At 74.3% G+C, this 57,671-nt stretch carries 48 protein-coding genes and 1 tRNA gene (1 of these 49 running past the window's edge); 38 read left to right on the top strand and 11 right to left on the bottom strand.

Annotation, left to right across the window (positions count from 1 at the left end; all coding sequences use genetic code 11):
- Positions 1–316: the 3' portion of a sulfotransferase gene (locus tag KMZ30_RS06125; RefSeq protein WP_215512445.1), read on the top strand. Its footprint begins 626 nt before the window's first position; only the last 316 of its 942 coding nucleotides appear in the window; the start codon falls outside the window, past its left edge; it ends in the stop codon at positions 314–316.
- 23 nt (positions 317–339) lie between these two features.
- On the opposite strand, the gene KMZ30_RS06130 is transcribed toward KMZ30_RS06125, so the two are convergent.
- Positions 340–1,281, bottom strand: a complete 942-nt coding sequence (locus KMZ30_RS06130; RefSeq protein ID WP_215512446.1) for a glycosyltransferase family 2 protein — start codon at positions 1,279–1,281, stop codon at positions 340–342.
- A 146-nt stretch (positions 1,282–1,427) separates the two neighbouring features.
- Between KMZ30_RS06130 and KMZ30_RS06135 the strand changes: the two genes are divergently transcribed.
- From KMZ30_RS06135 to KMZ30_RS06150, 4 genes are read left to right on the top strand one after another with little or no spacing between them, the layout of a single operon-like run.
- Positions 1,428–4,040 (top strand): hypothetical protein, encoded by a 2,613-nt coding sequence (locus tag KMZ30_RS06135; protein ID WP_215512447.1) that lies wholly within the window; start codon positions 1,428–1,430, stop codon positions 4,038–4,040.
- Positions 4,037–5,584 carry a Wzz/FepE/Etk N-terminal domain-containing protein gene (locus KMZ30_RS06140; protein WP_030528898.1) on the top strand — a complete coding sequence of 516 codons (1,548 nt, stop codon included), beginning with the start codon at positions 4,037–4,039 and terminating at the stop codon, positions 5,582–5,584. Before KMZ30_RS06135 ends, KMZ30_RS06140 begins: the two co-directional genes overlap by 4 nt.
- On the top strand, positions 5,581–6,807 hold the full coding sequence (locus tag KMZ30_RS06145; RefSeq protein ID WP_215512448.1) for a hypothetical protein: 1,227 nt from the start codon (positions 5,581–5,583) through the stop codon (positions 6,805–6,807). Before KMZ30_RS06140 ends, KMZ30_RS06145 begins: the two co-directional genes overlap by 4 nt.
- A complete protein-coding gene (locus KMZ30_RS06150) occupies positions 6,797–8,362 on the top strand; it encodes an oligosaccharide flippase family protein (RefSeq protein ID WP_215512449.1) in 1,566 nt (521 codons plus the stop codon). The genes KMZ30_RS06145 and KMZ30_RS06150 overlap by 11 nt, the downstream gene beginning before the upstream one ends.
- Before the next feature lies 1 nt (position 8,363).
- Here the strand turns inward: KMZ30_RS06150 and KMZ30_RS06155 are convergent, their stop codons facing one another.
- A complete protein-coding gene (locus tag KMZ30_RS06155) occupies positions 8,364–9,371 on the bottom strand; it encodes a glycoside hydrolase family 26 protein (RefSeq protein WP_215512450.1) in 1,008 nt (335 codons plus the stop codon).
- 230 nt (positions 9,372–9,601) lie between these two features.
- Here KMZ30_RS06155 and KMZ30_RS06160 point away from each other — a divergent pair, with 230 nt between their 5' ends.
- Positions 9,602–13,273 (top strand): PKD domain-containing protein, encoded by a 3,672-nt coding sequence (locus KMZ30_RS06160; protein WP_215512451.1) that lies wholly within the window; start codon positions 9,602–9,604, stop codon positions 13,271–13,273.
- 138 nt (positions 13,274–13,411) lie between these two features.
- Here KMZ30_RS06160 and KMZ30_RS06165 read toward each other — a convergent pair whose 3' ends face one another.
- A complete protein-coding gene (locus KMZ30_RS06165; protein ID WP_215512452.1) occupies positions 13,412–14,239 on the bottom strand; it encodes a sulfotransferase family protein in 828 nt (275 codons plus the stop codon).
- 232 nt (positions 14,240–14,471) lie between these two features.
- Between KMZ30_RS06165 and KMZ30_RS06170 the strand changes: the two genes are divergently transcribed.
- Entirely contained in the window at positions 14,472–15,050 is a 579-nt protein-coding gene (locus KMZ30_RS06170) for a hypothetical protein (RefSeq protein ID WP_215512453.1), read from the top strand.
- Positions 15,051–15,131: 81 nt separating this feature from the next.
- Here the strand turns inward: KMZ30_RS06170 and KMZ30_RS06175 are convergent, their stop codons facing one another.
- Positions 15,132–16,106: a glycosyl hydrolase gene (locus KMZ30_RS06175; protein WP_215512454.1), complete on the bottom strand. Its 975-nt coding sequence runs from the start codon at positions 16,104–16,106 to the stop codon at positions 15,132–15,134.
- Between the two features lie 311 nt (positions 16,107–16,417).
- Here KMZ30_RS06175 and KMZ30_RS06180 point away from each other — a divergent pair, with 311 nt between their 5' ends.
- The 4 genes from KMZ30_RS06180 to KMZ30_RS06195 are packed head-to-tail and all read left to right on the top strand — an operon-like array spanning position 16,418 to position 22,408.
- Positions 16,418–17,257 carry a phosphatase PAP2 family protein gene (locus tag KMZ30_RS06180; protein WP_157577612.1) on the top strand — a complete coding sequence of 280 codons (840 nt, stop codon included), beginning with the start codon at positions 16,418–16,420 and terminating at the stop codon, positions 17,255–17,257.
- Between the two features lie 54 nt (positions 17,258–17,311).
- Positions 17,312–20,890, top strand: a complete 3,579-nt coding sequence (gene mfd, locus KMZ30_RS06185) for a transcription-repair coupling factor (RefSeq protein WP_215512455.1) — start codon at positions 17,312–17,314, stop codon at positions 20,888–20,890.
- Positions 20,891–20,909: 19 nt separating this feature from the next.
- Positions 20,910–21,458 carry a SurA N-terminal domain-containing protein gene (locus KMZ30_RS06190; protein ID WP_215512456.1) on the top strand — a complete coding sequence of 183 codons (549 nt, stop codon included), beginning with the start codon at positions 20,910–20,912 and terminating at the stop codon, positions 21,456–21,458.
- Positions 21,455–22,408 (top strand): nucleoside triphosphate pyrophosphohydrolase, encoded by a 954-nt coding sequence (locus KMZ30_RS06195; RefSeq protein ID WP_215512457.1) that lies wholly within the window; start codon positions 21,455–21,457, stop codon positions 22,406–22,408. The genes KMZ30_RS06190 and KMZ30_RS06195 overlap by 4 nt, the downstream gene beginning before the upstream one ends.
- On the opposite strand, the gene KMZ30_RS06200 is transcribed toward KMZ30_RS06195, so the two are convergent.
- Complete coding sequence (locus KMZ30_RS06200) at positions 22,395–23,252, bottom strand: endonuclease/exonuclease/phosphatase family protein (protein WP_215512458.1); 858 nt, start codon at positions 23,250–23,252, stop codon at positions 22,395–22,397. The genes KMZ30_RS06195 and KMZ30_RS06200 overlap by 14 nt on opposite strands.
- 482 nt (positions 23,253–23,734) lie before the next feature.
- Between KMZ30_RS06200 and KMZ30_RS06205 the strand changes: the two genes are divergently transcribed.
- The 3 genes from KMZ30_RS06205 (at position 23,735) to KMZ30_RS06215 (ending at position 29,311) form a co-directional block, all read left to right on the top strand.
- Positions 23,735–24,886, top strand: a complete 1,152-nt coding sequence (locus KMZ30_RS06205) for a PfkB family carbohydrate kinase (RefSeq protein WP_215512459.1) — start codon at positions 23,735–23,737, stop codon at positions 24,884–24,886.
- Complete coding sequence (locus KMZ30_RS06210; protein WP_215512460.1) at positions 24,883–25,809, top strand: pseudouridine-5'-phosphate glycosidase; 927 nt, start codon at positions 24,883–24,885, stop codon at positions 25,807–25,809. Before KMZ30_RS06205 ends, KMZ30_RS06210 begins: the two co-directional genes overlap by 4 nt.
- Before the next feature lie 91 nt (positions 25,810–25,900).
- Positions 25,901–29,311 carry an ATP-binding protein gene (locus KMZ30_RS06215; RefSeq protein ID WP_215512461.1) on the top strand — a complete coding sequence of 1,137 codons (3,411 nt, stop codon included), beginning with the start codon at positions 25,901–25,903 and terminating at the stop codon, positions 29,309–29,311.
- 31 nt (positions 29,312–29,342) lie between these two features.
- Here KMZ30_RS06215 and KMZ30_RS06220 read toward each other — a convergent pair whose 3' ends face one another.
- The gene (locus KMZ30_RS06220) at positions 29,343–30,071 is read right to left on the bottom strand and encodes a hemerythrin domain-containing protein (RefSeq protein ID WP_215519889.1); all 729 of its coding nucleotides are present in this window, start codon (positions 30,069–30,071) and stop codon (positions 29,343–29,345) included.
- Between the two features lie 173 nt (positions 30,072–30,244).
- Between KMZ30_RS06220 and KMZ30_RS06225 the strand changes: the two genes are divergently transcribed.
- From KMZ30_RS06225 to KMZ30_RS06265, 9 genes are all read left to right on the top strand, one after another.
- A complete protein-coding gene (locus KMZ30_RS06225; protein ID WP_215512463.1) occupies positions 30,245–31,180 on the top strand; it encodes an SDR family oxidoreductase in 936 nt (311 codons plus the stop codon).
- A gap of 117 nt (positions 31,181–31,297) precedes the next feature.
- Entirely contained in the window at positions 31,298–32,587 is a 1,290-nt protein-coding gene (eno, locus tag KMZ30_RS06230) for a phosphopyruvate hydratase (protein WP_215512464.1), read from the top strand.
- 23 nt (positions 32,588–32,610) lie between these two features.
- Positions 32,611–33,222 carry an FtsB family cell division protein gene (locus KMZ30_RS06235; protein WP_215512465.1) on the top strand — a complete coding sequence of 204 codons (612 nt, stop codon included), beginning with the start codon at positions 32,611–32,613 and terminating at the stop codon, positions 33,220–33,222.
- Positions 33,219–33,749: a DUF501 domain-containing protein gene (locus tag KMZ30_RS06240; RefSeq protein WP_215512466.1), complete on the top strand. Its 531-nt coding sequence runs from the start codon at positions 33,219–33,221 to the stop codon at positions 33,747–33,749. Before KMZ30_RS06235 ends, KMZ30_RS06240 begins: the two co-directional genes overlap by 4 nt.
- Positions 33,746–34,696 carry a Ppx/GppA phosphatase family protein gene (locus KMZ30_RS06245; protein ID WP_215512467.1) on the top strand — a complete coding sequence of 317 codons (951 nt, stop codon included), beginning with the start codon at positions 33,746–33,748 and terminating at the stop codon, positions 34,694–34,696. The genes KMZ30_RS06240 and KMZ30_RS06245 overlap by 4 nt, the downstream gene beginning before the upstream one ends.
- A 33-nt stretch (positions 34,697–34,729) precedes the next feature.
- Positions 34,730–35,146 (top strand): hypothetical protein, encoded by a 417-nt coding sequence (locus KMZ30_RS06250; protein ID WP_215512468.1) that lies wholly within the window; start codon positions 34,730–34,732, stop codon positions 35,144–35,146.
- Between the two features lie 42 nt (positions 35,147–35,188).
- Positions 35,189–35,263: transfer RNA gene (locus KMZ30_RS06255), tRNA-Leu, on the top strand.
- Between the two features lie 317 nt (positions 35,264–35,580).
- Positions 35,581–36,429 (top strand): Bax inhibitor-1/YccA family protein, encoded by an 849-nt coding sequence (locus KMZ30_RS06260; protein ID WP_215512469.1) that lies wholly within the window; start codon positions 35,581–35,583, stop codon positions 36,427–36,429.
- 26 nt (positions 36,430–36,455) lie between these two features.
- Complete coding sequence (locus KMZ30_RS06265; protein ID WP_215512470.1) at positions 36,456–36,770, top strand: hypothetical protein; 315 nt, start codon at positions 36,456–36,458, stop codon at positions 36,768–36,770.
- A 97-nt stretch (positions 36,771–36,867) separates the two neighbouring features.
- On the opposite strand, the gene KMZ30_RS06270 is transcribed toward KMZ30_RS06265, so the two are convergent.
- Positions 36,868–38,091, bottom strand: coding sequence for an acetyl-CoA C-acetyltransferase (locus KMZ30_RS06270; RefSeq protein ID WP_215512471.1), 1,224 nt, complete (start codon positions 38,089–38,091; stop codon positions 36,868–36,870).
- Positions 38,092–38,282: 191 nt separating this feature from the next.
- Here KMZ30_RS06270 and KMZ30_RS06275 point away from each other — a divergent pair, with 191 nt between their 5' ends.
- Complete coding sequence (locus KMZ30_RS06275; RefSeq protein WP_215512472.1) at positions 38,283–38,675, top strand: RidA family protein; 393 nt, start codon at positions 38,283–38,285, stop codon at positions 38,673–38,675.
- A gap of 17 nt (positions 38,676–38,692) precedes the next feature.
- Here KMZ30_RS06275 and KMZ30_RS06280 read toward each other — a convergent pair whose 3' ends face one another.
- Positions 38,693–39,742, bottom strand: coding sequence for an SGNH/GDSL hydrolase family protein (locus KMZ30_RS06280; protein ID WP_215512473.1), 1,050 nt, complete (start codon positions 39,740–39,742; stop codon positions 38,693–38,695).
- Positions 39,743–39,832: 90 nt separating this feature from the next.
- On the opposite strand from KMZ30_RS06280, the gene KMZ30_RS06285 reads away from it, so the two are divergent.
- The 4 genes from KMZ30_RS06285 to KMZ30_RS06300 all read left to right on the top strand — a co-directional run bounded on the left by KMZ30_RS06285 (position 39,833) and on the right by KMZ30_RS06300 (position 44,305).
- Complete coding sequence (locus KMZ30_RS06285; protein WP_215512474.1) at positions 39,833–40,219, top strand: thioesterase family protein; 387 nt, start codon at positions 39,833–39,835, stop codon at positions 40,217–40,219.
- Positions 40,220–40,275: 56 nt separating this feature from the next.
- Positions 40,276–41,652 (top strand): cystathionine beta-synthase, encoded by a 1,377-nt coding sequence (locus KMZ30_RS06290; RefSeq protein ID WP_215512475.1) that lies wholly within the window; start codon positions 40,276–40,278, stop codon positions 41,650–41,652.
- A gap of 88 nt (positions 41,653–41,740) precedes the next feature.
- On the top strand, positions 41,741–42,220 hold the full coding sequence (locus KMZ30_RS06295) for a DnaJ family domain-containing protein (protein WP_215512476.1): 480 nt from the start codon (positions 41,741–41,743) through the stop codon (positions 42,218–42,220).
- Between the two features lie 57 nt (positions 42,221–42,277).
- Positions 42,278–44,305 (top strand): NADPH-dependent 2,4-dienoyl-CoA reductase, encoded by a 2,028-nt coding sequence (locus KMZ30_RS06300; protein WP_215512477.1) that lies wholly within the window; start codon positions 42,278–42,280, stop codon positions 44,303–44,305.
- 84 nt (positions 44,306–44,389) lie between these two features.
- Here the strand turns inward: KMZ30_RS06300 and KMZ30_RS06305 are convergent, their stop codons facing one another.
- Complete coding sequence (locus KMZ30_RS06305; RefSeq protein ID WP_051750588.1) at positions 44,390–44,998, bottom strand: TetR family transcriptional regulator; 609 nt, start codon at positions 44,996–44,998, stop codon at positions 44,390–44,392.
- 70 nt (positions 44,999–45,068) lie between these two features.
- Here KMZ30_RS06305 and KMZ30_RS06310 point away from each other — a divergent pair, with 70 nt between their 5' ends.
- The 3 genes from KMZ30_RS06310 to KMZ30_RS06320 all read left to right on the top strand — a co-directional run bounded on the left by KMZ30_RS06310 (position 45,069) and on the right by KMZ30_RS06320 (position 48,574).
- Positions 45,069–45,578 carry a MarR family winged helix-turn-helix transcriptional regulator gene (locus tag KMZ30_RS06310; protein ID WP_215512478.1) on the top strand — a complete coding sequence of 170 codons (510 nt, stop codon included), beginning with the start codon at positions 45,069–45,071 and terminating at the stop codon, positions 45,576–45,578.
- On the top strand, positions 45,575–47,269 hold the full coding sequence (locus KMZ30_RS06315; RefSeq protein ID WP_215512479.1) for an MDR family MFS transporter: 1,695 nt from the start codon (positions 45,575–45,577) through the stop codon (positions 47,267–47,269). Before KMZ30_RS06310 ends, KMZ30_RS06315 begins: the two co-directional genes overlap by 4 nt.
- A 276-nt stretch (positions 47,270–47,545) precedes the next feature.
- Positions 47,546–48,574, top strand: a complete 1,029-nt coding sequence (locus tag KMZ30_RS06320) for a hypothetical protein (protein ID WP_215512480.1) — start codon at positions 47,546–47,548, stop codon at positions 48,572–48,574.
- Between the two features lie 209 nt (positions 48,575–48,783).
- Here the strand turns inward: KMZ30_RS06320 and msrA are convergent, their stop codons facing one another.
- Positions 48,784–49,482 (bottom strand): peptide-methionine (S)-S-oxide reductase MsrA, encoded by a 699-nt coding sequence (gene msrA / locus KMZ30_RS06325; RefSeq protein ID WP_030528862.1) that lies wholly within the window; start codon positions 49,480–49,482, stop codon positions 48,784–48,786.
- Between the two features lie 37 nt (positions 49,483–49,519).
- Here msrA and KMZ30_RS06330 point away from each other — a divergent pair, with 37 nt between their 5' ends.
- The 7 genes from KMZ30_RS06330 to KMZ30_RS06360 all read left to right on the top strand — a co-directional run bounded on the left by KMZ30_RS06330 (position 49,520) and on the right by KMZ30_RS06360 (position 57,050).
- Positions 49,520–50,524, top strand: a complete 1,005-nt coding sequence (locus KMZ30_RS06330; protein ID WP_215512481.1) for a GNAT family N-acetyltransferase — start codon at positions 49,520–49,522, stop codon at positions 50,522–50,524.
- A gap of 49 nt (positions 50,525–50,573) precedes the next feature.
- A complete protein-coding gene (locus tag KMZ30_RS06335) occupies positions 50,574–51,752 on the top strand; it encodes a cystathionine gamma-synthase (protein ID WP_215512482.1) in 1,179 nt (392 codons plus the stop codon).
- 187 nt (positions 51,753–51,939) lie between these two features.
- Entirely contained in the window at positions 51,940–52,890 is a 951-nt protein-coding gene (locus tag KMZ30_RS06340; protein WP_215512483.1) for an intradiol ring-cleavage dioxygenase, read from the top strand.
- Positions 52,891–52,901: 11 nt separating this feature from the next.
- On the top strand, positions 52,902–54,218 hold the full coding sequence (locus KMZ30_RS06345) for a glutamate mutase L (protein ID WP_215512484.1): 1,317 nt from the start codon (positions 52,902–52,904) through the stop codon (positions 54,216–54,218).
- Between the two features lie 32 nt (positions 54,219–54,250).
- A complete protein-coding gene (locus tag KMZ30_RS06350) occupies positions 54,251–55,246 on the top strand; it encodes an ATP-binding cassette domain-containing protein (protein ID WP_215512485.1) in 996 nt (331 codons plus the stop codon).
- The gene (locus tag KMZ30_RS06355) at positions 55,243–56,103 is read left to right on the top strand and encodes an ABC transporter permease (RefSeq protein ID WP_215512486.1); all 861 of its coding nucleotides are present in this window, start codon (positions 55,243–55,245) and stop codon (positions 56,101–56,103) included. Before KMZ30_RS06350 ends, KMZ30_RS06355 begins: the two co-directional genes overlap by 4 nt.
- Positions 56,104–56,177: 74 nt before the next feature.
- Complete coding sequence (locus KMZ30_RS06360; protein WP_215519890.1) at positions 56,178–57,050, top strand: PhzF family phenazine biosynthesis protein; 873 nt, start codon at positions 56,178–56,180, stop codon at positions 57,048–57,050.
- On the opposite strand, the gene greA is transcribed toward KMZ30_RS06360, so the two are convergent.
- Complete coding sequence (gene greA, locus KMZ30_RS06365; protein WP_215512488.1) at positions 57,038–57,523, bottom strand: transcription elongation factor GreA; 486 nt, start codon at positions 57,521–57,523, stop codon at positions 57,038–57,040. The genes KMZ30_RS06360 and greA overlap by 13 nt on opposite strands.
- Positions 57,524–57,671 lie beyond the last annotated feature (148 nt).

Consider the following 57,671-nt stretch of genomic DNA (forward strand, 5'->3'; position numbering starts at 1 on the left):
CGACCTGTCACGCGCGCCGGGCACTCTCGTCGTGGCGCACGAGGACCTCGCCACCGACCGGGACGCCTGCGCGCGGCTCTTCGACGAGCTGGGGCTCGGGTGGAGCGCCGCCGTCGACGCCGAGCTCGGGCGCGAGGGGGCGACGGAGCAGGCGGCGACCAAGCTCCACAACTTCGACCGCTCGCCGGCCGAGGCGGCCACGTCGTGGCGTCGACGCCTGTCCGAGACGGAGATCCGGGACATCGAGGACATCACCGCGCCCGTCCGGCTCCTGGTCGACGCCGCGACGACGACCAGTCGGGACGGGCAGCGGTGACGCCCGCGTCCTGCGGCCGGGGCTCAGACGCCGTGGCCGCGGCGGTTCAGCTCGCGCTGGATCCACTCGCCCGAGACGCCCGCGCAGACGAGCAGCGCCAGGACCCATCGACGCTCGCGGGGGTTGCGACGGGCGCAGCGCCACGTCCAGCGCAGCGCCTCGCGCCGCTCGCCGAGGACCGCGTGGCCGAAGGCGAGCTTGCCGTACTGCAGCCCGGCGCCGATCGTGTCGGCCTCGATCTCCGGGTGGTTCGCGAGCAGCCACGCGTGGGCCTCGTTCTTGTCGCGCCACGCGTCGTTGAAGTAGGAGCTCGCACCCCAGCGGATGCCCACGAGCGGCTCGTCGACGTGGACGATCGGCGCGCTGCGCGCCGCGCGCAGCAGCAGGTCCCAGTCCTCGGCCATGCTGCGGGGGAGGGTCTCGTCGACGAGCCCGAAGCGGTCGAGCATGGCGTCCCGTCGGAAGACGAACGACGACGAGTGCAGCATCGCCATCCGCGAGCGGGCCATGTCGCCCACCGTGATGACGTCGCGCTCCGCGAGGCGCACCGTGCTGCGGTCGCCGTAGTCCACGCGCATGGCCGTGGTCACGAACTCGGCTCCGGCAGAGCCCACCAGGAGCTCGACCTGCCGGCGGAGCTTGCCCTCCAGCCAGACGTCGTCGTCGTCGCAGAACGCGACGAGCTCGGTGTCCAGCGCCAGCACGCCGGTGTTGCGCGCGCCGGCGAGTCCCGGCGTGCGGTGGTTGATGGTCACCGCGACCTCGCGCCCCGGCTCCGCCGACTCGAGCTCGGTCTCGGGCTCGCTCCGGTCGTAGACGAGCTGGACGCGGATCCGGCCGGGGTAGTCCTGCCCGAGGATCGAGGCGAGGGCCTCGCGCATCAGCTGCGGGCGGTTGTGCGTCGCGAGCACCACGCCCACGTCGGGCCACTGCGTGGCGTCGTCCCCTGCGCCGTTCGGCTGCATCGCGGCCGCTCCTCGTCGTCGTCCGGGGCTCGCCCCGGTCGGGCCGCCTCCGGCTGCGCCACTGTAGTCAAGACCGTCGGACGCGGGGCCCCGGTTCGTGTCATCCTGCGTCGGTGGACCTCCTCCTGGGGCGGAGGCCGCCGGCCGTGACGGTCACCCCACTCCGCGCCCTCCGCCCGCCGCTGCCCGCGCCGGCGACCGCTCCCGCGGTCCGTCGGTCCGGAGCGCTGCGCCCGGGGTGGCCCCTCGTCTGGATGCTCGTGGGCTTCCCCCTGTGGTGGGTGCTCGGCATCAGCAGCTTCGTCGGTCACGTCTTCGCCGTCGTCATGGTCCTCGAGATGGTGCGGATGCGCCGGCTGCGCGTCCCACGGGGCACGGGCACGTGGCTGCTCTTCCTCCTCTGGGTGGTCGCCGGGGTCATCGTCCTGCAGGTCGTGGCGCCGCACACCGTGCCGGACACGTCGATGGGCCGCTACCTCTCCTGGGCCTACCGCTTCGGGTGGTACGCCTCCGCCACGGTCGTCCTCGTCTACATCGGGGCCGTCCGGGAGCACCTGACCACGACGCGCATCGCCCGGGCCGGCGCCGCGATGTTCCTCACGATCGTGGCCGGGGGCTGGCTCGGGATCCTCCTGCCCCAGCTCGCGTTCCCGTCGGTCCTCGAGATGGCCCTGCCGCGTGGTCTCACGCAGGTCCAGTTCATCGAGTTCCTCGTCCACCCGGAGGTCGTGCAGGACTACGCGCAGGCGGTCACGTCCCACCCCCGGCCGAGCGCGCCGTTCAGCTACGCCAACATCTGGGGACTGAACTTCGCCTGCTTCCTCCCGTTCTTCCTCCACGCCTGGTTCGGCCCCGACGCCGGGTGGCGCCGCCGCCTCGCGCTGCCCGTCCTCGCGCTCGCGACGGTGCCCGGTGTGCTGTCGCTCAACCGCGGGATGTGGATCGCGGTGGTCGCGATGGCCGCGACCGTGGCGCTGCGCTCGGCGGCGCACGGCCGGCTGCGCTCCGTCGTGGCGCTCGCGGCGGCGGTCACCGTGCTGGCCGGCGTCGTGCTCTTCAGCCCGCTCGGGGCGCTCGTCCAGTCCCGGCTCGACAACCCGACGAGCAACGACGGGCGGGCCACGCTCGCGACGCTCACCGTCGAGAGCGTCGTCGAGGGGTCCCCGGTCATCGGCTTCGGGTCGACCCGCGACGCCGTGAGCTCGTTCTACTCGATCGCGGGAGGGACCTCGCCGAGCTGTCCCCTGTGCACGCCGCCCGCGCTGGGGACGCAGGGGCAGGTCTGGCTCGTCCTGTACTCGCAGGGCGTCGTCGGGCTCGTCTTCTACCTGTCCTTCCTCGGGCTGTGGCTGCTGCGCGGGCTCCGGCTGCCCTCGCGCACCGCGACGCTCGGGGTGTGCGTGCTGGTGGCGCAGGCCGTCACCCTGCCCTTCTACGACTCGATCGGGATCTCGACCGTTGCCGCGCTCATCGCCGTTGGCCTCATCTGGCGTGCGGACGACGAGCGGCGGCGCGCCGCGAGCCGCCTGCGCCCGGACGACGAGTACACCCTCGGCGGCTACGTCGGCCTCGTCCGGCGCCACACCCTCCTGCTCGTCCTGGCCTCCGTCGCCGGGCTGGGTGGCGGGGTCGCCTACCAGCTTGCGCAGGGCCCGCAGTCGGTGGCGACGGTGAGCATCGTCGTCCCCCGCGAGTCCGAGCTCGCCGACGTCGGCCGCGAGGCCACCCTCGACACGCTCGCCCAGCTGGCGAGGGACACGCAGGTGACGACGGCGATGGCGGCCGCGGCCGAGCACCCCATCGACCCGGACGACCTCTACGTCTCCGCCGACCCCAACTCGCGCATCCTCAACCTGCGCTACGCCGGCAGCGAGCCCGGCGCCGCCCTCGCCGCCATCGACGCGGCGGGCGACACCGTCCTGCGCCTGCGGGGGGCCCTGCTCGAGGACGAGCGCAAGGACGCCGTGGCGCAGTTCGACGCGCGGTACACCTCGGGCATCGCGGCCATCAGCACGGTCGACGGCTCGCTCGACCAGCTCAAGGAGGCCGGCGACCGCACCACCCTCCGTGTGCTCGACGAGACGCGGGGAGTCCTCCTCGACAAGGCCGGCCGCGCCGCCGGCCAGGGAGCCCGCGCCGCCGTCATGCCCCTCGAGGCCGGGACGGTGGTGCGTCCGCCCAGCGTCAGCGTGTCACGCGACGCTATGGTCGTGTCCGCCGGGACCGGGCTGTTCGCGGGGCTGCTCGTCGGCCTGCTCCTCGCGCGGGTGCGCGGTCTCGTGGGCGCCCGGATCGCACGGGTCCACGACCTGTCCGGAGCCGCCGAGATCCCGCTCCTCGCGACCCTGCCCGACCGGTCGGTCACCGCCGACGGCCGCACCTACGTCGACCACGAGCTCGCGTGGGCCGCGGCCGTCGACGCCGTCCGCCTGCACTCGCCGGCCACCGTCCTCGCCGTCGGGGACGGCCCGCGGGCCCTCCTCGTCGCCGAGCTCCTCGACGGGTACGCCCACCAGGACCGGCGCCGGGAGTCGGTCCACCGCCTCGGCAGCGACGACGACGTCATCGTCGTCGCCACGTCCTCCACCCGCCTCGGACGGCTGCGACGACGCGTCGCCCGCCTCCGTCGGAGCAACCTCGACGTCGTCGGGGTCGTCCTGCTCCAGCGCCGTCGCCCGGGCTGGGGTGCCCGGGTCCGCGCAGCCATCACTCCCAACAGAAAGGAACTCCAGTGGAGTCCCTTCCCACCGAAGAAGTGAGACTCGGCCTGCTGGCCGACGCGATGAGGAACCGCTGGCGCACGATCGTGCTCACGGCGCTCCTCGTCGGTGCCCTCGGGGCGCTCGTCGTCCTGCGGCTGCCGGTCGCCTACACGTCGACCACCGACGTCCTGCTCAACCCGACGCCGGGCAACGCACTGACCACCGACTCCTCCCGCAGCGGTGACCAGATCAACGTCGCCATGCAGACCGAGGCCGGGCTCGTGAAGTCCCCGCCGGTCGCGGACATCGTCGCCGTGGCGATGCGCGAGAAGATCGAGGCCGCCGCGTCCGAGGTCGAGGTGTCGGTGCCGCCGAACACCCAGATCGTGCGCATCGAGTACACGGGGGACTCGCCGCGCACGGCGCAGCGCTTCGCGTCGGCCTACGCCGACGCCCTCCTGCAGTACCGCCGCAACCAGGCGGAGTCCAACGTGACCGGCCAGCTCGACCTGCTCAAGCAGCAGTCCGACACCGCCTCGGCGGGGCTGAAGAAGGCCGCCGCCTCGGCGGGCGGCACGGACCCCTCCGCGGAGGCCGTCGCCCAGGTGCAGCTCTACACCAACCGCCTCGCCACGCTGCAGGACCAGATCGGGACGCTCGAGGCGACGCCCGTCGCCCCGGGTACGGTCGTCACGCCCGCGTCCCTGGCCACGGCGAAGGACGGCCTGCCGGTCGTCCTCCTCGTCGTCGTCGCCGTGCTCCTCGGCCTCGTGCTGGGCCTCGGTCTCGCCATCTGGCGCGAGCGCACCGATGACCACATCCGCTCGGCCGCCGACGCCGACGTCGAGTCGCTGTCCGTCATGGGGCTGGTCCCCGCCGGGCTCGGCAACGGCAACCAAGGCATCGTCACCAAGGACGGCGGGGCCCTGGCCGACGCCTACCGCGGCGTCCGTGCCTCGCTCTTCGCCCAGGCGCCGGCCCCCGCGGTCGTCGTCGTCGCGGGTCTCGACGAGACCCTCGAGCGGGCCGGCCACCGCGTCGCGGTCAACCTCGCGACGAGCATCGCGGTGAGCGGCCACTCGGTCTGCCTCGTCGACGCGACGCTCGCCGACGGCTCGATCGAGGAGCTGACGGGCGTGGAGGGCGGCTACGGGCTCGCCGACGCCATCGCCGACAGCGGTCCCGTCCGCGTCCCGGTCGCCGAGGCCTGGGGCGGCTACCACGTCGTCACGGGCGGCTCCGTCGGTCGGTCGATCCGCGAGCAGCTGGCGAGCAACCGGCTGCGCGAGGTGCTGGACCACCTGGCCGCCCGGCACGAGTACGTCGTCGTGGCCGCGCCCGTCATCAGCCTCTCCGAGACCAACGAGCTGGCCCTGGCCTCCACGGGGGTGGTCCTCGTGGCCGCCGACCGTCGCTCGCTGCGTGACGACGTCCGCCGGACGGTGCGCCGCGTCGGCCACCTCGGCATCTCCGTCCTCGGGCTCGTCAGCGTCCAGTACGCGCGGCGCGAGCACGAGGCTCCGGTCGTCGCCAAGCAGGTCGAGGACACCGCTCCCGTCGCCGGGTCCGAAGACCTGCGGGTGGCCAAGGGCGGCGCGTGAGCAGCTCTGCCGCACGGCATCCCACGACGGCCGGCCCGCGGGCCGGCCGTCCGGGCCTGGAGTACGTCCGCGGCGTCGTCGGGTCGATGTACCCCGGCGCCTCGGTCACGGTCGGCCGGCGGCCACGGCACGCCGATGCCCGCGCGTGGGCGCTCGTCCCCCGGGCGGCCGACCCGCGGCTGCTCGTCCCGACCCGCAACCGCGCGGCCGCCGGCGCCGTGGTGTCCGGCCTCGGCGGTGGCGGTGCCCGGGGCGTGGCGGTGTCGCTCCTCGGCCGCGCCGCCCGCAGCGGCCTGCTCGGCCTGCTGCCGCACCTCGTCGTGGCGCCCCGACCGGGAGCGCCGGCCCTCGACACCCTCCTCGAGGAGGTCCTCGGCCGGCCGGTGACCCTCGCGATGGGCGTGGGGCGCGTCCGCGCGCTGCAGAAGCCCGTCCTGCGGGTGCTCGGCGACGACGGCTCGACGCTGGCGTTCGCCAAGGTCGGCGTCGACGCCACGACCCGTGCCCTCGTCGACCACGAGGCAGCCGTCCTCAGGCGGCTCGGGCGGGTCGAGCTGCACCACCTCGTGGTGCCCACGGTGCTCGCCCACGAGGCGTGGGAGGGCCTGTCGGTGCTCGTGCAGTCCCCGGTGGGCGGCCGCGGGACGGTGACGCCGTCGATGGTGTCCGCCGCGGCCCTCGAGCTCTCCGGGCTCGACGACACCGTCCTGTCGCCCGTGGGAGCGCAGGGGCCCTGGAGCGACCTCGTGGACCGGGTGCGCCGGCTCCCGGCATCCCGTCCGGGGCAGGTGCTCGACCGCACCCTGTCCCTCGTCGCCGCCGGAGCCCACGGGACCCCGGTCCCGTGGGCGTCGTGGCACGGCGACTTCGCCCCCTGGAACATGGCGCCGGCCGACGACCGGCTCGCGGTGTGGGACTGGGAGGGCCACGCGGGTCCGGTGCCGGCCGGCAGCGACCTCCTCCACCACCGCCTCCAGGAGCTCGTCGTCGTCCGCGGCGTGCACCCCCGCGCCGCCGTCGCCGAGCTCGAGCGCGAGGCCGACGGGCTGCTCGCGCCCTGGTCCCCGGCCGACCCCGTGCTCGTCCTCGCCCTCTACCTCGTCGGGCTGGCGCTCGGGTACCTCGAGACCGGCGACCACCAGACGCGGCTGTCGCGGCTCGAGGAGTGGCTCGAACCCTCGCTCGCCGGGCTCACCGCAGGACGGCGGTCCGGTGGCCGGTAAGGACATCGGCACCTCGCCCGTCGACCTCGCGCCCGACGACGCCGCCGACGTCCCCGTCGCCGCCACCGGCAAGGGCGCGGCCGGCGTGGCCCGCGGCGGCGCCGCCAACCTGGCAGGGGCCGTCGTCAACGCCGTCGTCGGCTTCGCCCTGACCGTCGTCGTGGCCCGGGCGCTGCCCCAGGCCGAGGCCGGTGTCTTCTTCGCCACCACCTCGGGCTTCCTCGTCGTGGTCACCGTGGCCCAGCTCGGCACGAACACGGGGCTGGTGTACTTCCTCTCCCGCGTGCGGGCGCTCGGCCGCCCCGGCGACGTGCACGCCCACCTGAGGGCCGCCGCCGTCCCCGTCCTCGCCTGGACGCTCGTGCTCTCGGTCGCGTTCGTCGTCGCGGCCCCCGCGGTCGGGCGGCTGATCAGCGACGACCAGCCCGAGGCGACGGCGACCGCCGTCCGCGTCCTCGCGCCCTTCCTCCTCGTCGCCTCGGTCGAGAACCTCGCGGTCTCCGCCACGCGCGGCCTCGGGACGATGCGCCCGACGGCCGTGGTCACGCTGGTGCTCCGGCCGGTGGCGCAGCTGGCCCTCGTCGCGGTCGCGACCCTGGCCCTCGGTCCCTCCGGTGCGGTGGGTGGCTGGGCGGCGAGCTACGTCGTCACGGCCGCCGTCGGCACGGTGTGGGCCCGCCGGCTGCTCTCGCGCACGGCGCGGCCCGGCGACCGCGGGCGGCGGGGGCGCGAGTTCTGGTCGTTCACGTGGCCGCGCGCCATCATGGCCGTCGCCCAGATGGCGATGCAGCGCCTCGACATCGTCCTCGTCGCCGCCCTGGCCGGCGCCGTCCCGGCCGCCGTCTACGCGGCGGCCACGCGCTTCGTCGTCGCCGGGCAGATGGGCAGCCAGGCGGTCACGCTCGCGGCGCAGCCGCGCTTCGCGGAGCACCTCGCCGTCGACGACCGCGACGCGGTGGGCGAGCTGTACCGGTCCTCCACCGCGTGGCTGGTGCTCATGACCTGGCCGCTCTACCTCGCCCTCGCGGCCTTCTCGACGACGGTCGTCCACATCTTCGGCGGCGACTACGACACCGGCGCGAGCGTCGTGGTGATCCTCGCCGTCGCGCTCATGCTCTCCTCACTCCTCGGGATGGTCGAGGTGGTGCTCACGATGTCAGGCCGGACGACTTGGACCCTCGTCAACACTCTGCTCGGCCTCGGGGTCCAGATCGGTCTCGACGTCGTGCTCATCCCGCGGTACGGCATCGTCGGGGCCGCCGTCGGGTGGGCGGCCGCGATCGTGCTGCGCAACCTGCTCGCCCTCGCCCAGGTCACCTCGGCCCTGCGCCTGCACCCGTTCGGCGCGCCCACGGTGACCGCGGCGTTGCTCGGTCTCGTGGCGGCCGGGGCGCCGCTCGCCGCCGTCCGCGTCCTCATGGGCGACGACCTCGCGGCGTTCGGCGTCGGGCTGCTCGTCGCCGGGGTGCTCTATGTGGCCGGCTGCGCCGTCCTCCGGCGCCGCCTCGGTCTCACCGAGCTGGCGTCCGCGGTGCGCTCCCGGCGACGCCGCTGAGTCAGCGGACCGGGCGGACGTCGAGCTCGGCGAACACGTCGGAGGCGGCGAGGGCGCGGATGGCGGGCCGGAGGGCGGGGACCGCGCTGAAGCGGTAGTCGCAGCTCGCGATGCCGGTGTGGTCCCAGAGGCCGACCGCCACGACGTCCGGGTGGCGGCGCAGCACGTCCGGCATCTCGGCGTACCAGCGGGCGGTCAGGGCCGGGTCGTCCGGGTAGACGACGCTGCCGGTCTCGCTGACCATCTTCGGCTTGGTCACGTCGATGCCGAGGCCGGGGCCGTTCTGGCGCAACCAGTCGTCGAACACCGAGAAGGACTCCTCGAAGGACACGTGGCGGTCCGTCGAGAGCCGGTCGGCGCGGCACCCGGCCGGGTTGTAGACGTCCCAGCTGATCCAGTCGACGACGTCGTTGCCGGGCCACATGCGGCTGGCCCGCTCCAGGGTGGGGACCGTCCCGGAGGCGACCCAGACCCAGACGACGTTGGTGGCCCCGGCGCGCTCGTACGCGTCGTGAACGTGCCGCCACGCCGCGACGAAGTCCTCGGGCCCGCCGAGGACCGCCTTGGACGCCTGGTCCATCTCGTGCTCGTAGGTGACGAGGACCGGCGCGCGCAGCGCCGCGATGGCCCGTCCCTGTGCCTCGAGCTCGGCGTCGTGCCGCCCCTCGGCCACCGCGGACCACGAGAGGTCCTCGCGGGAACTGCCGGAACGCGTATCGACCGACAGGTGCAGCAACCGCCCGGAGGCCACGATCGCCCGCTCCTCGTCGGTGGGGAAGACCTCGTCGATCTCGTGGAAGCGGTAGACCATCCCGAACGGTCGGCCGGCGTAGTCGTCGGCCGCGGCGAGCAGCGCGTTCTCGGGCCGCTCGGTCGTCGTGCCGAGGACGACGCCCCCGCAGCTCGGCCGTCCGTCGTCGCGGAGCGGGCACTGCCACGGCAGGCGGCAGCCGCCGAGGGACGCCACCGCGAGCAGCGCGACGACGGCCAGGAACGCCCTGCCCCGCATGAAGGTCTCCATCCCGCCGGTCCCGGAGTCGTCCGCAGAGCGTAGGCCAGCGACCTCGGTGCGGCGTCACCGTGCGAACCCTGAGAACTGCCCGACACGCAACCGTGACCGAAATGACGCATTCTGCTTCCCGAATGCCCGGGGGCGTGTCACCATTCGGGGGCGCGGGGTCTGCAGGGGACCTTTTCAGCGGCTCGCCGCTGCGCGTGGAGCAGTGCAGGGAGAACTCCATGAAAGGTAACCCCATCGGGGCCTTCGTGGGCATCGCGTCCTTGGTGCTGGCCGGACTCGTGACGTCCGCGCCGGCTGCCTCGGCGACCGTGCCCTCCGCCCCTCCGCCCACGGCCTCCGCGATGGTCGACGAGGTGCCCTCCACGGCCACCCCGTCGGTCGACGACGGTGACGTGCGCTCGATCGCCAAGGTCGGGTCCACGATGGTCATCGGAGGGACGTTCACGACGATCGGTGGGGTCGCCCGCTCGAACGTCGCCGCGTTCAACCAGTCCACCGGGGCGCTCAGCCCGGTGAACTTCAACGTCAACGGGCCGGTCTACGCCGTGCACCCGGGCCCGACGGCCACGACGGTCTTCGTCGGCGGCGACTTCACGAGCGCCGGCGGGGCGACCCGCCGCGACATCGCCCTCCTCGACCTGACGACCGGGCAGGCCGTCGCGTCGTGGAACCCGCCGACCAACAACTTCGGCTTCGTCAACGACATCGTCGTGCGCGGCAACCGCGTGTACATCGGCGGGACCTTTACGAAGGTGGCGGCCAAGGACCACGCCGGGCTCGCGAGCCTGGCCCTGTCCAACGGCGCCATCGACCCGTACATGAACGTCCAGCTCACGGGGCACCACAACGACACCGGGTCGGGGGCCCAGGGGTGGACCGGCGTCGTCGCGCTCGACGTCACGGCGGACGGCTCGCGGATGGTGGCGGTCGGCAACTTCAAGTACGCCGACGGGCTCCTGCGCGACCAGATCGTGCAGGTCGACCTCGGCGCGACCGCGGCCGTGCGCACCGCCTGGAACACCAACCGGCTGAGCGACCAGTGCTTCAACTGGGCCTTCGACAGCTGGGTGCGCGACGTCTCGTTCTCGCCCGACTACTCCTTCTTCGTCGTCAGCGGCACCGGCGGCGGCGTGCGCGGCACCCTCTGCGACGCGGCCAGCCGCTTCGAGACCGACACCGCCTCCACGGACGCCCAGCCCACCTGGGTGTCGGAGTCCGGCGGTGACACCAACTGGGAGAACGCGATCACGACGAACGCGGTCTTCGTCGGCGGTCACCAGCGCTGGGCCAACAACCCGACCGGCGTCGACTACGCCGGCCCGGGCGCCGTCCCGCGCCCCGGCATCGTCGCCCTCGACCCGATCAGCGGCCGTCCGCTGTCGTGGAACCCGGGCCGCAACCCCGCCGGCGTCGCGGTCTACGCGCTGCTCGCCACGCCCGAGGGCCTCTACATGGGGTCCAACTCGATCTGGGTCGGCAACCGGCAGTACAAGCGTCCGCGCATCGTGTTCTTCCCCTACGGCAGGACGCAGCTGCACACGACCGCGACCGGCTCGCTGCCGGGCCGGGTCTTCCTCGGCGGCTCGACCGGAGGCTCGACGAACGTCCTCTACCGCGTCAACGCCGGTGGTGGCAGCGTCCCGTCCTCCGACACCGGCCCCGACTGGACCGACGACAGCGGCGCCAGCACCTTCCGCAACAGCAACAGCAACGCGGCGGGCTGGGACAGCAACCGCACCGTCGACGCCACGGTCCCGGCCTCCACGCCGGGTGCCATCTTCGACAGCGAGCGCTGGTCGCCCAACGACAGCCCCGCGATGCAGTGGGCCTTCCCGGTCGCCGCGGGCACACCGATCCAGGTGCGTCTCTACTTCGCCAACCGCTGCTCGTGCACGAACACGGCGGGCAAGCGCTCGTTCAACGTGGCCCTCGACGGCACCCAGGTGCTGAGCAACTTCGACATCGTCGCGAGCGTCGGTGACCAGAAGGGCACCATGAAGGCCTTCGACAAGGTCTCCGACGGCACGGTGAACATCGACTTCTCGCACGTCGTCGAGAACCCGCTCGTCAACGGCATCGAGATCATCCGCACGGACGTCACCCCGACGCCCCCGACCGACGGGCTCGCCTCGGTCCCGCTCACCACGACGGGCACGAGCGGGGCTCCCCGCACCGAGCCCACGGGTGGTGTGCCCTGGGCCTCGACCCGCGGCGCGTTCATGGTCGGCTCGACGCTGTTCTACGGCTCGACGGACGGGTTCCTCCACCGCCGGACGTTCGACGGCACGACCTTCGGCGCCGACGTCACGGTCAACCCGTACAACGACCCGAAGTGGAAGGACGTCGACAACAACCTGGGTGGCACCTACAACGGTGCGGTGCCCTCGCTGTACGGCCAGCTCAACAGCGTGACCGGCATGACCTACTCGGCCGGCTGGATGTACTACACGCTGAAGAACGACAACACCCTGTACGCCCGGTGGTTCTCGCCGGATAGCGGCATCATGGACGAGCGCGTGCGCACGGTCACCTCGAGCGTCGGGTTCGCCGCCGCCGACGGGATGTTCGTGAGCGGTGGCAAGCTCTACTACGCCAGCTCGACGGACGGCGCGCTCTACTCGGTGCCGTTCGACGGCTCGGCCGTCTCCGGGTCGCCGACCAAGGTCAGCGGCGCCGGCGTCGACGGGGTCGACTGGCGCAACCGCTCGCTGTTCCTCTACGGCGGCCCGCCGGCGAACGAGCGTCCGACGGCCTCGATCGGCACGCCCTCGTGCACCTTCCTCGCCTGCGGCTTCGCGGGCACCGGGACGGACACGGACGGGACGGTCACGGGCTACTCCTGGTCCTTCGGGGACGGCGGCACGTCGACGTCGCAGAACCCGTCGTACACCTACGCGGCGGCGGGGACCTACACGATCACCCTCACCGTGACGGACAACCAGGGCGCCACCGGGACGACGACGCGCAGCGTCACCGTCGCGGCCCAGCCGGCCAACGTCCTGCCCACGGCGTCGTTCACCTCGTCGTGCACCGACGGGACGTGCGGCTTCGACGGCACCGGGTCCTCCGACCCGGACGGCACCATCGCGTCCTACGCTTGGACCTTCGGGGACGGCGGGACGGCGACGACCGCCTCGCCGAGCCACCAGTACGTCGCGAGCGGCACCTACTCGGTGGGGCTCACCGTCACCGACGACCGTGGCGGGAGCAACACCGTCACCAAGTCGGTCACGGTCACCGTGCCGGCGCCGACCAACCCGGCGTCCTTCGTCGGGGCGGCCAGCTCCGCGGCGGGCGCGGCGAAGTTCAAGGCGGCCACCGTGCCGGCGACCACCCAGGTCGGCGACACGATGCTCCTGTGGCTGACCACGCCGTCCTCCGTCACGTGGACGGGGCCGACCGGGGTCACCGGCTGGACGCAGGTCGACACCTTCGTCAACGGCACCATCCGCTCGACGCTCTGGCGCAAGCAGGCCGAGGCGGGCGACGCGGGCAAGGCCGTGCGGGTCGACGACTCGACCGGGTTCCGCCTCGGCAACCTCTCGGTCGCGGTCTACCGCAACGTCGGCGGCGCCCTCCCGGTCGCGGTTCGTACCGGGGACTCGGGGACGAGCACCCACACGACGCCGACGACGACGGCGCAGGCGGGTGACTGGGTGGTCAGCTACTGGTCCGACAAGTCCGCGACCACCACCGACTGGGTGCTCCCGACGTCGGTGACCTCACGGCTCGAGCAGACCGAGGCCACCGGGGGTACCCGGTTCAGCGTCCTGGTCGCCGACTCCGGCGGGCCGGTCACGGCCGGTCAGGTCGGCGGGGTCACCGCCACGAGCAACTCCACGAGCGACAAGACCGCCCTCTGGACGGTCGTGCTCCACCCGGCGGGCTGAGGCCACCGGATCGACCGGACGGGGTCGGCTCCTGCGGGAGCCGGCCCCGTCCGCACGTCCGGGCGCGGATCATGCGGCGCCGCAGCGGCGTGCGGGCCGTCGGAGAGGGAGCCGCGGGTCGGGGGAGGACGGCCGTCGTCAGCGGACGACGGCCGGGAGCGACTCGCGCGGACCGACCGCGCCGAGGTCGTCGAGGGAGTAGCCCCACGCGGCCACGGCGTCACCCCACCGCTCCTCCACCTGTCGGCGACGGAGGCGGGCCAGGGGCGAGCCGGTGCGCATCCCGTCCCAGGTCTGGGCGTAGCGGTCGCTCGCACCCGCCCGGATGCCGTCCGCCGGCAGGGGCGTGTCGAGCCCGAGGAGCCGGGCGACGTCGGCGAGACGGGCCTCGGCGTCGGCCACGAGGTCCTCGTAGCGCAAGACGAGCAGGCGCTCGTGGTGGGGCGCGTCCTCGAGCAGCAGCTCGTGGGCCCGCACCCAGTGCCCGACGAGGTCGGGCAGGGTCGAGTGCCGACGCCCGCTGCGCGACACCGGCCACGGGTTCCACTTCGCGAGCGCGAGCGAGGCGACGACGGGGTGGCGGACGACGACGACGAGGGCGCTGCCCGGGAACAGCGCCTGGAGGAACCGTCCCATGACGAGGTTGCCCGGAGACTTCTCCAGGAGCAGGCGGCGCGAGAGGTCCCAGTGGGGCGACCAGGCATCGACGAGGCGCTGCGCGTTCTCCGGCGAGACCAGGGGCGAGGACTCGGTGAGGTGTGCGCGCGGGTCGTTCGCGAAGCGTCCCATCCCCCCGTGGGCGCGGATCGGAGGGTAGACGTCCTGGAGGTGCACCCCCTCGTCCTCGCTGACCCCGCTGTCGGAGATGCCGGCGATCTCCGGGTGGCGGGCGAGCAGGCGGGCGAGAGGTGTCGTCCCGCTCCGGTGCAGGCCCCCCACGAACACGAACCTGGACCCCTCGAGCACCCTGTACTCCTCACTGCGGCAACGGACGACGGCTCAGTGTGGCAGTGCGGAGCCTCCACCGGGGCGTTTGCCCGGGTTGTGTCGAGTTCGGGGTGCCGGTCGGGGGGAGGACCTAGAGTTGGGCCAGGGTTCTGCGCAGGGAGCCGGCAACCGGCCGGCCGGGGTCCGGAGGTCGATCATGAACGCGTCTGTCCGTCACGCTCGCCGCGGCGCATGGTGGGGGATCCCCGTCGTGTGCGTCGTCCTCGCCACGGGCGCGTGCACGTCGGGGGGCGGCGGCGACGACGCCACGCCCACCGGGGCTCCGAGCTCCGGGACGGCCACGTCCACCGCCTCGGCGAGCCCCTCCTCCGCGGCACCGACCACACCGGACGAGATCCCCTCGGCGGCGACCGCGCCGCCGAGCGAGGCCGCCGACCGGCCCGGCCGTCAGGACAGCGCGCTGCAGCGACTGCCCGGCTCGAGCAAGGCCGGCTGCGTGGCCGTGGGCAGCCAGCGGGACGTGCGCTCGGGAGAGCTGGCCGCGGGCAACTTCGCCGACGCCCGGGCGGCGTTCAAGGCGTCCCCCACCTCGGCGTTCCCGCTCTACGTCATCCCGGCCGACGTGTCCGACGAGAAGGCGACGCTGTCGGTCACCCTCGCCCAGCGTGACGGCTCCGGGGCCGTCACCGTCAAGAGCTCCACCACCGAGACCGCCGACCGCTTCAAGTACCACCTCGTGCAGCTGACCGTCCCGTCGGCCGGCGACTGGCGCATCACCGCCACCTCCGGCAGCGCCAAGGGCTGCTGGGACGTGACCTTCGCGTCCTGACGGCCGGGCCGTGGGCCGGACGCCGACGGGGTGGGCGGACGTCGACGTCCACCCACCCCACCGGTGGTCATCGCCGCTGCGTCAGGAGGTCGTCCACGCGTCGGCGACGATGGACTTGTACGACGTGTACTCGGAGCTGGTCTTGAGGGACCAGGCGCAGTCGTTGTTGCTCGCGTTGGTCGGCGGGCGGTTGAAGTAGAACGCCGCGACGAAGTACGCGTTGTTGCTCTTCATCCACGAGTAGCCGGCCGACAGCCAGGCGCTGCGGTTGACCGTCGAGTGCGCGGCGAACTCGGGCAGGGCCGCCTTCTTGCCGTGGGCCTTCGCGAAGGAGAGGACACCGCTGGCGATCGTCGACAGCGGGACGTCGCGGCTGCGGCCCTCGCCGCAGGTGTACCAGTTGTAGGCGTCGCCGCCGATGACGTCGATGTAGGCGTCGCCGGGGTACCAGTTGACGGCCGCGATCCGGTCCGTGCTCTTGACGCGGTAGGACCACGCGGTCGCCTGGTAGACCCACTTGACGTTGGTGACGCCCTGTGCGCGGAAGAGGTCGACGACCTTGCGGTAGGCGGCGCGGTACTCGGCCGCCGTCCCCTGCTTGATCTTCGCCGAGACCTCGGGCTCGTGGCCGAAGGCCACGAGAATGGTGCCGCCGCGCGCCTTGATCGTCTTGGCCCAGCGGATCATGTCGTTGTGCAGGGCGCTGCCGGGGGCGGCCGCGGTGACCGAGCGCCACGGGAGGCCGTTGGCGTTGACCGTGACCATCCGCCCGGTCGGGACCCCGCCCTGGAAGTTGCCGTAGGAGTGGGTGGCCACGGTCTGGCCGGACATCTTGGTCAGGGTCGTGACATCGCCGGCCCCGCCGAAGAACAGCGGGCTGGCGGCCGCCGCGGCGGTGGTGGAGGCCTGGGCCGTGTCGCCCAGGGAGCGGGCGGACGCGGCGTCGGCCGGGGCGAGCGCGACGGTGGTCGCGAGGGCCGAGCCGAGGGCGAGGGTCGTGAGGCCGCGGCGGCGCCGGGGTCGGGCGTGGCGGGGGCTGGTGACAGAGGTGGGCATGGTCAGGTGCTCCTGTGACGCCGCGGCCATGGTCGGGCACCGGGAGGGCAGCGACCGACGAGCAGGGGTTGGCACGCGTCCGCGCCGGCGTCTCTGGCAGGGAGTGGACGCGCGGACTTCGGTGACGGTACGTGGCTCGGGCCGCCAAGGGAAACAATTCCCCGGCGGCGGACTCAGAATTCGGTCAGGTTTCGGTCCGTCGGTGCCGGTGCCGACCGGCCGGACGTGCTCCGGGAGGGTGCCCGCCGTCGCGGAGACCGACCTTCGGGAAGGTCTCCCGCCGGTGGGGTCCGGTCGGCCATGATGGGCGCGTGAAGGGGACAATGCTCGTCGGAGTCGTCGCGCTCGTGCTGGTCGTGGGCGCCGGCGCCCTCCTCGTGCTGCGGGCCGACCGCACCACCGCACCGGGCTGGGTCAGGTCGGTGCTGGCACGGGCACGGGCCGTCGGCGACGTCCTCGTCGCACAGCTCGGGCGCGTGGGCGCCTTCGCGGCGGCCGTCTTCCTCGGCGGCGGCGCCATGACCTTCGTCCTGTGGGTGCTCGGCGAGGGCTTCCAGGCGATCGAGCCCTACGTCGACCACCCGACCTTCGAGTGGTTCGCGGCCGGCCGCGACGCCACCTGGGACTCCATCTGGCTGGTGCTGACCAACGTGGGCGGGCTCCAGCAGACGCAGGTCCTCACCGTCGTCGCGGCCCTCGTCCTCGCCGTGCTGTGGCGACGGCGCCGGTGGTGGGTCCCCCTCGTCGTCCTCCCGGTCGGGTACCTGCTGGAGAAGAACGTCCAGGAGCTCCTCAAGCTCGTCGTCGACCGCGGGCACCCCCCGACGACGCTGGGCTCCTACCCGTCCGGCGGCTGTGCCCGCGTCATCGTCGTCTACGGCCTGGTCGTCGTCCTGGCCCTGCGGTGGACCGAGACCACGAGCCGGCGCTGGTGGGCGGCGGGCGCGGCCCTCGTGGCGCTGCTCGAGACCGTGCAGGCCTACGCCCGGATGTACAACCAGGAGCACTGGCTGACCGACGTCATCGGCGGCTTCTTCTTCGGGCTCTTCCTCCTCGCGACGATGGTCTCGGCGATGCTGCTGCTCGACGACGGAGGGACGGGGAGGACGGTCGAGGACCGCCGCGTCGAGCGGGTTCGCGTCCCCGGCTGAGCCGCCGCCACGGGCGTCACGACCGTCGGTGCCCCCGGCTAACCTGAGACCGACATGCCCCCGCTCATCCCGCTGCGTGCCCGGCTGGCCGCCCTCGCGCCCCTCGCCCGACTCTCCGACGCCCTCGCCGCGCCGTCCGCCGAGGTCACGGCCTCGGCCCCGCCCGGCGCCCGCCACGCGGTCCTCGCCGCCCTCGCGCCCCGGCCCTCGGGCGCGCCGGTCCTCGCCGTCACCGCCACCGGGCGCGAGGCCGAGGACCTCGCCACCGCGCTCGCGTCGACGCTCGGCGCCGACGCCGTCGGCCTCTTCCCGTCCTGGGAGACCCTGCCGCACGAGCGCCTCAGCCCGCGCAGCGACACCGTCGGGCAGCGCCTGTCCGTCCTGCGCCGCCTCGCGCACCCCGAGGGTGAGGACACGACGCACGGGCGGCTCGCCGTCGTCGTCGCGCCCGTGCGCGCGGTGCTCCAGCCGATCGCCAAGGGCCTCGGCGAGCTGCGTCCGGTCTCGCTGTCGGCCGGCGAGGAGGCGCCCCTGGAGCGGGTCGTCGAGGACCTCGCGGCGGCCGCCTACGCGCGGGTCGACCTCGTCGAGCGTCGAGGCGAGTTCGCCGTCCGCGGAGGCATTCTCGACGTGTTCCCCCCGACCGAGGAGCACCCGCTCCGGGTCGAGTTCTGGGGCGACACGGTCGAGGAGATCCGCTGGTTCAAGGTCGCCGACCAGCGCTCCCTCGAGGTCGCCGAGCACGGACTCTGGGCGCCGCCGTGTCGCGAGCTGCTCCTCACCTCCTCTGTGCGCGAACGGGCCGCGGCGCTGGCCGACCAGCTGCCCGGGGTCGCCGACCTCCTCGACAAGCTGGCCAACGGCATCGCCGTCGAGGGGATGGAGTCGCTCGCGCCGGCGCTCGTCGACGGCATGGAGACCCTCCTCGAGGTCCTGCCCGACGACGCCGTGGTCGCCGCCTGCGACCCGGAGCGCGTGCGCACGCGGGCCCACGACCTCGTCGCGACGAGCGAGGAGTTCCTCCAGGCCGGCTGGGCCAACGCGGCCGGCGGCAGCGCCGTCCCCATCGACCTCGAGTCCGTCCTCGGGACGGCGTCGTTCCGCAGCCTCGCCGACCTGCGCGAGCAGGCGCGCGAGCTCGGCGTGCGCTGGCTCGACCTCACGCCCTTCAGCGGCGACGAGGACGACGACACCGTCGAGCTCGGCCTGGCCGTCTCGCCGACCTTCCGGGGCAGCACCGAGGACGCCGTCGCCGAGCTGGCCCGGCTGACCGGTGACGGCTGGTCCGTCCTCGTCGTCACCGAGGGTGCCGGCCTCGCCAAGCGCGTCACCGAGGTGCTCGGCGAGCACGAGGTGCGCGCGCGCACCTCGCCGGAGCCCGAGCTCGAGCCGGGGCTGGTGTCGGTGACGACCGGGTGCATCGGCTCGGGCTTCCTCGTCGCGGCCGAGCGGCTCGCCGTCGTCACGGAGTCCGACCTCACGGGCGCCGCCGCCGGCTCGGGCACCTCCACCAAGGACATGCGGCGGATGCCGTCCAAGCGGCGCAACCAGGTCGACCCCCTCCAGCTGCGTCCCGGGGACTTCGTCGTCCACGAGCAGCACGGGGTCGGTCGCTTCGTCGAGATGGTGCAGCGCACCGTGCAGGGCGCCACGCGCGAGTACCTCGTCCTCGAGTACGCGGCGTCCAAGCGCGGCCAGCCGGCCGACCGCCTGTACGTGCCGACCGACCAGCTCGACCAGGTGACCCGCTACGTCGGCGGCGAGCAGCCCACACTCAACAAGATGGGTGGCTCGGACTGGCAGCAGACCAAGGGCCGGGCGCGCCGCTACGTCAAGCAGATCGCGGCCGAGCTCATCCGGCTCTACTCGGCGCGCATGGCGACCAAGGGGCACGCGTTCGGCCCGGACACCCCGTGGCAGCGCGAGCTCGAGGACGCCTTCGCCCACGTCGAGACGCCCGACCAGCTCGTGACGATCGACGAGGTCAAGGCCGACATGGAGCGGGAGGTCCCGATGGACCGCCTCGTCTGCGGCGACGTCGGCTACGGCAAGACCGAGATCGCGGTCCGCGCGGCCTTCAAGGCGGTCCAGGACGGCAAGCAGGTCGCGGTGCTCTGCCCGACGACGCTGCTCGTGCAGCAGCACCTCAACACCTTCGCCGAGCGGTATGCCGGGTTCCCGGTCGTCGTCAAGGCACTGTCGCGCTTCCAGACCGACGCCGACGCGAAGGCGGTCCTCGCCGGGCTCGCCGACGGCTCCGTCGACCTCGTCATCGGTACCCACCGCCTCCTCTCGAAGGAGGTGCGGTTCAAGGACCTCGGGCTCGTCGTCGTGGACGAGGAGCAGCGCTTCGGCGTCGAGCACAAGGAGCAGCTCAAGGCGCTGCGCACCTCCGTCGACGTCCTCGCGATGTCCGCGACCCCCATCCCGCGCACGCTCGAGATGGCCGTGACCGGCATCCGTGAGATGTCCACTCTCGCAACGCCCCCCGAGGAGCGGCACCCCGTCCTCACGTACGTGGGGGCGTACGACGAGAAGACGGTGACCGCCGCGATCCGGCGCGAGCTGCTGCGTGAGGGGCAGGTCTTCCTCGTCCACAACAAGGTGTCGACGATCGAGAAGGCCGCCGCGCGCATCCGCGAGCTCGTGCCCGAGGCCCGGGTCGCCACGGCGCACGGCAAGATGGGTGAGCAGAAGCTCGAGCAGGTCGTGGTCGACTTCTGGGAGAAGCGGTTCGACGTGCTCGTCTGCACGACGATCGTCGAGACCGGCCTCGACATCAGCAACGCGAACACCCTCATCGTCGAGCGCGCCGACCGGCTCGGCCTCAGCCAGCTGCACCAGCTGCGCGGTCGCGTCGGCCGTGGTCGCGAGCGGGCGTACTCGTACTTCCTCTACCCGCCTGAGACGCCCCTCACCGAGACCGCGCTCGACCGGCTGCAGACCATCGCGAGCAACACCGACCTCGGGTCCGGCATGCAGGTCGCGATGAAGGACCTCGAGATCCGCGGCGCGGGGAACCTCCTCGGCGGCGAGCAGTCCGGCCACATCGCGGGCGTCGGGTTCGACCTCTACGTCCGCCTCGTCGGCGAGGCCGTCGCGTCCTTCCGGGGCGAGGGTGAGGAGGCGCCGGCCGAGATCAAGATCGAGCTGCCGGTCGACGCCCACCTGCCGCACGACTACGTCCCCCACGAGCGACTGCGCCTCGAGATGTACAAGAAGCTCGCGGCCGTCGTCGACGAGCAGCAGCTCGCCGAGATCGAGGGCGAGCTCGTCGACCGCTACGGCCCGGTGCCGGAGCCGGTGCGCAACCTCCTCGAGGTCGCCCGGCTGCGCACCGTCGCGCGCGCCGCCGGCATCGCCGACATCTCGGTGCAGGGGCAGCACGTGCGCTTCGGCCCGGTCGAGCTGCGCGAGAGCCAGCAGCTGCGGCTGAACCGCCTCTACCCGAAGTCGATCCTCAAGGCCGCCACGGGCTCCGTGCTCGTCCCGGCCCCGAAGACCGCCGTCGTCGGGGGCCGCCCGCTGCGCGACCAGGCCGTGCTCGACTGGGCCAGCCAGGTCATCCGGGCGGTCGTCATGGACAATGTCGGTCAGGCCGCCCAGGCCGCGACCGCCCCCGCCCGGGGATGACCCGATGAAAGGACCCCTCGTGACCACTCCGGTTCGCCGCGTCGCCGCGGCGCTCGCCCTCGGCGCCGCGCTCGTCACCGCCGGCTGTGGGACGACCGAGGCCGGCCGTGCCGCCACGGTCGACGGCCGCGTCATCACCGAGGACGAGGTCCAGGTCGCCCAGGCCCAGATCAACAAGACCTTCCCGGGGGCGAACCTCACGAGCGACCAGGTGCTCGGCCGCCTCATCGGCGCGCCGGTCTACCTCGACGAGATCGCGCAGCAGGGAGTGCCCGTCTCGGAGTCCCTCGCCCGCACGGCGTACCAGCAGCAGGAGACCTTCGACGGCGAGGCGCCGGCCGACGAGACGCTCGAGGTCCTGCGGGCGCAGCTGGCCATCCAGCAGCTCGCGCAGTCCGGCGCGTCCGTCCCGACCGAGGCGCTGACGAAGCTCGAGGTCGACGTCAACCCGCGCTACGGCGCGTTCGACGCCTCGAAGCTCACCGAGTGGGACGCGGTCCAGAGCACCGCCGGCCTGGCGACGAGCACGCCGGACTGGATCAAGACGGTCACCACCCCGCAGCAGTGAGCACCGGCCGGCTCGGCCTCGTCCTCACCTCGCCGCGGGTCGCCCCCGGGCTGCTGTCGCACCCGGCGTGGGCCGCGGTGTCGGCGGCCGACGTCCTCCTGGCCCGGTCCGCCGACGAGCCGCTCGCCGAGGCGATGACCGAGGCCGGGCTGGTCGTCGGCGAGGTCGGGGACCGGGCGCCGGCCGAGCTGGCACGGGCGCTCGTCGACCGGGCGACCGACGCCGTCGTCGTGTGGCTCGGGTCGTCCGACGGTGACCCCGGCCTGTCGGACGCCCTCGCCTCCGAGGTCTCCCGGCTGGAGACGCCGCCGGAGGTCGAGCTCGTCGTCGGCTCGTGGGACGTCCAGGGCGGCCGGCTCCTCGACGTCGTCGCGGCGATGGACCGGCTGCGCTCCCCGGGCGGGTGCCCGTGGGACGCCGAGCAGACCCACGAGAGCCTCGCGCCCTACCTCGTCGAGGAGGCGCACGAGGTCCTCGAGGCCATCGGGTCGGGGGACCCCCGTGCGCTCGCCGAGGAGCTCGGCGACGTGCTGCTCCAGGTCGTCTTCCACGCGCGGGTGGCCGAGGACGCGGGGGAGGACGGCTTCGACGTCGACACGGTCGCGGGGCTGCTCGTCGAGAAGCTCGTGCGGCGCCACCCCCACGTGTTCGCCGAGGGTGACGCGACGACGCCCGAGCAGGTCGAGCAGGAGTGGGAGCGCATCAAGGCGGCCGAGAAGGAGGCCTCGGGCGGCGGGTACGCGCAGGACGTCCTCCACGGGGTGCCCCCGACGCTGCCGGTCGACCTCGCCGCGTCGAAGGTCCGGGCGCGGGCGCGACGACGCGGGTTGGCGCTCGACCCCGACGACGCGGCCGCGCTGGACGCGGCCTTGGCGGACGTCGCCGCGGCCGAGGAGCGGGCCCGCACCGCGTTGCAGCGGCTGGCGGGCGGCGCGGTCAGCCCCGGATGAGGTCGGCCCACAGGAGGTTGTGGTCCGACCAGGGCGAGTCCCTCGTGGCGGAGGCCCCGGCGGAGAAGGTGGCCGCGCTGCCGAACACGTAGTCGATCTTGGCGGTGCCCCGCGTAGCCGGGCCGCAGCGGCACGGGACGCCCGACCGCGTGGAGGACGGCTCCACTAAGCTGCCGCGCGACCCCGCGCCGTAGCGCGGGTGGTAAAGCGGGTCCATCATCGTCGCCGACGGCACGTCGTTGATGTCGCCCGAGAGGACGACGGGCCGCCCGGGGGCGGTCACGGCGCTCAGGGTCTCGGCGATCTGCCGCTGGCGCAGGGCCGCCTTCTTCGCGCCGGGCAGCAGGTGCGCGGTGCATACCTCGGTGGGCCCACCGAGGGCGGTCCGCGCGCAGAGGACGCCGCGGAGCTCGACGGCGTTGGGGACCTGCGCGGTGAAGGTCACGCGGCGCACCGACCAGAGGCTGCTGCGCGAGACCAGGGCGTTGCCGCTGGCGGCGCCGCCGCAGCGGCCGTGCTTGGCCGGGAATGTCTGCTGGAACACGGTGTGGACGGTGACGCCGAGCTGGGCCAGGCGCGCACGCAGGGCGTCGGGCACCGGCGAGCACACCTCGTTGAGCGTCAGGACGGCGAGGCGGTCGGAGACGAACCGCTGCGCCATCCACTCCACCCGCTGGGCGGTCGTGCCCCCGCAGCCGCCCGTGCTGCCGTAGCCGCACATGTTGAACGTCCCCACGCGGTGGGTGGTGCTGGCGGCGCTCGCGGGGGCGAGGGCGAGGGGGGAGGCCACGAGCCCGGCCACGAGGCCGAGCGTCGCGACGAACCTGCGGACGGATGGGATCACGACGACCTCCGGGGGTTGCGGGTCCGCACAGTCTGCTGTCGCCGGGCATCGCGTAGGGGCTTGCGCGCAGCCGGATCCCGCCGGTTCGCGACGCGGGACGCCGATGGTCATGCGACGCAAGGTCTCCCTTCCGCACAAGGAGGTGTCCCTTCAGGTTGCTCAAGGAGTCGACCGCCGGCCGGGTCGCTGCGTCCTTGTCGTGCCGGGGTGGCAGACCAGGGCGGCGCGCTGGCGCAGCTGCGGAAGGGCAGTCCCACCCCCGCACGGCGATCCGACCCGGCAAGACGAGGCGTCTTTGCCGCCCTCAAGGTTTGCCTTGTGCGGCGCAAGGTCTCGCTCTCAGGACGCAAGGTTCCTCTTCCAGCCCGAGCGGTCTTCCGTGCGGGGGGAAGGGAAACCTTCCGCGGCGCATGGATCTCGGGAGGACACACTCTCCGGGGCGACTTGCTTCGGAACTACAAAGGCGCTTAAGGTCTGCAAGCATGGGACTGACCGAGCGTGAGCGCGAGATCGTCGCGCTCCTGCGCACCGACCCGCTCCTCGACGCCGCCGCGCTCGCCGAGCGCCTCGGCTCCACCCGCGCCGCCGTGTCGGTGCACCTGAGCAACCTCACCCGCAAGGGCGTCCTCCTCGGCCGCGGCTACCTCCTGCGCCCCGAGGCCGCCTCCGTCCTCGTCGTCGGCGGCGCCGTCCTCGACGCCAAGGTCCGCACCCGCGTCCCTGCCGTCCTCGGCACGAGCAACCCGGGCACCTCCACCGCCACGGTCGGCGGGGTCGGCCGCAACATCGCCGAGAGCCTCGCCCGGCTCGGCAGCCCCACGATGCTCGTCGCCCCCGTCGGGGACGACCTCCAGGGCCGCACCGTCGTCGCCCGCACGGAGACCGCCGGGGTCGACTGCCGCCACGTCGTCACCTCGCCCTACCCGACCGGCTCCTACACGGCCGTCCTCGGCCACGACGGCGACCTGCTCGTCGCCGTCGCCGACATGCGTGCCACCGACGAGCTGACCGTCGCCGACCTCGCCGTCGTGCCCGGCCTCCTCGGCGGCGTCGACCGCCTCGTCCTCGACTGCAACCTCCACGCCGACGTCCTGCGGTGGCTCCTGACGACGGCCGCGAGCGCCGGCGTCCCGGCCGTCGTCGAGACCGTGAGCGTCGCGAAGGCCGCCGATGCCGCCCCCGCCCTCGACGGCTCGGTGCCGGTCCACACCGTCACCCCCAACGTCGACGAGCTCGCCGCGATGCTCCGCCGCCCCGTCGACCCCGACCCGGCCTCCGTCGCGGCCGCCGCGGCCGAGCTGCACGCCCGCGGCGTCGAGCACGTCTGGGTCCGTCGCGGGATGCACGGCAGCCTCCTCTCGGTCGCCCGCCCCGGCCGGCCGGCCCGCGTGGTCCTCGTCGCCGCGCCACCCACGACCGTCGAGGACGTCACCGGCGCCGGGGACGCGATGACCGCCGGCTACGTCCACGCGCTCCTCGGCGGCGCCGACGTCGTCGAGGCCGCGCGCTTCGGCCAGGTCGTCGCCGCCCTCACCTGCGCGTCCCCGGACACCGTCCGGGCCGACCTCACCCCGGCGCTCGTCGCCGCCCACCTGACCCCCGACGCACCGCCCACCGAGGAGCTCTCCGCATGACCACCACCCCGCACCCGATGCTCTCGCTCGCCCCCGAGGTCCGCGAGGCCCTGGCCGACGGCCGCCCGGTCGTCGCGCTCGAGTCGACGATCATCAGCCACGGGATGCCCTACCCGGCGAACGTCGCGATGGCCCGCGAGGTCGAGCAGATCGTCCGGGACGGGGGCGCGGTCCCGGCGACCATCGCCGTCATCGCCGGCCGCCCGACCGTCGGCCTCTCCGACGACGAGCTCGAGATGTTCGGGGCCGACGGGGGCATCCGCAAGGTGAGCGTCCGCGACATCCCGCACGTCGTCGCCACCGGCGTCCACGGCGCGACGACCGTCGCGAGCACGATGCGCATCGCCGCCCTCGCGGGCATCCGCACCTTCGTCACCGGCGGTCTCGGCGGCGTCCACCAGGGCGCCGAGACCTCGATGGACGTCTCCGCCGACCTCACCGAGCTCTCGCGCACCGAGGTTGCCGTCATCTCCGCCGGCGTGAAGTCGATCCTCGACATCGGCCGCACCCTCGAGGTGCTCGAGACCCTCGGCGTGCCCGTCGTCGGCCTCGGCACCGACGAGTTCCCCTCGTTCTTCTCGCGCTCCAGCGGCCTGCCGGTCCCGATGCGGGTCGACACCCCCGAACAGGTCGCCGAGCTGATGCACGCCTCCTTCGGGCTGGGCCTCGGCGTCGGGATCTCCATCGCCAACCCGGTGCCGGCGGAGCACGAGATGTCCCACGAGGACATCGACGACGTCATCGCCCGGGCCCTCGCCGAGTGCTCCGAGCAGGGCGTGACCGGCAAGGACATCACGCCCTTCCTCCTCGGCCGGCTCGTCGAGCTGTCCGACGGCCGCTCCCTCGAGACCAACCTCGCGCTGGTGCGCCACAACGCCCGCGTCGGCACCGCGATCGCCGTCGCGTACGCCGCGACCGCCTGAGGGCAGGTCCCGCCCACCGCGAGCGACGTCCCGCGTCGACCCGCCCGCGCACCCCTTCTGACCTGCGGGCCCGCTGGCTAGGGTGACGCCCGTGAGGGTGCGGGTGCTGGGGAGCACGGCCGTCGACGCCGGTGACGGGCCGGTGGTCCTCGCCGCGCGCCGGCCGCGCAGCATCCTCGCCGCCCTCTCGCTGTCGCCCGGTGCGACGACGAGCGCCGACCGGCTGGTCGACCTCGTGTGGGGGGAGCGGGCCCCGGCAGGGGCGCTCGGAACCCTCCACTCGTACATCAGCGGCCTGCGCCGCGTCCTCGAGCCCGACCTGGCACCCCGCGCCCGGCCCACGGTGCTCGTGACGAGCGATGCCGGGTACCGGCTCGCGCTCGACCCCGACCGGGTCGACGCCGTGGTCTTCGCCCGCGAGGTGCGCGCGCGGCACGCGGCGCTCGCGCCGCTGTGGTCGCAGCTGACCACCGGCCCGGACGGCGGCTGGCCGACGCGCGACGAGCTGGGCGAGCACGTCGAGGCGCTCGAGGCGGCCCTGCGGACGTGGACGGGCACGGCGTACGCCGACCTCGGCGACCACCCCGACGTGCTGGCGGACCGGGCGGCCCTCGACGAGCTGCGCACGACGGCGGAGGAGGACACCGCGCTCGGGCTGCTGGCGCTCGGGGAGCACGCCGCGGTGCTCGCGGCCGCCGAGCAGGCCGTGTCCCGTCACCCGCTGCGCGAGCGCAGCCACTGCCTCCGCGCGCTCGCGCTCGTGCGGACCGGTCGGCAGGCGGAGGGGCTGGAGGCGCTGCGCGGGTACCGGCGACGGCTCGCCGAGGACCTCGGCCTCGACCCCGGGACGGAGGTGCAGGCCCTGGAGGCGGCGGTGCTGCGCCAGGACCCGGCGCTGGGCCGGTGGCTCGCACCCGGTCCGGGTCCGACGCCCGGCCGGCGGGCCACCCCGGAGGCGGTGGCCACCGATGCTGCCGCGGCGGCTCCGGCCGTCCCCCTCGCGGGCTGGCCGCTGGTCGGGCGCGAGCCCGAGCGCGCGGCCCTCGTCGACCTCCTCTCGTCCGCTGCCGGGGGGCGCCCCGGGCACCTCCTCGTGGTCGGCGACCCGGGGACCGGCAAGACCCGGCTCGTCGACGACGTCGTCGCCGCGGCCCACGAACGCGGGATGGTGTCGGCCGTCGGCCGCTGCTCGCAGGACGACGGGGCACCACCCTTCTGGCCCTGGTTCGCGCTCCTCGAGGGCCTGGGCATCGACCCGCCGGAGGGGCTGGTCGACACCGGTGGCGACGGCGGCGACGGCGCCGCCCGGGCCTTCGCCGTGCAGGACGCCCTGGCGCGAGCGGTGCGGCGGCGGTCGCACGGCGAGCCGGTGCTCCTCGTGGTCGAGGACCTGCACTGGGCCGACACGCGCACGCTCCGGGCCCTGGCGCACCTCGTCACCGCGCTGCGGCCGGGGGACCGGGTCGCCCTCGTCCTGACCCGCCGCAGCCGGCCTGCGCCCGCGGGCGCGCTCGCCGACCTCGGTGCGGCCCTGGCCCGGCACGGTGGCCGCACGCTGGAGCCGGCTGGGCTCGCCCCCGCGCAGGCCCGCGAGCTCGTGGCGGCGGTGTCCGGGGCCGAGCGGGCGCCGTCCGCGGCGGAGGTCGACGACTGGTGCGCCCGGACCGGCGGCAACCCGTTCTTCCTCGTCGAGCTCGCGCGGCTCGCCGTCGCCCCCGGAGGGTGGCGGGGGGAGGTCCCGGAGTCGGTGCAGGTCGTCGTCGCGCGCCGCCTGGCGGACCTGCCCGAGGACACGCGCGAGGTCCTGCTCGTGTCCGCGGCGCTCGGGCGGGCGCACTCCCCGCTCCTGCTCGCGCACGTCGGCGGCTGGGACCCGGCCCGGGTCGCCGAGCTCCTCGAGCCCGCGGAGGAGGCCGGGATCGTGCACCACCGGGACGACGGGTCCCTCGCCTTCGAGCACGCCCTCACCCGGGACGCGGTCCTCGCGACGTCGACCACCGCCGCGGTCGCGCGCACCCACGGGCGCATCGCCCACGCGCTCGCGAGCGTGTCGGACGCCGCGGTGCCGGCGGCCCAGCGCGCCTTCGACCTCGCCCACCACTGGCTCGCCGCCGGGCCCGTCCACGCCCCGCGCGCGTGGCGTGCCGCCGAGGGCGCGGCCGTGCGGGCGCGTCGCCTGTTCGCCAACGTCGAGGCCACCGACCTGTACCGCTCGGCGCTCGACGCCCACGCCCTCGACCCCGCCGGGACGCGAGAGGAGCGCTACGACCTGCTGCTCGCCTACTCCGAGGCGGCGGCCCACTCCGGACGGTGGCGCCGGGTCGTCGAGGCCGTCGTCGAGGCGGTGGCCCTGGCCCGTGCGGCCGAGGACCCGGAGCGGGTGGCCAGGGCGGCCTCGGAGCTGACCCGCTACTCGGTGTGGACTCCCCAGGAGATGGGCGAGGTGGACGAGGACCTCCTCGACGACCTGCGCGCGGCGCTCGCGGCTTCGGGGGACCAGGACTCGCCGGCCCGCTGCGTCCTCATGCTGGCGCTCGCCGTGCAGCTGTACTACCGCTGGGGGAGCGAGCCGGAGGTGGACGCCCTCGTCGACGAGGGGACCGCGATGGCGCGGCGTCTCGGCGACCGGGCCCTCCTCGCGTGGGCGGCGCACGCCGGCTGGATCGCGCTCTGGCGACCCACCGAGCTCGCGCGTCGCACCCGGCTGGCGGACGAGGAGCTGGCCGCCGCCACGGGTGGTGAGGACGCCGCGGCCGAGGCGCTGGCCCACCTGACCCGGGCCGGCATCGCGATCGAGCACGGTGACCTCGACGGGTGGGTGGCCGGGTCGGAGGCCGCGGACCGGATCGCCCGTCGCCGGCGGCTCGCCTACGTCGAGTACGTCCTGCACTTCGTCCGCTTCTCGCTCGCGACGTTGCGGGACGAGGACGCCGCGGCGGACGCCCACGCCGCGGCCATGCGCTCGATGCAGGACGGTCTCGCGACACCTGCGCTCGAGCAGAACGAGTTCGGGATCCTCTACAGCACCGCCACGTGGCGGCCGGGGGTGGCCGAACAGCTCGTCGAGCCGCTGTACGCCGAGTTCGTCGCCGAGCCGTTCGACCTCGGGCGGTGGGCGATGCTCCACCTCCTCGCGCTCGTCGACCGCGAGGACGCGCTCCGCACCGAGCTCGAGCGGGTCCCGATGCCGCCGTTCCGCAACCGCTGGTGGCACACCGCCGAGGCCGCTGCCCACGTGCTGGTCGCGGCGCGGCTGCGGGACCCACGTCTGGCGCGTGAGGCCGTCGACGCGCTGCGGCCGTCCGAGGGCACGATGGCCCTGACCGGGATCGCGCTCGTCAACGGGCCGGTCGACGGCTACCTCGCCCTGGGGCTCGCGGTGCTGGGCGAGACGGAGGGGGCGGCGCGGCTGGCGGACCGGGCCGGGGTGCTGGCCGACCGGTGGGGGATGAGCGCGTACACGCGGATGCTGGCCGGGGAGCGGGTCCGGCTCGGGTTCTGACCCCGGGCGGACCCGTTCGCGCCGGGGTCGGTCAGCCCTCGGCGTACCGGAACGCCGCCTCCTCACCGCGCTCGAACCGGCGGCGCACGACGAGGTGCAGCACCCGGTACGCGGGACCGGCCATCGCGAACATCCGGTCCCTGCCCTCCTGCGGGAGCCGGTGCAGCGCCCACCCGACGACGAAGCCGATCTCGCGAGCGGGGTAGGACCGGCCGATGGCCTTCTCGACGGCGTCGAACTCCGCCTCCGTCATGACCCGCTGCACGAGCGGCAGGACGACGGTCTCCTCGTGCCGGAGGTGCTCGTCGAGCAGCTCCCGCAGGCCGGCGAGCCGGATGCCGAGGGCGTTGCGGTGGGCGTCGCACGGGTGGCCGGCCATCGCCCGGAAGGCGTCGGCGCACGCGGAGACCAGCGGGTCGATGCCCTCGTGCTCCTCGCTCATCGCGCGGACCTCGGCGGCGTCCGCCGGCGTGCCGCGCTCGGCGACGGCGCGGGCGAGGACCGGCCAGTAGAGCTCGTCCTCGGCGGTGTGGTGGTGGTGCAGGGTCGAGGTGAACCGACCCCAGCGCGTGACGAGCGCCTCCCAGACGGCGGTCTCGCCGACGGGGGTCCGGTGGGCGGCCGACGCGAAGGCGGCGAGGTCCCGGCGGAAGGCGTGGTGCATCACGTACATGCCGGTGTGGTCCAGCGGACCGTCGGCGACGTGGGTCTGGCCGGGCAGGTCCAGCTGGCCCCGGGTGGTCGTCGTGGTGGTGGACATCGGTCTCTCCTCGTGGTCGGGGGTCGGGCCCCGCTGTCGTAGTGGTGCGACCACCGTCGACGGCCGCGCTTGGGTGCGGCTTGGGCGGCAGGGTGCGCGACGCCGCAAGGGCCGCCCAAGCGGGGCCGACGAGCCTCGACCCGACACCCCGTCGACCACCAGAAGGAGCCCTCGTGCCCACCACCTCCACCCGCCCGGTCCCCTCCGGGCGCCGCGTCCTCGTCATCGGCGCCACCGGCCTCATGGGCCGGGAGGTCGTCCGGGCACTGCGCGAGCGCGGCGCCACCCCCGCGGTCCTCGTCCGTGACCCCGCCCGCCTGGTCTCCCGCGACGGCGTCGAGGTCGTCGTGGGCGACCTGCGCGACGCCGCGTCGGTGCGCCGGGCCGTCGCCGGCGCCGACGTCGTCTTCCACGTCTCGCCGCACGAGCCCGACGAGGTCGCGCTGACGACCACGGTCGTCGAGGCGTGCGAGGCCGCGGGGACCCGGCTGGTCTTCGCCGGGGTCCACGCCGTCGGTCGCACCGCGCTGCACGCGTGGCTGCTGCGCCGCCTGTACGGCGTGCTGCTGCCCCGCTACCGCGGCAAGCTCGCGCTCGCGCGCCGGGTCGAGCGCTCGGCGACCGACCCCGTCGTCCTCGTCCCGTCCAACTTCATGCAGAACGACGAGGTCCTCCTCGACGTGCTGCGCGCCGGCGAGCACGTCCACCCGGCCCACCCGAAGGGCCTCAACCGGGTCGACCTGCGTGACCTCGGTGAGGTGGCCGCGCGCATCCTCCTCGACCCCGCGTTCCCGTCCGGCACCCACGCGGTCGTCGGTCCCCGCTCGCTCACGGGTCCGGAGTGCGCCCGGATCTGGTCCGAGGCGCTCGGCCACCCGGTCGCCTACCGCGGGGACGACGACGAGGCCCTCGACCGCGCCCTGCGCGCGCACCTGACCGGCCACCGGCTGGAGGACTGGCGCTCGTCGATGCGGGTCATCCGCCGGATGTCCGTCGTGGCCACGCCGGCGCAGCTCGCCGAGACCGAGCGGCTGCTCGGCCGGCGCCCGACCGACCTGCGCGAGATGGCCGCGCGCGTCGTGGCGGAGCACGCCGTGGGCGTCGGCTGACGCACGTGGCCGGGCCCGCCGTCCCGGGGCGTCCGGGGAGCGGGTCGGTCCCGGCCGACCCGCTCCGCCCCGGCTAGGCTCGACAGGAAACGTGTCCCCACCCTCCCGGGAGTTCCTGTGGCCAGCATCGAGGCAGTAGGCGCGCGCGAGATCCTCGACTCGCGCGGCAACCCCACCGTCGAGGTCGAGGTCGCCCTCGACGACGGCACCGTCGCCCGCGCGGCGGTCCCCAGCGGCGCGTCGACCGGCGCCTTCGAGGCCGTCGAGCGCCGTGACGGCGACAAGGGCCGCTACGGCGGCAAGGGCGTCGAGAAGGCCGTCGACGCGGTCATCGACGAGCTCGGCCCGAAGCTCCTCGGCTTCGAGGCGAGCGAGCAGCGCCTCGTCGACGCCGAGATGCTCGCCATCGACGGCAGCGCCAACAAGGAGAAGGTCGGCGCCAACGCCATCCTCGGCGTCTCGCTCGCCGTGGCCCGCGCTGCGGCCGACTCGGCCGACCTGCCGCTCTTCCGCTACGTCGGCGGCCCGAACGCGCACGTCCTGCCGGTGCCGATGATGAACATCCTCAACGGCGGCAGCCACGCGGACTCCAACGTCGACATCCAGGAGTTCATGATCGCGCCGATCGGCGCCGAGTCCTTCCGCGAGGCCCTGCGCTGGGGCGCGGAGGTCTACCACGCGCTCAAGTCGGTGCTCAAGGAGAAGGGCCTCGCCACCGGCCTCGGCGACGAGGGCGGCTTCGCGCCGAACCTCGAGTCCAACCGCGCCGCGCTCGACCTCATCCTCGAGGCGATCGAGAAGGCCGGCTACACCCCGGGCGAGCAGATCGCGCTGGCGCTCGACGTCGCCGCGTCCGAGTTCCACGACGACGGCTCCTACACCTTCGAGGGCGGCTCGAAGAGCGCGGACGAGATGGTCGACTACTACGCCGACCTCGTCGCCTCCTACCCGCTCGTGTCCATCGAGGACCCGCTCAACGAGGACGACTGGGAGGGCTGGAAGGCGATGACCGACCGCCTCGGCACCCAGGTCCAGATCGTCGGCGACGACCTCTTCGTCACCAACCCCGAGCGCCTCGCCCGCGGCATCGAGAGCGGCACCGCCAACGCGCTCCTGGTCAAGGTCAACCAGATCGGCTCGCTGACCGAGACCCTCGACGCCGTCGACCTCGCGCACCGCAACGGCTACCGCTGCATGATGAGCCACCGCTCCGGCGAGACGGAGGACGTGACGATCGCCGACCTCGCGGTCGCGACCAACTGCGGACAGATCAAGACCGGCGCCCCGGCCCGGTCCGAGCGCGTCGCGAAGTACAACCAGCTCCTGCGCATCGAGGAGGAGCTCGACGACGCCGCGGTCTACGCCGGCGCGAGCGCCTTCCCGCGGTTCGCCGCCCGCCAGGGCTGAGCCGGACCGGAGGAGCCAGGCCGATGGCCACCAGCCGCAGCACCGGACCCGCGTCGCGCCCACCGCGACGTGGGTCCGCGGCGCGCCCGGCGGCGAAGGCCGGCCCCGCCCGGTCCTCGACGCGCTCGTCCGCCCGGTCGGCGTCCGCGTCACCGCGGCCCTCGACCACCGGCACGACGACGGCGAAGGTGGTGCGGCGCACCCCGACCGGCTGGCGTGGTCAGGTCGGCGGGGCGATGTCGAACCGGATGGTGCGGCGCACGGCGGTGCTCGCGAGCATCGCGATCTTCCTCGTCGTGCTGCTCACCTCCTCGGTGGCGGCGTGGCTGCACCAGCAGGGCCAGATCGCCGCGCTGCGCGACAAGGTCAGCAGCCAGGAGGCCGACGTCGCGTCGCTGCGCGAGGAGCGTCAGCGGTGGGAGGACCCGGCCTACGTCGAGCAGCAGGCCCGTCAGCGGCTGAAGTTCGTCCGTCCCGGTGAGCGCGCCTACACCGTCCTCGACCCGGAGTCGAGCGACGAGTCCGTCAAGGCCGCGACGGGTCCCGGTGCGGGAGAGGCCGTTCCGGCCCTCCCGTGGTACGACACCGTGTGGCAGTCCGTCCGCACCGCCGACGCCCCGGGGGCCCGGCGATGACCGGGGGCCCCGACCTGCCGCCCGTCGCGCAGGAGGACCTCGACGCCGTCTCCCGCCAGCTCGGCCGCGAGGCCCGCGGTGTGGCCGCCGTCGGCCACCGCTGCCCGTGCGGCGAGCCCGACGTCGTGCGCACCGAGCCGCGCCTGCCGGACGGCACGCCCTTCCCGACCTCGTTCTACGCCACCTGCCCCCGGCTCACCGGCGCGATCTCCACGCTCGAGAGCCAGGGCGTCATGCGCGAGATGACCGAGCGCCTCGGCACCGACGACGACCTGCGCGCCGGCTACGAGGCCGCGCACGCCGACTACCTCGCGCGCCGCGCCGAGCTCGGTGACGTCCCGGAGGTGGCCGGCATCTCCGCCGGTGGGATGCCGACGCGCGTCAAGTGCCTCCACGTCCTCGTCGCCCACTCGCTGGCCGCCGGCCCGGGCGTCAACCCGCTCGGCGACGAGGCCCTCGACCTGCTCGACCCCTGGTGGGAGCGCGGCTCGTGCGCGGCGGACGCCGCCGCGGGGGAGCGCGCGTGACCCGTCGGGTCGCCGCCGTCGACTGCGGCACCAACTCGATCCGCCTGCTCGTCGCCGACGTCGGCGACGACGGGTTGCTGACCGACGTCGTCCGCCGGATGGAGGTCGTGCGGCTCGGCCAGGGCATCGACCGCACCGGCGTCATCGCACCCGAGGCGATGGAGCGCACGCTCGCCGCGGCGGCCGGCTACGCCGCGACCTGCCGCGAGCTCGGGGCGGAGCGCGTGCGGTTCGTCGCCACCTCGGCCTCGCGGGACGCCCGCAACGCCGACGAGTTCGTCGCCGGCGTCCGCGACGCCTTCGGCGACCTCGACGTCGCGCCCGAGGTCGTCGCCGGCGAGGTCGAGGCGCGGCTGTCCTTCACCGGGGCCACCGGCGACCTGCGCCGGCTCGGCATCCCCGGGCCCTACCTCGTCGTCGACCTCGGTGGCGGCTCGACCGAGCTGGTCCGCGGCACCGACGACGTCGAGGCCGGGCGCTCGGTCGACGTCGGCTGCGTCCGGATGACCGAGCGCCACCTCGCCGGCGACCCGCCCACCCCCGAGCAGACCGAGGCCGCGCGCCACGACGTGCGGGCCGCCCTCGACGCCGCCGAGGAGGCCGTCGACCTGTACGGCCTCGCCGCGGTCGTCGGCCTCGCGGGCTCCATCACGACGGTCACCGCCCACGCCCTCGGGCTCGGCGGCTACGACCGGGACGCCATCCACCTCGCCGAGGTCCCGCTCGCCGGCCACCGCGCCTCGTGCGCCGCGCTCCTCGCGATGCCGCGGGCCGAGCGCGCCGCGCTGCCCTACATGCACCCCGGCCGGGTCGACGTCATCGGCGCCGGCGCGCTCGTCTGGGACGAGGTGCTCGCCCGGGTCGCCGACCGGTCACCGGGCGTGCGGGTGGTCACGAGTGAGCACGACATCCTCGACGGCATCGCCCTGTCGATCGCGGACGGCTGACGCGGGCCTCCTGCTGTGGCAGGCTCCCGGCCCATGGGTGCCGAGGCGGACGAGGGAGCGGGTCGGCCGACGCACCTGCTCCTCGTGCGCCTCATGGCCGGGGTGTCGGGGCTGCTCGCGCTCGCCCTCGTCGTGCTGTGCTTCCTGGTGCCGGCCTCGCAGGTGCCCGTCGTGCTCGCGGGAGCGGTCGTCGGGCTGGTCGGTGTCGTCGGCTGCGTCATCCTCGCGAGGTCGCTGCGGCGGGACACCGCGCCGGCCGCGCTGCGGGGGAGCGCCGTCGGCGTCCTCATGCTCGTCGCCGCCGCGGTCCTCCTCGCGCCGGCCGTCGTCTGGCTCGTCGCCGGCGGGACGGAGGCGTTCACGACACTCGGGCTGAGCACGGTCGCGGTGCCCGCCGGGGTGGCCGTCGCCGCCGTCCTCGTCGGCCCTGCCCTCGGACGCGACGGCTGAGGTCGCCGCCGGCCGAGCGGGCCGGCGCGCTACGGTGTGCGCGCCCCCGTAGCCCAACCGGCAGAGGCAGGCGCCTTAAAAGCGCCCCAGGTGCGGGTTCGACTCCCGTCGGGGGCGCGCAGCGCCCCCGCAGGGAGTCGGGAGGAGCCCGAACGGAGTGAGGGCGACGGTTCCCGTCGGGGGCGCGCAGCGCCCCCGCAGGGAGTCGGGAGGAGCCCGAACGAAGTGAGGGCGACGGTTCCCGTCGGGGGCGCGCAGCGCCCCTGCACTCCTTCCCCGAATGTGTGTGACGAACGTCGGTGGGGCGATGTTCTTCACACACGTTCGCGGGGAGGGGCGCGGCGGGGTCTCAGCGGGAACTCAGCAAGGTGCTCGCACGTCTAGGCTGTACGAACGACGGTGACCCCCACCGCCACGACCAGCACGGAGGAACGATGGCCAACAACCCGGCCTTCAACCGGATGGAGCAGGACGCCCGCAACGGGTACGCCGGCTTCCGGTCCACCCCCGCCCCGCAGCAGGCCGACCCGATGAGCCCCCAGCAGCTGCAGGACATGTACAACGCGCCGTCGGCGATGCGCCCCGGCACCGAGCGCGCCGTGACGATGGACGACGTCGTCATGAAGACGCTGAGCCTCTTCGCCATCGTCCTCGTGACCGGCGCGGTCGGCTGGACGCTCACGGCGAACAACCCGGCCCTCGGCCTCCCGGTCGTGTTCGGCGGGATGATCGCGACGCTCGTCCTCGGCCTCGTCATCGCCTTCAAGAAGACCCTCAGCGTCCCGCTCATCGTCGCGTACGCGGTCTTCGAGGGCCTCTTCGTCGGTGGCGTCAGCCAGGTCTACTCCGGCGCCTTCGACCCGCCCGGCACGCCGGTCTTCGAGGGCATCGTCGCCCAGGCCGTCCTCGCGACCGTCGCGACCTTCGCCGGCATGTTCCTCGCCTACAAGACCGGCCTGATCAAGGTCACCGCCAAGTTCCGCCGCATCGTGACGATGATGATCTTCGGGTACGCGATCTTCGCCCTCGTCAACGTCGTCTACGCCGTCGCGACGAACACGCCGTTCGGCATCGGCGGCACCGGCGCGCTCGGCATCGGCATCTCGCTCTTCGCCGTCGGTCTCGCGGCCGTGACGCTGGCGCTCGACTTCGACTCGATCGAGTACGCCATCCGCACCGGCGCCCCGCAGAAGTACTCGTGGCTCCTCGCGCACGGCCTCATCGTCACGCTCGTGTGGCTGTACATCGAGTTCCTGCGCCTGCTCGGTCGGCTCCGCAACTGACCGGACCCAGCACCGACGACGCCGGGGTGGCCCACGCCACCCCGGCGTCGTCGTCCCCGGACGTCCTCGACGGCCCGCCGCGCACCGAACTCGAGCGCATCCGGCGTCGATGGGCGCAGCTGCCGCTCGCCACCGCCCAGGCGCACGCCGGCGCCCTGCGTGCCCTCGCCGAGCACCTCGCGGGCCTGACGGCGCCCGGCGTCCCGGTCCCCGACCTCGGCCCGGCCGCACTGCCCGACCAGCTGGCCGTGCTCGCGTGGGACGCCGTCGCGGCCGGCGGGCCGGAGGCGGCCGCCGACGTCACCGAGCGGCTGGTCGCCCTCCGCCGCGCCCTGCCCTGACCGATCTGCACCCACTCATTGCGCATCCGCCACCTGCGGGAGGCCTCCGAGGAGGTCCCGAGGTGGCGGATGGGCAATCAGTCGGGGGTGACGGGCGTCAGGAGAGGCGCTCGACGACGATGGCCATGCCCTGGCCGCCGCCGACGCACATCGTCTCGAGGCCGAACTGGCCGTCGCGGGCCTGCAGCCCGTTGAGGAGCGTCGTCATGATGCGGGTGCCGGTGGAGCCGAAGGGATGCCCGAGGGCGATGGCCCCGCCGTGGACGTTGAGCTTGTCGAGGTCCATCCCGAGGTCGTCGGCACTGGGCAGCACCTGGGCGGCGAAGGCCTCGTTGATCTCGTAGAGGTCCATGTCGTCGATGGTCATGCCGGCGCGGGCGAGCGCCTGGCGCGAGGCCTCGACCGGGCCGAGGCCCATGATCTCGGGGGAGAGCGCCGAGACGCCGGTCGAGACGATGCGCGCGAGCGGGGTCAGGCCGAGCTCCTTCGCGCGGGTGTCGCTCATGACGACGACACCGGAGGCGCCGTCGTTGAGCGGGCAGCAGTTGCCGGCGGTGACGGTGCCGTTCTCGCGGAAGACCGGCTGGAGGCCCTGCACACCCTCGAGCGTGACGCCGGCGCGCGGGCCGTCGTCGGTGGAGACGACGCCGCCGCCGGCGAGCGTGACGGGGAGGATCTCGCGGGCGAAGAAGCCGTCGGCGATGGCCTTCTCGGCGCGGTTCTGGCTCGTGACGCCCCACTCGTCCTGGCGCTGGCGCGAGACGCCGCGCAGCGTCGCGACGTTCTCGGCGGTCTGGCCCATCGCGAGGTAGACGTCGGGCAGGAGGCCCTGCTCGCGCGGGTCGGACCACGTCGTGTTGGCGGCGGCCATCTCGGCCGAGCGCTCCATCGCCTCGGCGAAGACCGGGTTGAGCGCGTCGGGGTCGGACTCCCCGGCGCCGCGGAAGGCCGCGTTGGTCGAGACCGACTCGACGCCGCCGACGACGAACGCGTCGCCCTCGCCGGCCTTGACCGCGTGGAACGCCATCCGCATCGTCTGGGTCGAGCTGGCGCAGAAGCGGTTGACGGTGGCGCCGGGCAGGCCGTCGAGGCCGGCGAGGACGCCGATGACGCGCGCCATGTTGTTGCCGGCCTTGCCGCTGGGGTCGGCGCAGCCCCAGTACAGGTCGTCGAGGGTGGTCGGGTCGAGCCCGGGCAGCTGCTCGAGGAGGCCGCGGACGACCTGCGCCGACAGGTCGTCGGGCCGGACCTCGCGCAGGGAGCCCTTGAAGGCGCGCCCGATCGGGGTGCGGGCGGTGGCGACGATGACGGCCTCGGTCACGGGGTCCTCCTGGCGGTGGTCGGCGGGCGGGCCACGGGCCCACCTCGCGAGGTGAGCGAGCGCTCACCACGGGTCGCACCAGCCTAGGCCGCGACCCGGGAGGAGGGAACCGGGACGGCACGTGGGGTGGGTCTCGTCGGGCGCGCCCGCGAGGGGTCGTGCATCCGGGCGCGGAGGGACATGATGGCCCCATGGGCACCTCGCGCAGCCGGGCATCCTCCGGGTCTCCGTACGAAGCGACCGTCGGGTTCGCCCGCGCCGTCCGCGTCGGGAACCACGTCGCCGTCTCCGGCACGGCACCGATCGGTGAGAACGGCCAGGTGAGCAAGGACGCCGGCCAGCAGACCCGCCGCTGCTGGGAGATCGCGCTCGGCGCGCTCGCCGAGCTCGGCGGGCGGCCGGAGGACGTCGTCCGCACCCGGCACTACGTGACCGACCTCGACGTCGTCGACGCCGTCTCGGCCGTGCACGGCGAGATCTTCGGCGACATCCGGCCGGCCAGCACCATGGTGCGCGTCGCCGGGCTGGTCGACGAGCGCTGGCTCGTCGAGGTCGAGCTCGACGCCATCGTCGACGGCGACTGAGGCGCGGGGCGCGCCGCTCAGCCGGCGCTGCTCGCGCCCTCGTGGGCCCCGGTGACGGCAGTGCCCCCGGCCGGGGGAGCGCCACCGGGCCGGCGGCGCAGGAGCACCGCCCACCGCCCGCGAGGGCCGCGGTCCTGGCCGGCGATCTCGGTCGGCGACACCTCGGTGCCCGCCTCGCGCACGGCCTGGCCGGCGGCGACGGCCACCGGGTTCACGCCCTCGCCGCGGCGCGGCTCGGGGGCGCGGTCGCCCGTGTCCTCGCCCCAGACGCGCAGGGCGGCGCAGACGCTCGGCAGCAGCACGGCGGCGGCGCGGGCGTAGCCGGCCGCGGAGGGGTGGAACTGGTCGGCGCTGAACATCTCGCGGGGCCGCGCGCGGAACTCCGGTCCGAGCAGGTCGCCCAGCGAGACGGTGCGGCCACCGGCCTCGACGACCGCGACGGTCTGGGCGGCGGCGAGGTCGCGCGACCACCGCCGCATGAGGGTGCGCAGCGGCTGCTGGATCGGCTCGATGGTCCCGAGGTCGGGGCAGGTGCCGACGACGACCTCGCAGCCCAGGGCCCGGATGCGCCGGACCGTCTGCTCGAGGTGCCGGACGGCGGCGGCGCGCTCGATCCGGTGGGTCACGTCGTTGGCTCCGACCATGACGAGGACGACGTCGGGCCGCATCACGTCCTCGAGGGCGTTGGCCAGCTGGCGCTCGAGGTCGCTCGACTCCGCCCCGACGACGGCGCGGTTGGTCAGCCGGACCGGGCGACCGGTCAGGGCCGCGACGCCGTTGGCCACGATCGCCCCGACGGTCTCGTGGGGCTCGTCGGCGCCCATCCCGGCGGCCGAGGAGTCGCCGAGGACGACGACCTCCCACGGCGTGCCGTGCCCGGCGCCGTAGACGCCGTCGTCGTCGGGCGAGGTGTCGAAGGGACGGCCGATGAGGCGGCGGGCGATGGCCGCCTCGGTCTTGATGACGCCCCAGCCGAGCGCGCCGAGGGCGGCTCCGGCCGCGGCGAGGCCGCCCCCGCCGTACGCGGCGGTGGCGGCGATCCTGCGAGCCCTGCGTGCGCGGCCCATCGATCCTCCTGCCGGGGTGGACGTCCACCGTAGCCCCGGCGGCCGACAGCTCGGGCCGGATGCCCCCGGCCGCGCCCCTACCGTGGACGGATGGACAGCTGGAGCGGCCGGACGGCCGAGGAGACCCGCACGGTCGCACCGGGTGACACCGCCCGGTCGGTGGGGTCCGGCGATCTCCCCGTCCTCGGCACGCCCCGGCTGCTCGCCTGGCTCGAGGCGGCGACGGTGGCGGCGGTGGCCGACGTCCTCGAGGCGGGCGCGACGAGCGTCGGCACGCGGGTCGAGCTCGGGCACACGGCGCCGAGCGCGGTGGGGGAGCAGGTGACGGTGCGGGCCGAGGTCGTCGGCCACGACGGACGCCGCCTGCGCTTCGTGGTGCAGGCGCACGACGCCGCCGGGCGCATCCTCGCCTCGGGGACGGTTGAGCGGGTCGTCGTCGACGCGGCGCGGTTCGTCGACCGCGTCGGGCGCGGCTGAGGCACCGCTCGTCGGCGCGCGGGGGCGCCCGCCCGGGCCGTGACAGGATGGCGGGCGTGAAGTACGCCGAGCACATCGCAGACCTCGTCGGGGACACCCCGCTCGTCAAGCTCAACTCTGTGACCGAGGGCATCGGGGCGACCGTCCTGGCCAAGGTGGAGTACCTCAACCCGGGTGGGTCGGTGAAGGACCGCATCGCGCTGAAGATGGTCGAGGCCGCCGAGGCCTCCGGCGAGCTCCAGCCGGGCGGCGTCATCGTCGAGCCGACCTCCGGCAACACCGGGGTCGGGCTCGCGCTGGTGGCCCAGCGCAAGGGCTACACCTGCATCTTCGTCTGCCCGGACAAGGTCTCCGAGGACAAGCGCAACGTGCTGCGCGCGTACGGCGCCGAGGTCGTCGTCTGCCCGACGGCGGTCGCGCCGGACCACCCGGACTCGTACTACTCCGTCTCGGACCGGCTCGTCCGCGAGACGCCGAAGGCCTGGAAGCCGGACCAGTACTCCAACCCCAACGGCCCGCTCTCGCACTACGAGAGCACCGGCCCGGAGATCTGGCGCGACACCGACGGCGAGATCACCCACTTCGTCACCGGCGCCGGCACCGGCGGCACGATCAGCGGCGCCGGCCGCTACCTGCGCGAGGTCTCGGCCGACCGCGCGGGCGGCCGCGTCCAGGTCGTCGCCGCCGACCCCGAGGGCTCGGTGTACAGCGGCGGCTCGGGCCGCCCGTACCTCGTCGAGGGCGTCGGCGAGGACTTCTGGCCGAGCGCCTACGACCCCGACCAGGTCGACCGCGTCGAGGCCGTCTCGGACGCCGACTCCTTCGAGATGACCCGCCGCCTCGCCCGCGAGGAGGGCCTGCTCGTCGGCGGCTCCTGCGGGATGGCCGTCGTCGCCGCGCTGCGGGTGGCCCGCGAGCTGCCGGACGACGCGGTCGTCGTCGTCCTCCTGCCGGACTCCGGCCGCGGCTACCTCTCGAAGATCTTCAACGACGACTGGATGGCCTCCTACGGCTTCATGAAGGCCGAGAACCAGCGCACCGTCGGCGACGTGCTGCACGCCAAGGCCGGCGACCTGCCCGCGCTCGTCCACACGCACCCGAACGAGACGCTGCGCGACGCCATCGAGATCCTGCGCGAGTACGGCGTCTCGCAGATGCCGGTCGTCAAGGCCGAGCCGCCGGTCGTCTCCGGCGAGGTCGCGGGCGCGGTCTCCGAGCGCGCGCTGCTCGAGGCGCTGTTCACCGGCTCGGCGCACCTCGCCGACCCGGTCGAGAAGCACATGAGCGAGGGCCTGCCGCTCGTCGGGGCCGGCGAGCCGGTCAGCACCGCGCGGCACGAGCTCGAGGGCTCGGACGCCGTGCTCGTCGTCGAGGACGGCAAGCCCGTCGGCGTGCTGACCCGGGCCGACCTGCTCTCCTTCCTCGCCGACTGACCCGAGGCCTCCTCCGCCGGTTCGAGGTGGAACCCGACCGTGACGCGGTCGGGTTCCACCTCGACCCGTCCCGGGTGAGACTGGGGTCATGGTGGACCGGCCCCGGTACGAGTCACCGGTCGAGCGCGCCATCCGGGAGGCCCAGGAGCGCGGCGAGTTCGACGACCTCCCGGGAGCGGGCAAGCCGCTGCGCCTGGAGCACACCGACGACCCGATGTGGTGGGTCCGGCAGCTCGCCGAGCGCGAGAACCTCGACTTCACCGGTGCGTTGCCCCCGGCCGTCGCCCTGCGCAAGGAGGCCGCGACCTTCCCCGGCTCGCTGCTGGAGCTGCGCACCGAGGAGTCGGTCCGGACCGTGCTCGAGGACTTCAACCGGCGGGTGCGTCGCGACCGGCTGCGCCCGCCGGACCCGCGGATGCCCCCGCTGCTGGCCCCGACGGTCGACGTCGACGACCTCGTCGAGCAGTGGCGGGCGCTGCGAGCATCCTCACAGCCGGCGCAGGTTGACCCGCCGGTAACAACGGGGGAGGCTCGCCCGAGGCGCCGCTGGTGGCGCCGCCGGCGCTGACCCGACGGCCGCCCCGTCGCGGCCCGGTCGCGGCCGGCGCCCGACGAGGAAGGCCCGATGAGCGACTACCCCCACCTGCTCGCCCCGCTCGACCTCGGCCACGTGACGCTGCCCAACCGGGTCGTCATGGGGTCGATGCACACCGGGCTCGAGGACCGGGCCAAGGACTTCCCGAAGCTCGCCGCCTACCTCGCGGAGCGGGCCGAGGGCGGCGCGTCGCTCATCGTCACCGGCGGCTTCGCCCCGAACCTCGAGGGGACGCTCTACCCCGGCGCCTCGAAGCTGAGCAGCCGTCGCGAGGTCGCGCGCCACCGCGTCGTGACGGACGCCGTCCACGCGGCCGGCGGGCGCATCGCCCTCCAGCTGCTGCACGCCGGCCGGTACGCGTTCACGCCGTGGTGCGTCGCGCCGTCGGCGGTCAAGAGCCCGATCAGCAAGTTCCGTCCGAGGGCGTTGTCCGACAGGGGAGTCCGCCGCCAGATCCGCGCCTTCGCCCGGGCGGCACGGCTGGCGCGTGAGGCCGGCTACGACGGCGTCGAGGTGATGGGGTCCGAGGGGTACCTCGTCAACCAGTTCCTCGCGCCGCGCACCAACCGTCGCACCGACCGGTGGGGGGGCAGCGCCGAGAACCGCCGCCGCTTCGCCGTCGAGGTCGTCCGCGCGGTGCGCGAGGCCGCTGGCCCCGACTTCCTCCTCGTCTACCGGATCTCGGTGCTCGACCTCGTCGAGGAGGGTCAGACGTGGGACGAGGTGACGGCCCTGGCGCGGGAGGTCGAGGCGGCCGGCGCGAGCATCCTCAACCTCGGCATCGGCTGGCACGAGGCGCGGGTGCCGACCATCGTCACGTCGGTGCCGCGCGCGGCCTTCGCCGACCACGCGGCCCGGCTGCGCGAGCACGTGGGCATCCCGGTCGTGGCGACCAACCGCATCAACACCCCGGAGGTCGCCGAGCGCGTCCTCGCCGGCGGCGCCGACCTCGTCTCGATGGCCCGCCCGTTCCTCGCCGACCCCCAGTTCGTGCGCAAGGCGGCCGAGGGGCGCGCCGACGAGATCAACACGTGCATCGCCTGCAACCAGGCGTGCCTCGACCACACCTTCGTCAAGCAGCGCGCGACCTGCCTGCTCAACCCGCGCGCCGGCCGCGAGACAGAGCTCGTCATCGGCCGGGCTCCGGTGCGCCGCAAGGTGGTCGTCGTCGGTGGCGGCCCGGCGGGGATGGCCGCCGCCGTCACGGCCGCCGAGCGCGGCCACGAGGTCGAGCTGCTCGAGGGGCGCGACCACCTCGGCGGCCAGTTCGACATCGCGATGCGCATCCCCGGCAAGGAGGAGTTCTCCGAGACGATCCGCTACTTCACGCGGCGCCTCGAGGTGCTCGGCGTGACGGTGCGCCTCTCGACATGGGCCGACGCCGCCGCGCTCGCCGCGGCCGGGGTCGACGACGTCGTCGTGGCGACCGGGGTCACGCCGCGCCTGCCCGACATCCCGGGCATCGACCACCCGTCGGTCGTCACCTACGACCGGCTGGTGCGCGGCGAGCGCGTGGCCGGTCAGCGGGTCGCGGTGATCGGCGCCGGAGGCGTCGGGGTGGACGTGTGCGAGTTCCTGACGACCGACCGCTCGCCCTCGCTCGACGTCGACGCATGGCGGGCGGAGTGGGGCGTCGGCGACCCCGAGCGCACCCGCGGCGGGGTCGAGCGACCGCGGCCGGAGGCCAGCCCGCGCGAGGTCGTGCTGCTCCAGCGCAAGGCCACGCCCATCGGCCGGGGGCTCGGCAAGACCACCGGCTGGGTGCATCGGGCGTCGTTGCGCGCCAAGGGGGTCGAGCAGGTGACGGGCGTCGTCGAGTACGAGCGCATCGACGACGAGGGGCTGCACGTCCGGCTCGGTGAGGACGGCTCGCAGCGGCGCGTCATCCCCTGCGACACGGTCGTCGTCTGCACCGGACAGGACTCGGTGCGCACGCTGGCCGACGAGCTCGAGGAGCGGGGTGTGCGGGTCCACGTCGTCGGGGGAGCGGACGTCGCGGCCGAGCTCGACGCGAAGCGGGCCATCCGGCAGGGCACGGAGGTCGCCGCCGCCCTCTGACCCGCACCCTCCGTCCCGCGAACGCGTGTGAAATCGCCGGGGACCCCCGGCGGTTTCACACGCGTTCGCGGAGAGGGAGGGGGGTCAGCGGAGGCCGACGGCGTCGAACGCGGTCTCCAGACGCTGGAGGAGCGAGCCCGTCGAGCCGGCCGCCCGGTGCTGGTGGAACGCGGCGCGCAGCGCGGCCATCGCCGTGCGCGCGGCGAGCCCGGTCGCCAGGTCGTCGGCGGCGTCGGTGCCGGCCCGCTCGTGCGCGGCCTCGACCAGGGCGCTCTCGAGGCGGTGCCCCGCCCCAGCGATGCGCGCCTCGAGCTCCGGCACGCGGGCGGCGAGCTCGCTGCGCATCCGCCAGAGCTCCGGCTCGTCCTCGAAGCCACGCACGTGCTCGGTGAGGACGGCCCGCAACGCCTGCGGCAGTGACTCGTCCGCCGGGCGCGCGAGCACCGCCTGCCGAAGCTGCTCGGTGCGCGCGGGGTCGGCGCCGACGAGCGCCGCCTCCTTCGTCGGGAAGTAGTTGAAGAAGGTGCGCGGCGAGACGTCGGCCTCGGCCGCGATCTGCTCGACCGTCACCTCCTGCACGCCGTGGGCGAGCGCGAGGCGGACGGCCGCCGTGTGCAGCCGCTGGCGCGTCGCCTCCTTCTTGCGGTCGCGCAGGGAGGGGGTCGCCTCGGCGGTCGCGGAACCCGGTGCCATGCCTCCAGTATGCCCGTCGTGCACGACGAGCAAAGTTGCAGACTGTGCAAAACAGTCATATGCTTGTGTCATGCAAGCAACCGCCGACCCGCTCGTCACCGAGCACCTCTCGGCGATGTTCGGACTCCTCAGCCGGGCCCACGTCGTCGAGGGGCCGGTGACCCGTCCCGAGTACACCCTCCTGGCCCTCACCGCGAAGCGCGGTCCGGGCCGCGCGTGCGCCCTCGCCGACGCCGTCGGCCTCGACCAGTCGACGACGAGCCGGCGCGTCAGCGCGCTCGTCGACCGCGGCTTCCTCGAGCGCACCCCGGACCCCGACGACGGCCGCGCCCAGCTCGTCGGCCTCACCGACGCCGGGCGCGAGGTGCTGCTCGAGGAGCGCCGCCGCCGCGAGGAGCTCGTCGCCATCGCCCTCGAGGACTGGGACGAGTCCGACCGCCGCACCCTGGCCGACCTGCTCGGCCGCCTCCAGACCTCCCTCGCGCGCGTCGCGAGGGACCACGACCACCCCGTCCGCAGCGTCGCGGGCCCTGCCCACCCCGCCCCCGAGGCGGCCGACCGCGAGAGGACCACTGCATGACCACCGCGACCACCACGGCCCCCCAGCCGTACAAGCTGAGCCCCGCCTCCCGGCGGGTGTTCGTCGGCCTGATGCTCGGGATGCTCGTCGCCTCCGTGAGCCAGACGATCGTCGGGCCCGCCATGCCGCGCATCGTCTCCGAGCTCGGCGGGATGGACCACTACAGCTGGGTCGCGACCGCCGCCCTCCTCGTCTCGGCGATCACCGTCCCGATCGTCGGCAAGTTCTCCGACCTCTACGGCCGCCGCGGCTTCTACATCGCGGGCCTCGTCGTCTTCATGGTCGGCTCGCTCGTGGCCGGCTTCGCCCAGTCGTTCTGGGTGCTCGTCGCCGCGCGTGCCATCCAAGGCCTCGGCATGGGCACCGTGATGCCGCTGTCGCAGACCATCATCGGCGACATCATCCCGCCGCGTCAGCGCGGCAAGTACCAGGGCCTGATGGGCGCCGTCTTCGGTGTCACCTCGGTCGCGGGCCCGCTCGCCGGCGGGTTCATCACCGACCACTGGGGCTGGCGCTGGCTGTTCTTCGCGGGCATCCCGATCGGTGTCGTCGCGACCGGCTTCATCCTGCGCTTCCTCCACCTGCCGCACGAGCGCCGCGAGGCGAAGGTCGACAGCTGGGGCATCGCCACGCTCGCCGTCGGGCTCACCGCGGTCCTGCTCGCCACCTCGTGGGGCGGCACGTCGTACCCGTGGGGCTCGGCGACCATCATCGGCCTCTACGTGGTCGGCGCCCTCGGGCTCGTGGCCTTCGTGTTCGCCGAGAACCGCGCCGAGGAGCCGGTCATCCCGCTGCGCCTCTTCCGGTCGCGCGTCTTCACCGCGGCCAACATCGCGAGCTTCGGCCTGGCGATGGTGATGTTCGGCTCGATCATCTACATCCCGGTCTTCGCGCAGGGCGTCCTCGGTGTCGACGCGACGAACTCCGGCCTCATCCTCGCGCCGCTCATGGTCGGCCTCATCGTCATGGGCATCCTCACGGGCCTGGTCATCACGCGGACCGGTGTCTACAAGCCGTTCATGGCCGCCGGGGTCGTCATCATGGGCGCCGGCATCTGGCTCCTCACCCGGCTGACCGCGACGTCGAGCCAGACGCAGCTGACGCTGGCCATGGTCGTGCTCGGCATCGGCATCGGGATGGCGATGCAGCAGTACACGCTCGTCGTCCAGAACGCCTCCGAGAAGCGTGACCTCGGGGTCGCGACGGCGTCGAGCCAGTTCTTCCGCAACGTCGGGTCGACGGTCGGCATCGCGGTGTTCGGCACCGTGCTGACGAGCGGTCTGGGCGGCGCCATCGCCTCCCACCTGCCCGCCGGAGCCGCGGCCTCGATGCCCGAGGGCGCCGCCAGCGCCGGCTCGGTGCTCGACCCCGCCGCGCTCTCGCAGCTGCCGCCGGCCGTCGCGACCGCCGTGCGCCAGGGGCTCGCGGACCAGCTGCACGAGGTCTTCCTCATCGGTCTCCCGATCGTCGCGCTGGTGCTCCTCGCGACGCTCGCCATCAAGGCGATCCCGCTGCGCGACAGCAACCACACGGAGACGCCGGCCGAGAGCGCCGAGCACGCCGGCCACGAGCTGCTCGACACGATGTCGCAGTCCAGCGCGGAGGCTCGCACCACCCCGGCCGCCGCGTCGGAGACGAGCGGCACCACCGACGCCCCGGCTCGCAGGGAGCCGGAGCCCGCCGTGCGCTGACCCCGGTCGCCCGCACGGACGAGGCCCCCCGCTGGACAGGGAGCGGGGGGCCTCCTGCCTGCCCGGGGATGGAAGCATCTCCCGGCCAGGGATCGACAACCCCGCACGTGCGGGCTTTTCGTGGTCCGGATCCGGTTCGGACAGCGATAACCCCGCACGTGCGGGCTTGTTGAGGTGGGCCGGGAGTCCGGACAGCGATAACCCCGCACGTGCGTGCTTCCGGGGCCTGTGGATGACGCCAGCGGCGTGTGCCCGGATGGGGGCAGGCTCGACCCCGTGACCGACCAGCCGCTCGACACCTCCCGTCCGTTCCTGGGCGTCGAGGCGGTGGAGCGTGGCGTCGCGACCGAGGCATCGCTGCGGGGTCCGCGCTTTCGACGACTCGTGCACGGCGTCTACGTGGACGCCGAGGCCCCGGTCGACGCCCGCGTCCGCGCGCAGGCGGCGATGCTCGTCGCGCCGGCGGCGACCGTCGTCTCGCGCCACACGGCGGCTGCGCTGTGGGGTGGTATCGCTCCCGACGACTGGCAGACGCACGTGACGACGCTCCGACCGGATGCCGTCCAGCGGGCGGCGGCGCGGGAGGCACGCTCGCGGGCCAGGGGCGGCCGTCCGGGCTGCTCGGCGCAGGCCCGCAAGCTGCTCGAGTGGGGCCGCATGGACGTCGACGGCGTCGACTCCCGGGTCTCGTCGGACCGCTCGGGCCTCACGACCCGCCACGGCCTGCGGGTCACGACACCCGAGCGCACGTTCCTCGACTGCGCCGAGGACCTCGACGTCGTCGAGCTCGTCGTCCTCGGCGACAGCCTGGTCCACGCCGGAGTGACGACGCCGGACGCGCTGGTGGCCGCGGCCGCGTCCATCGGCCGCTACCGGCGCCTCGCCCGGCGGGCCGCCGCCCTGGTCCGGGCCGGTGTCGACTCGGCGCCCGAGTCACGGACGAGGATGCTCCTGACCCTCGCGGGACTCCCGGAGCCCGAGACGGACCTGCGATTCCACGACGCCGACGGGACCCTGCTGCGTCGCGCCGACATGGGGTACCGGCGCCGCAAGGTCAGCGTCGAGTACGACGGTCGCCAGCACGCCGAGGACGACCAGCAGTGGGCGGGGGACATCCGCCGCCGTGAGGAGTTCGACGGCTGGGGGTGGCGGATGGTCGTCGTGACGTCCCCGGGGCTGTGGGTCGAGCCGGAGACCACCGTGCAGCGCGTGGCCACGGTCCTGTCCGAGCGTGGCGAACGCGTCACGGCCCGGTCCGACGAGTGGCGTCGCTACTTCGGACCTCGTCACCTCCGCAGCGCCTGACGAGGGAACTCCGCACGTGCGGGCTTTTCGCGGTCGCGATCCGGTTCGGACAGCGATAACCCCGCACGTGCGGGCTTTTCGCGGTCGCGATCCGGTTCGGACAGCGATAACCCCGCACGTGCGGGCTTGGCGGGGTCCAGGACGGGGCCGGGCGACGACGAGGCCCCCTCCCGGGTGGGAGGGGGCCTCGTCGGACGGTCCGGAGGGCGTCAGCCGCGCGGCGGCGCGACGTCCGTCTGGGCCGGGAGGTTAGCGACACCGACGGGGCAGGTCAGGCCGTTCGGGCCGTGGTTGCAGTAGCCGCCGGGGTTCTTGTGGAGGTACTGCTGGTGGTAGTCCTCGGCGTAGTAGAACGGGCCGGCCTGCTCGGCGGTCGCGATCGTCGTCGTGATGGTCCCGCGCCCGACCTTGGTCAGCTCGCCCTGGAACGCCTCGCGCGTCGCCTCGGCGGCCGCGGCCTGGCCGGGGGTCGTCGTGAAGATGGCCGAGCGGTAGGCGGTGCCGACGTCGTTGTACTGCCGGTTGCCCTGCGTCGGGTCGTGGTTCTCCCAGAACGCCTTGAGCAGCAGCTCGGGGGAGGTGACGGTGGGGTCGTAGGCGACGAGGACGGCCTCGGCGTGACCGGTGCGGCCGGTGCAGGTCTCCTCGTACGTCGGGTTGGGCGTGAAGCCGCCCATGTAGCCGGCCGCCGTCGTCACGACGCCGGGCAGCTTCCAGAAGATGCGCTCGACGCCCCAGAAGCAGCCCATCGCCACGTACAGCACCTCGGTGCCGTCGGGCCACGGACCCTCCAGGGGGGTGCCGAGCACCTCGTGGGTCGTGGGCACCGGGAAGATCCGGTGCTCGCGGCCCGGCAGGGCCTCCTCGCGGGTGGGGAGGGTGGTCTTCGCACTCGAACCGAAAAGCATGTGTGGTCCAACCGCCGGGGATGGCACGGTGTTCCGCGTGATCTCCCTCGTCCCGGTCTCCGGACTCGACACCGACCTCGCCGCCCGCGCCCGCTTCGACGCCTGGGCCCGCGTGCTCGAGGACGTCGCCCGCGACGAGCAGGGCGAGGACCACGACGCCTGGAGCGCCGAGGAGCTGCGCGGGCTCGAGGGCTCGGCGTCCACGCGTCGCCTCCAGGTGCTCGCCGTCGACGGCGACGAGCCCGTGGGGGCCGCGGGTGTCATCGCCCCGCTGCTGGACAACGAGTCGACCGCGCAGGTCTTCGTCGCGGTACTGCCGGCACACCGTCGCCGCGGGGCCGGCGACGCGCTGCTGCACTGGGTCGAGGAGCAGGCACGCGACCTGGGCCGCACGACGCTGCACGCCGAGACCCAGTGGGGCGCCGACACGGACGACGACCCGTTCGCCGGATGGGTCGAGCGGCACGGCTTCGGGTCCGCGCAGACCGTGCTGCGCTCCGACCTCGCGGTGCACCAGGCCGAGGTGCCCGCGCCGGTCGTGGCCGACGGCTACCGCCTCGAGACCCACATCGACGCGATGCCCGAGGCCGACCTCGCCGACCGCGCGTTCCTCGCCCGCCGGATGTCGACCGACGCCCCGCTCGGCGACCTCGAGCTCGACGAGGAGGAGTGGGACGAGGAGCGCGTCCGCGGTGAGGACGAGCGCACCCGGGCCATGGGCCGCCGGGTCGTCTCCACCTTCGTCCGCGACCTCGGCACCGGCCGGCTCGTCGGGTACACGAGCATCCAGCTGCCCGAGGGCACGCCGCACCTGGCCTTCCAGCACGACACCCTCGTCACCCGCGAGCACCGCGGCCACGGGCTGGGGATGGCGCTCAAGCTGGCCAACCTGCGCGCGCTCGCCGAGGCGCTGCCCGAGGTGCGCATCGTGCGGACCTGGAACGCCGAGGAGAACGCGCACATGCTCGCCGTCAACCGCGCGATGGGCTTCCGCCCGAGCGGCCGGCTGCGCGCCTGGCAGCGCCACCTCGGCCGGGGATGACCGCACCCCGCGGTGCCGGCGGACCCCCGGCGGCCCCTACGCTCGGAGGATGACTTCCGAGAACCTCGGCTTCTCCTCCCGCGCCATCCACGCCGGGCAGGAGCCGGACCCGCTGACCGGCGCCGTCGTGCCGCCCATCCACCAGGTGAGCACCTACAAGCAGGACGGCGTCGGCGGCCTGCGCGGCGGCTACGAGTACTCGCGCTCGGCCAACCCGACGCGCGCCGCGCTCGAGGAGTGCGTCGCCGCGCTCGAGGGCGGCGAGCGCGGCTTCGCGTTCGCCAGCGGCCTCGCCGGCGAGGACACCGTGCTGCGCGCGCTGCTCGCGCCGGGCGACCACGTCGTCGTCCCGTCCGACGCGTACGGCGGCACCTACCGGCTCTTCAACAAGGTCGTCCGCGCCTGGGGCGTCGACCACTCCATCGCGAAGGTCGCCGACGTGGAGTCGGTGCGCGCCGCGATGCGCCCGGAGACGCGCATGGTGTGGGTCGAGACGCCGACCAACCCGCTGCTCGGCATCGCCGACATCGAGGCCATCGCGGCCGTCGCGCACGAGGCCGGTGCGCTGCTCGTCGTCGACAACACCTTCGCGTCCCCGTACCTGCAGAACCCGATCGCTCTCGGCGCGGACGTCGTCGTCCACTCGACGACGAAGTACGCCGGCGGCCACAGCGACGTCGTCGGCGGCGCCGTCGTCGTCGCTCCGGGTGCCATGACGCGCGACGGTGAGTCGGTGGCCGAGCGGGTCGCCTTCCACCAGAACTCGATGGGCGCCGTCGCCGGCCCGTTCGACGCGTGGCTCGTGCTGCGCGGCCTCAAGACGCTGGCGGTCCGCATGGAACGTCACTGCGACAACGCCGAGGCCGTCGTCGACTTCCTCCAGAGCCACCCCGGCGTGGCGTCCGTGCACTACCCGGGCCTGCCCGACCACCCGAACCACGACGTCGCGCGCCGCCAGATGAAGCGGTTCGGCGGGATGGTCGCCTTCCGCGTCAAGGGCGGCGAGGACGTCGCGGCCAAGGTCTGCGGCGAGACGCAGCTGTGGACGCTCGGCGAGTCCCTCGGCGGCGTCGAGTCCCTCATCGAGCACCCCGGCCGGATGACGCACGCGTCGGTCGCGGGCACCGAGCTCGAGGTGCCGGCCGACCTCATCCGCCTGTCCGTCGGCATCGAGGACGTCGAGGACCTCGTCGCCGACCTGCGCCAGGCGCTCGACCGCCTCACCTGACCCGCCCCGCCGGCGGAGCACCACCCGTCGAGTGAACAGAACACGCCGTGCGCGCCTCGGGCCGCACGGCGTGTTCTCCTCTCTCGACGGGGTCCAGCGGTCACAGGAGGCGGACAGCGGACGCACACCGGGTGGCTCGCCGGGCTTCCTACGGTCGTCGGGACGACACCGACCCGGAGGTAGACCGATGACCCGCACCGACGACCAGCCCACCTACGAGGGGCGCCCGCTGCCCCGCCCCGACGACGAGGTCGTCGACCAGGGGCTCGCCTTCGACCTCGGCACGCTGCTCGACCGCCGCCGGATGCTCGCCGTCCTCGGCATCGGCGCCGCCGGCACCGCGCTCGCGGCGTGCGGCGCGTCGACCTCGTCGAGCGGCTCGACGGCGACGAGCTCCGCGACCGCATCGGCGAGCGCCACGGCGTCCGCCACGGCGAGCGACGCCGCCGACACCACGCTCACCGAGATCCCCGACGAGACGGCCGGCCCCTACCCGGGCGACGGCTCCAACGGCGCCGACGTCCTCGAGCAGAGCGGCGTGGTCCGCTCCGACATCCGCAGCAGCTTCGGCACCTCGACGACGACGGCCGAGGGCGTGCCGATGACGCTGCGGCTCACCATCCTCGACGTCGCCGGCGGCGGCGGCCCGATGACCGGCGCCGCGGTCTACGTCTGGCACTGCGACCGCGAGGGCCGCTACTCGATGTACTCCGACGGCGTGACGCAGGAGAACTACCTGCGCGGCGTCCAGGTGACCGACGACTCCGGCGTCGCCGAGTTCACGAGCATCGTCCCGGCCTGCTACTCGGGCCGCTGGCCGCACATCCACTTCGAGGTGTACCCGGACGAGGCGAGCATCACCGACAGCACGAACGCCATCGCCACCTCGCAGGTCGCCCTGCCCAAGTCCACCTGCGACGCCGTCTACGCGACGAGCGGGTACGAGCAGTCGGTGGGCAACCTCGCGCAGATCTCGCTGACGAGCGACAACGTCTTCGGCGACGACGGCGGCGTGCACCAGCTCGGCACCGTCTCGGGCGACACGAGCAGCGGCTACACGGTCGCGCTCACCGCGCCGGTCGACACGACGACGCAGCCGACCGGGGGAGGTGCGCCCGGCGGCGGACCCGGCCACTAGGGTCTCGGGGCGTGGGTGCGGTCCTGTGCGTCGACGTCGGGTCGACCTTCACGAAGGCGTTGCTCGTCGGTGACGACGGCGAGGTCCGCGGGCGGGCGTCGCACCCGACGACCGTCGCCACCGACGTCATGGACGGGGTCGACGCCGTCCGCGCCGCGCTCGCCGACGGGGCGGCGCCCGAGCGGACCCTCCTGTGCTCCAGCGCCGGTGGCGGCCTGCGCGTCGCCGTCGTCGGCTACGAGCGCGAGGTGACGGCGGAGGCCGGCTTCCGGGTCGGTCTCTCGGCGGGCGGACGCGTCGTCCACGTGGCGTCCGGGCCGATGGCCGGCCCCGACGTCACCGCCCTGCGCGCCGACCGGCCCGACCTCGTCCTCCTCGTCGGCGGCACCGACGGGGGCAACGCCGACGTCCTCCTGCACAACGCGCGCCGCCTCGCCCGGGCCAGGGTCACCGCCCCGGTCGTGGTCGCCGGCAACGCCGACGCCGCGGACGCCGTCGTTTCCGAGCTCGAGGCGACGGGGCGGCGCTTCACCGTCACCGGCAACGTGCTGCCGCGCATCGGCGAGGTCGCGCCGGACGGCGCGCGCGCCGCCATCCGCGAGGTCTTCCTGCGGCACGTGATCGGCGGCAAAGGCCTCTCGCGCGGCCGCGGGTTCGCCGAGCTCGTGCGCGCCGCCACCCCCGATGCCGTGCTGCGCGGCGTCGAGGTGCTGGCCGAGGCGCGCGGCGAGGACGTGCTCGTCGTCGACGTCGGGGGCGCGACGACCGACGTCTACTCCGTCGTCACGCCGCAGGGCGAGGACGCCGCCATCCACCGCGAGGTCGTCGGGCCGGTCTGGCACGCCCGCACGGTCGAGGCCGACCTGGGGATGCGCTGGAACGCCGAGGGCATCGTCGAGGCGTCGGCGCGCGAGCGGATGCCGCTGCCCGACGTCGTGGCCGCGCACGCCGCGCGTGTCGTCGCCGACACCGGGGCGCTGTCGACGAGCGACGCCGAGTGGGCCGCCGACGAGGCGCTCGCCACCGCGGCGGTCACCGTTGCCCTGCGCCGGCACGGGCGCCCCGCCGCGGGGGAGCGGCCCCGGCCGCTGGCCGACGTCGGGATGCTCGTCGGCTCCGGCGGCGTGCTGCGGCACGCCCCCGACGGCACCGCCGAGCGGGTGCTCGGCGCGGCGCTCGCCGACCACGGGGGCGGCTGGCGGGTGCCCGACCGCGCGGTGGCCGCCGTCGACCGCGACTACGTCCTGTTCGCCGCCGGGCTGCTCGCCGACGTCGACCCGGCGCGGGCGTCCGCGCTGGTCGGGAGGATGTCACCGAAAAGGGGGTGACCCCTGTCGGCGGGTGGCCCTACGGTCGGTGCATGACGACCAGCGGCGCGGCCATCGAGGCCGTCGACCTCGTGAAGACCTTCGGTGACTTCACGGCCGTCGACGGCGTGAGCTTCTCGGTGCCGGAGGGCACCGTCTTCTCGATGCTGGGGCCGAACGGCGCCGGCAAGACCACCACCGTCCGGATGATGACGACGCTCTCGCGGCCGACGAGCGGCACGGCCCGGGTCGCCGGGCTCGACGTCGTCCGCGACGCCGACGCCGTGCGCCGCCGGATGGGGCTGACGGCGCAGTCGGCGACCGTCGACGAGCTGCTGACCGGCCGCGAGAACCTGCGCCTCGTCGGCGACCTCTACGGCCTCGACCGGCGCACCGTCCGCCGGGTGGCCGACGAGCTGCTCGAGCGCTTCTCGCTCGCCGACGCCGCGACGAAGGTCGTCAAGGAGTACTCCGGCGGGATGCGCCGCCGGCTCGACCTCGCGGCCAGCCTCGTCGCGACCCCGCCGGTGCTCTTCCTCGACGAGCCGACGACCGGCCTCGACCCGCGCAGCCGCGTCGAGCTCTGGGGCGTCCTGCGCGACCTCGTCCGCGAGGGCACGACGCTCTTCCTCACGACGCAGTACCTCGACGAGGCCGACCAGCTCGCCGACCGCATCGTCGTCGTCGACCACGGGCGGGTCATCGCCGACGGCACGCCGCTGGAGCTCAAGGACCGTTCCGGCGCCGCCAGCCTCGTCGTCGCGGTCAGCCGCCCGGCCGAGGTCGAGCGGGCCGCCGAGATCGTCCGCGGCGAGGTCGGCGAGATCCACCTCGACCGCGACGCCCGCCGCATCACCGCCCCGGCCGAGGGGGTGGGGGCGCTGACCCGCATCGCGGCCCGGCTCGACGAGGCCGGCATCGACCTCGACGACATCGGGCTGCAGCGCCCGAGCCTCGACGACGTCTTCCTCACCCTCACCGGGCACCGGGCCGAGTCCGAGGCCCCCGGTGCCACGTCCGACGCGAGCGCCGAGGAGGCCCTGCGATGACCGCTCCGACCACCACCACCGCCGCAGGTCGGCCGTTCCACGCCGAGCACCCGAGCGCCGCCGGCACGAGCCCGGTCCGTCAGGTCTCGGCGCTGGTGCGCCGCAACCTGACCCACATCAAGCGCCAGCCCGAGATGCTCACCGACGTCACCATCCAGCCGGTGATGTTCGTGCTGCTCTTCGCCTTCGTCTTCGGCGGCTCGATCGTCGTGCCCGGCGTCGACTACAAGGAGTGGCTGCTGCCCGGGATCATGGCGCAGACGATGACCTTCAGCGCGTTCATCGTCGCCATCGGCCTCAACACCGACCTCGGCAAGGGCATCGTCGACCGCTTCCGGTCCCTGCCCATCGGCCGCTCGTCGGTGGTCGTCGCGCGCAGCGTCTCGAGCCTCATCCACTCGATGATCGGCATCGTCGTCATGTCGGTCACCGGGCTGTTCGTCGGGTGGGGCATCCACCACGGCGTGCTGCGCGGCCTCGCCGGCTACGGCCTGCTCCTGCTGTTCGGCTTCGCGATGATCTGGGTCGGCATCCTCTTCGGCTCCGCGCTGCGCTCGGTCGAGGCGGTGCAGGGCGTCATGTTCACGACGGTCTTCCCGATCACGTTCCTGTCCAACGCGTTCGCCCGCACCGACGTGATGCCCGACTGGCTGCGCTTCCTCGCCGAGTGGAACCCCATCAGCTCGCTCGTCCAGGCGCTGCGCGAGCTCTGGGGCAACGACGGCATACCGCTGCCGGCCGACTCGGCGCTGCCCCTCCAGCACCCGGTGCTGACCACGGTCATCTGGTCGGTCGGCCTCTCGGCGGTGCTCGCGCCGCTCGCGGTGCGGGCGTTCGTCGGCCGCACCCGCGACTGAGCGGAGGCTTTGCCTCCTCGGTGGGGGAGCGACCTTCCCGTGTCGCGGCGGCCGGCCCGTGCTTCGATGACGGCATGACCGCCGTGCGCCTCGTCGACGTCTTCTCCGAGCGAGCCTTCCGGGGCAACGCGCTCGCCGTCCTCCACGACGCCGACGGGATGTCCGACGACGAGATGCTCGCCGTCGCGCGCTGGACCAACCTCTCGGAGACGACCTTCCTCACCGCCCCCACCGACCCGCGCGCCGACTACGGCGTGCGGATCTGGACGATCGGCGGCGAGCTGCCCTTCGCCGGCCACCCGACCCTCGGCAGCGCCCACGCCTGGCTCGAGGCCGGGGGCGTGCCGCGCACCGAGGGCGTCGTCGTGCAGGAGTGCGCGGCCGGGCTCGTCGAGGTGCGCCGCGGCGCCGACCGCCTCGCGTTCGCCGCCCCGCCGCTCGTGCGCTCCGGTGCCGTCGAGGGGGAGGAGCTCGCGCGGGTCGTCGCGGCCCTCGGGGTCGCGCCCGCGGACGTCGTCGACGCCGCGTGGGTCGACAACGGGCCCGGTTGGCTGGCCGTCCTGCTCGCCTCGCCCGAGGCCGTGCTCGCCGCCGCGCCCGACCCCGTGCTCGCGCGCGGGCTCAAGGTGGGCCTCGCGGCGCGCTACCCGGCCGGGGCGCGCACCGACGGGGTGGGCCTCGAGGTGCGGGCGTTCTTCTCGGACGAGCGCGACTTCGGCGAGGACCCCGTCACCGGCAGCCTCAACGCGGGCCTGGGCCAGTGGCTGGTCCCCGCCGGGTACGCGCCCGAGCACTACGTCGCCGCGCAGGGCACGGTCCTCGGCCGCGAGGGCCGGGTGCACGTCGACGTCGAGGACGGCGTCGTGTGGGTCGGCGGCGCGACGCACACCCTCGTCGACGGCGTCCGTCCGTCACGTCGCCGGAGCGACCGGGCTCAGCCGGTGTAGGGCTTCGCCTCGAGGATCTTGACCTCGATCTGCTTGCCGTTGGGGGCCTCGTACGAGACCGAGTCGCCGACCTTGTGGCCGTTGACGGCCGCGCCGATCGGGGACTTCTCGGAGAAGACCTGCATCGAGGAGTCGGTGATCTCGCGGGAGCCGAGGAGGAACTTCTCCTCGTCGCCGAACATGTCGACGGTGACGATCATCCCGGGCTCGACGACACCGTCGTCCTTCGGGGTCTCGCCGATGACGGCGTTCTCGAGCAGCTGCGTCAGCTGGCGGATGCGGGCCTCCATCTTGCCCTGCTCCTCCTTGGCCGCGTGGTAGCCACCGTTCTCCTTGAGGTCGCCCTCCTCGCGGGCCGCCTCGATCTTCTTGGCGATCTCGGTGCGGCCGGGGCCGGTCAGCTCGTCGAGCTCGGCCCGGAGGCGGTCGAAGGCCGCCTGCGTGAGGTAGCTCTGGTTCGTCGTCTCGGTCACGGGTCATCAACTCCTGCGAAGTGCGTAGGGGCGCCGGACCCTCGCGGGCGCGCCGCGGGGTGCTTACGGCAACGGGCCCGGGCCGACCGCCGTCTCGCGGCGCTAGCGTCGGCACGGACCCGAACGTGAAGCATTCAGTCTACCAACG

The sequence above is a fragment of the Phycicoccus mangrovi genome, from assembly GCF_018729305.1.
GTDB lineage: Bacteria > Actinomycetota > Actinomycetes > Actinomycetales > Dermatophilaceae > Phycicoccus > Phycicoccus jejuensis.

Excerpts from the sequence above, each read along its gene's own strand:
- KMZ30_RS06130 (WP_215512446.1), bottom strand. The coding sequence starts at position 1,281 with ATGCAGCCGAACGGCGCAGGGGACGACGCCACGCAGTGGCCCGACGTG.
- KMZ30_RS06155 (WP_215512450.1), bottom strand. The coding sequence starts at position 9,371 with ATGCGGGGCAGGGCGTTCCTGGCCGTCGTCGCGCTGCTCGCGGTGGCG.
- KMZ30_RS06160 (WP_215512451.1), top strand. The coding sequence starts at position 9,602 with ATGAAAGGTAACCCCATCGGGGCCTTCGTGGGCATCGCGTCCTTGGTG.
- KMZ30_RS06175 (WP_215512454.1), bottom strand. The coding sequence starts at position 16,106 with ATGCCCACCTCTGTCACCAGCCCCCGCCACGCCCGACCCCGGCGCCGC.
- mfd (WP_215512455.1), top strand. The coding sequence starts at position 17,312 with ATGCCCCCGCTCATCCCGCTGCGTGCCCGGCTGGCCGCCCTCGCGCCC.
- KMZ30_RS06205 (WP_215512459.1), top strand. The coding sequence starts at position 23,735 with ATGGGACTGACCGAGCGTGAGCGCGAGATCGTCGCGCTCCTGCGCACC.
- KMZ30_RS06210 (WP_215512460.1), top strand. The coding sequence starts at position 24,883 with ATGACCACCACCCCGCACCCGATGCTCTCGCTCGCCCCCGAGGTCCGC.
- KMZ30_RS06220 (WP_215519889.1), bottom strand. The coding sequence starts at position 30,071 with ATGTCCACCACCACGACGACCACCCGGGGCCAGCTGGACCTGCCCGGC.
- KMZ30_RS06235 (WP_215512465.1), top strand. The coding sequence starts at position 32,611 with ATGGCCACCAGCCGCAGCACCGGACCCGCGTCGCGCCCACCGCGACGT.
- KMZ30_RS06240 (WP_215512466.1), top strand. The coding sequence starts at position 33,219 with ATGACCGGGGGCCCCGACCTGCCGCCCGTCGCGCAGGAGGACCTCGAC.
- KMZ30_RS06250 (WP_215512468.1), top strand. The coding sequence starts at position 34,730 with ATGGGTGCCGAGGCGGACGAGGGAGCGGGTCGGCCGACGCACCTGCTC.
- KMZ30_RS06260 (WP_215512469.1), top strand. The coding sequence starts at position 35,581 with ATGGCCAACAACCCGGCCTTCAACCGGATGGAGCAGGACGCCCGCAAC.
- KMZ30_RS06275 (WP_215512472.1), top strand. The coding sequence starts at position 38,283 with ATGGGCACCTCGCGCAGCCGGGCATCCTCCGGGTCTCCGTACGAAGCG.
- KMZ30_RS06280 (WP_215512473.1), bottom strand. The coding sequence starts at position 39,742 with ATGGGCCGCGCACGCAGGGCTCGCAGGATCGCCGCCACCGCCGCGTAC.
- KMZ30_RS06285 (WP_215512474.1), top strand. The coding sequence starts at position 39,833 with ATGGACAGCTGGAGCGGCCGGACGGCCGAGGAGACCCGCACGGTCGCA.
- KMZ30_RS06295 (WP_215512476.1), top strand. The coding sequence starts at position 41,741 with ATGGTGGACCGGCCCCGGTACGAGTCACCGGTCGAGCGCGCCATCCGG.
- KMZ30_RS06300 (WP_215512477.1), top strand. The coding sequence starts at position 42,278 with ATGAGCGACTACCCCCACCTGCTCGCCCCGCTCGACCTCGGCCACGTG.
- KMZ30_RS06305 (WP_051750588.1), bottom strand. The coding sequence starts at position 44,998 with ATGGCACCGGGTTCCGCGACCGCCGAGGCGACCCCCTCCCTGCGCGAC.
- KMZ30_RS06310 (WP_215512478.1), top strand. The coding sequence starts at position 45,069 with ATGCAAGCAACCGCCGACCCGCTCGTCACCGAGCACCTCTCGGCGATG.
- KMZ30_RS06315 (WP_215512479.1), top strand. The coding sequence starts at position 45,575 with ATGACCACCGCGACCACCACGGCCCCCCAGCCGTACAAGCTGAGCCCC.
- msrA (WP_030528862.1), bottom strand. The coding sequence starts at position 49,482 with ATGCTTTTCGGTTCGAGTGCGAAGACCACCCTCCCCACCCGCGAGGAG.
- KMZ30_RS06335 (WP_215512482.1), top strand. The coding sequence starts at position 50,574 with ATGACTTCCGAGAACCTCGGCTTCTCCTCCCGCGCCATCCACGCCGGG.
- KMZ30_RS06340 (WP_215512483.1), top strand. The coding sequence starts at position 51,940 with ATGACCCGCACCGACGACCAGCCCACCTACGAGGGGCGCCCGCTGCCC.
- KMZ30_RS06350 (WP_215512485.1), top strand. The coding sequence starts at position 54,251 with ATGACGACCAGCGGCGCGGCCATCGAGGCCGTCGACCTCGTGAAGACC.
- KMZ30_RS06355 (WP_215512486.1), top strand. The coding sequence starts at position 55,243 with ATGACCGCTCCGACCACCACCACCGCCGCAGGTCGGCCGTTCCACGCC.
- KMZ30_RS06360 (WP_215519890.1), top strand. The coding sequence starts at position 56,178 with ATGACCGCCGTGCGCCTCGTCGACGTCTTCTCCGAGCGAGCCTTCCGG.